The sequence below is a fragment of the Shewanella putrefaciens genome (genome assembly GCF_016406305.1).
GTDB classification, from domain to species: Bacteria; Pseudomonadota; Gammaproteobacteria; order Enterobacterales; family Shewanellaceae; genus Shewanella; species Shewanella putrefaciens_C.
This window is the reverse complement of the sequence record NZ_CP066369.1, coordinates 3,854,962-3,912,632: the sequence shown is the minus strand read 5'-3', so window position 1 is coordinate 3,912,632 and position 57,671 is coordinate 3,854,962. Positions and strand designations below refer to the sequence as shown.

The window sequence follows — 57,671 nt, the reverse complement described above, 5'->3', positions numbered from 1 at the left end:
CACCTCGGGGGCGATTAAAGGTAAGTCGCGGGATTTCTCGATTAACCCTTTGAATCAAGTTGAAACGCTCGAAGATGTGAAGGATCTAGTGATCAAGGTCAGCGACGGCAAGATCATCCGCGTAGCCGATGTTGCCGATGTGGTGATGGGGGAGGAAAGTTTATCGCCGAGTCTGCTGTCCATCGATGGTCATAGTGCGATGTCGCTGCAAATTTTACCCCTGAGCAATGCTAATCCCGTGACAGTGGCCTCGAACATCAAGGCCGAAATTGCGCGCATGCAGCAGTACTTGCCCCAAGGATTAGAGATGACCTTGGCCTATAATCAGGCCGATTTTATTGAGGCCTCCATTAACGAAGGGTTTTCCGCCTTGATTGAGGCGGTGATCTTGGTCTCCTTAATTGTGGTGTTATTTTTAGGTAGCCTGCGGGCGGCGTCGATCCCGATTATTACCATTCCCGTGTGTGTGATTGGGGTGTTTGCCGTGATGTCGGCGCTGGGTTTTAGCATTAATGTGCTTACCATTTTGGCGATAATCTTGGCCATTGGTTTAGTGGTGGACGATGCCATTGTGGTGGTCGAGAACTGTTATCGCCATATCGAAAACGGTGAAACACCCTTCAATGCGGCGATTAAGGGTTGTCAGGAGATCATCTTTCCTATCATTGCCATGACCTTAACGCTCGCGGCCGTGTATCTGCCGATTGGATTAATGTCGGGCTTAACGGCGGATCTGTTTCGGCAATTCTCCTTTACTTTAGCCGCCGCTGTGATTATCTCCGGCATGGTGGCGCTGACCTTATCGCCCATGATGAGTGCCTATCTTATCAATACCACAGAGCAGCAGCCTAAATGGTTTAGCCGAGTCGAAGATGCGCTGCAGCAGTTAAATCATTTGTATATCAATGAGCTCAGTAAATGGTTTGCCCGTAAACGCCAGATGCTTGGGGTGGCCGTGGTGCTTATGGGTCTTGCGGGCATCGCCTATTGGCAGTTGCCTAAGATACTGTTACCCGTGGAGGATTCAGGCTTTATCGATGTGACGGCCAATGGTCCTACGGGCGTGGGGCGGCAGTATCATTTAGATCACTATAGTGAACTTAATGGTGTGATGGCCGACCACCCTGCGGTTGGGGCGAACCTGTCCTATATCGAGGGTGAGCCCGTCAATCATGTGCTGCTTAAACCTTGGGGTGAGCGTAGTGAGGGCATAGATGAAGTGATCGGTGATTTGATCGCGAAATCGAAGCAAAGCGTTTCTGCCTATAATATGTCCTTTAGCATCCGCTCGGCGGATAACCTTAATATCGCCAATAACTTGCGTTTAGAGCTGACGAGTTTAGACCGCAATAAGGATCAGCTCAGCGACACCGCCGCTAAAGTGCAAAAACTACTCGAAGATTATCCCGGCCTGACCAATGTGGGTAACTCAGTGCTGAGGGATCAACTGCGTTACGATCTGTCTATCGATCGCAACGCCATTATCCTCTCGGGCGTGAGCTATGGGGATGTGACGAATGCGCTATCGACCTTCCTTGGCTCAGTCAAGGCGGCGGACTTACATGCAACCGATGGCTTTACCTACCCCATTCAAGTGCAAGTTAACTTAGATAAGCTCAGTGATTTCAAAGTTTTGAATAAACTGTATGTCACCTCTGAATCAGGGCAAGCACTGCCATTATCGCAGTTTGTGTCGATTAAGCAGACCACGGCAGAATCCAATATTAAGACCTTTATGGGCCTCGATAGCGCCGAGTTGACGGCGGATATTATGCCCGGTTATTCCACCGATGAGATCAAAGCCTATTTAGACGAGCAACTGCCAACCCTGCTCACCGATGCACAGGGCTTTAAATACAACGGCGTGGTAAAGGAACTGATGGATTCACAGGCGGGCACTCAGTCATTATTTTTGCTGGCACTGGTGTTTATCTATCTGATTTTGGCCGCGCAGTTTGAAAGCTTCGTCGATCCCTTAATCATTTTGCTGACTGTGCCCCTGTGTATTGTCGGCGCGCTGCTGACCCTGACCTTGTTTGGTCAGAGTCTGAATATCTACTCGCAAATTGGTTTACTCACCCTGGTTGGGCTAGTGACTAAACACGGTATCTTGCTGGTGGAATTTGCCAACAAGCAACAGGCTCAAGGCTTGAGCGCGGTTGAGGCGGCGCTGAGCAGTGCCAAATCGCGGTTAAGGCCGATTCTAATGACGTCTTTGACCATGATTTTAAGTGCTATTCCCTTAGCGCTGGCCTCGGGACCGGGGTCTTTAGGCTTAGCCAATATAGGCTTGGTATTAGTGGGTGGCTTGCTTGCGGGGACCTTCTTCTCACTATTTGTGGTGCCTGTGGCCTATGTGGCAATGGCTGAATTGAAAACAAAAGATGTGCTTGCTAGGCTACGCAGTGCTTAAATCTTTTAGGCTCGGGGGATGCTAAATAGTCGTTTTAATACCCTGCGATGTAGCATAATGAGGAGCAATTATTTAGGGTTATTTTTATAGTGAGCTGTACCTCATCAGCGATGGAGAGCTGGCATTATGGGTTTAATACAACAGCGAAGCGTAACGTTACCGTCCTTCGTCCTTGCGATGGCCTGTGCCTTGGCGCCTTACTCGGCATCGGCCTCTTTCTGGGGGGATTTATTTCGCCGCGAGTTGCCTGTCGAGCAAGTGACGGCGCCGGCGGATAGCCAGCGTTTCGAGTTTGTCGGGACATTGCCCGCCAATACGCAGTTAGAGCTTGTCGGTTATTACGCCTCATCGATTTGTACCCGTAAGGAAATCCGTTTCCCCGGTGGTGATATTGCTAACCCCTACCACGCCACACTCGAAAAAACCTCGGTGCTGCGGCGTCTTATCAGCAGTAACGGGCAAGGACGGGAGTTTTCTCTCCCCTTAGCCTTGAATGGTGGTGGTGATTGCCAGTGGCGCCTAGATAATGTGATGCTCGATGTGACTATATTGCCGAGCCATCCCCTATGGCAAAAAACACAAACGCTTAAAAATGAATATCTTGCCAAATTGCAGGGCTCGGCAGCGGTCAATAACCCCGCAATTCAATCTTCTTTGCCCGTTAAAGTGTCTCCCCACGATGAGTTTTATTTAAACCTAGAGTTGAATATCGAGCCGATTAGAGCGGGGAATGGGGAAGATAACCTCGCAGAAGCCGCCACAGAGCAATCCATATCCCCGGTTTATTACCCGGTTTTTATCCATAATCCCGGGGATGAACGGCCCTTTGAGGTCCGGCTGAATAGCAATCTTAAGCAAACGTCGAGTCTGTGGGATAGGGCCTATAGCAAAATGGTGCCGCTGGGCGAACAGGCCGTGGTGCGGATTAACTTTAATCCACAGATAGCCACAGATTATCAGGTCGACGTTTGGTATCAGTCCGATAGGGTGGCGGTGAATTACCCCGATGGCACTCAATATACCTATGCTAACGGCGAGGTGAAATTGTATGCCTATGGTAAACCTGAATCACAAATCAATACCTTAGCTCAGAGCGCCAAGGCCGAAGATAAGCGATTATTAGCGCGTATCTATGAGCTAGGCCATGCCTTACCTAGAGATGAGGTTAAGGCGCGACAGTATTACCGTGAAGCCGCAGAGGCGGGCGATATTGTGGCATTGCACTGGATGCGTGACCAAGCGGGTTACGGGGGGCAAACCGATGAAAAAATCTATTGGTTGGAGCGCGCCGCGAGCTTTGGCGATAACGCGGCAAAGCTTGAGCTAATTCGTTTACCTTTATCTGTTATCGAGCGTGGCCTCGTTAATACGGGGGCGGATAAGGTTAGCGAGACTCTGGCGTGGCAGCAGTTAAACCAGTTAGCCGACCAAGGCTTACCCGAGGCCAGAAGCCTTATGGCGTTTTATCAAGTGTTATCTTGCTCCCCTTACTTTAATGCCACAACGGCATTGGAAAATTATCGTCAAAGCGTTAAAGCTCAACCAGATTTGGCGCGAGATGCTGCCGAAACCTATTACTACTTTAAAGAGGATTTTGAGCAGAGCGAGGAGTTTTGGATAATTGCCGCCGAGCGGGATCTCTACGCCGCAGCCGAACTTGCCAATATCCTGCTATTGGAACCCTATAGAGATACGGTTAACGCGCGATTCTGGTTAGAAAAAGTGACAACCTTGGGTGCCAAACAAGGCTTGCAGGCGGATATTCTCGGCGTTGCTTACTTCCAGCTCGCCACGCTGTTAGATAAAGGCGAGGGCGGAAACGCAGATCCTAAACGTGCCCTAGCACTTTATCAACAAAGCATTGAAATGGCAGCGCGTTTCTCAAATGACTATGAGGCCAAGGCGAAGGAAAGAGTACAAGCACTCGCTCCTTTATAATGGCAGAATAAAACTGGCTACTCTTAGGGATATTGCCCATTGAGATAGCTAGGATGGGAGCGGGAACCAAATTTTAGGAGCTATCTATGTCAGCTTTACCTATATCAGCCTTACCCAGTGAGTACACCCATATCCAAGTTGAGCAGCCCGGCGCCCCCGAGGTGATGCGGCTATCGCGCTCGCCTTTGCCTGTGCCTGCGGCGGGGCAAGTGTTGATCCGTGTGCATGCCGCGGGTGTGAATGGCCCGGATATCAAACAAAGGGTTGGTGCTTATCCACCACCGCCGGGCGCATCACCCATTATTGGGCTTGAGGTCGCCGGGGATATTTGTGCTCTGGGTGACGGCGTGGGCCAATGGCAAATCGGCGATAAGTTATGCGCCTTAGTGCCGGGCGGTGGTTATGGCGAGTATGCACTGACCTATGCGGCCCATTGTTTGCCTATTCCAACGGGCTTTAGCTATGTGCAGGCGGCCGCGCTGCCGGAAACCTTCTTCACCGTATGGGGCAACCTGTTTATGCGTGCGGGGCTGAAAGCGGGCGAGACTGTGTTGATCCACGGCGGCTCGGGCGGTATCGGCAGCACGGCGATTCAGCTCGCCAGCGCCTTAGGTTCAAGGGTGATTGCCACTACAGGGCTGGAAGAGAAGCGTGAATATTGTTTGAGCCTTGGCGCCCAAGAGGTGATCAATTATCGCACTGATAACTTTGTCGAAGCCGTGATGGCATTTACCCAAAATAAAGGGGTCAATGTGGTGTTTGATATCGCGGGCGGCGATTTTATCAACCTCAATTTACAGGCACTTGCAATGGATGGCCGCATGGTCTCTGTCGCCATGCAACGTGGCCCTAAGGCCGAGATCGAACTTTTTCGTCTGATGGCGAAGCGTATTGTCTGGACTGGGTCAACCCTAAGACCGCAGAGCGTTGAAGCCAAGGCCGAGATTGCTAAAGAGTTACGTGAGCGCGTGTGGCCGCTGCTCGATAGCCATCAAATTGTGCCCAATATCTTTGCGACTTTCCCACTCAGTGAGGCGCCTAAGGCCCATGCATTAATGGAGTCGGGAGCGCACCGGGGAAAGGTCGTCCTCACATTGGCCGAGTGAGCAGATGAATTCACCTTAGGTTTGATTATCTTCGGTGAGTATCGTTGGTTAGTATCTTCGGTGAGTAATAGGGGGCGAATAAAAACTTGCTGCGATGGTTTTTTAGACTAAAGTCGTTAGTGACCAAACTTTTTAGGGACTTTGGTCGAAATTAATGCGTAATAAGTGAAAATTTCATGGTATGAGGCATTGATTATCGGAAATATTCTGTAAAAATACCCAGTTGAAAACGTCAGAGACTTTCCGGCGCTATTCGTGGATCAAAGCAAGCGACGCTTCGCTTATTCAGACTAAAAAACTCATAGTGTATGTGTTGATTTAAGGGTATTGGCATATATGTATAACACAGCAAAGAAACAGGTTTGGTATGGTGAGCTGAGAACATCGAAAGGCAACGCGATTGTCGTGCATGACAACCAGTTGCCAGACGCCTCCCCTGGACGAATCTACCTATACAATACAGAGCGAGATGCCATTGTTGAGTATGTGGAAGACATAGTCAAAGTGAACCTATATGACTTAGATGAGGCTGCGTTAAAAGCTGCTGAGGCTAAGTTTGGTGGTGCATGGAAGGCGGCTAGAGCTCAATTCATGAGTAAGCATCAAGCTCGAATCGACCTGAACAACGTCAAGGAAACTGGACCTGTGCGTAAGGCCAAACCTGAAGTTGAGCCTGAAATTGAAACCGATGCTATTGGCGCGGATTTTGATGAAGATTGGGGCGATGATTTTGATGATTAACACAAAGCCAGCCTAAGGGCTGACTCTGTGAGTGTAAGGGATAAAATAGTGCTTATTTTATTCCTTATCGCTACCTTCCCTAAACCCTCATCCCCATTCTTTACCCATATATATTAAGTCATTATCCCACACGCTCGATCACTTTATCGGATGAGATAGCAGAATTAGGCTCAATGATTTAGGCATCTATATCAAATTGATAGCGGCTAATATGGTGGTAAACCTTACCCGGAACTAGCCACACTGCGTCGCCAAATAACTCGGTTTGATTAGGTGAGTCGGGCAGCATTTGCGGCTCTAAACAGACGCCATGGTGTTGTTGTAATACCTGCTGATTGCGCCCCTGAGTTCCTTCTAAAAAGTTAGCGCAGTAGAGTTGTACGCTAGGCTGGTTGGTAAATAGGGTCATAGCGCGGCCACTCATAGAACTGCTTAAACAGCCCACACGGGCGAGTGAACCGTCGGCATTATCCATAAGATAACAGTGATCATAACCGCGGGTGCTCGCCAATTCAGCGGCATGCAGTTTGTCGCCTAAACGTATCGGCTGACTCAAATCGAAAATTGATCCCGCAGTATCGGCAATCCCCGTCGGCACACCCACTGCATCCATGGTGAGATAACGCCTGGCATCGAGTTGCACTCGATGATCATGGTTAGTGTTTGAGCCATCGAGATTGAAATAGCTGTGCTGGGTTAGGCTGACAGGGCAGGCTTTATCCACAGAAGCTAAGATTTCCACAAAAAGATTATTCGCCGCTAAGCGATAATCTAATTGCACTGTGCAATTTCCTGGAAACCCCATATCGCCATCTGGGCTCTTTAAGGTCAGGCGTACCCCATCGGGTAAGGGGCCAAGGTGCCAGTTCTTACGATTAAAACCTTCACGCCCACCGTGGAGGCAGTTAGTCGCTTGGTTGATATCTAATTGATAATCTTGCCCTTGATAATGCATTTTGCCGTTAGCGATGCGGTTGGCAAAACGTCCGGCGATGGCGCCTAAATGGGCGTTTTGGGTGAGGTAATCTTCGGCGCTATCGCAACCTAACACTATGTTGCCACGTTCGCCGTGTTTATCTGGGGCCCATAGGGAGCGGATAATACCGCCTAAGCTGATGATTTCTAATGCGAGTATGCCATTGTCGATCCTTACCCGCTCGATATCGCCACCGCGGGGATCTGTCCAAGGCTCTAATACGCTGAAATGTACCATTTAGCTTCCCTCTATATTGAATATGTCAGAGTAACTGTTTGATTTTGCCTTTTAAAAATAATTAATACCATAGGAACCCAAGCTGAATTCGTATGGTATTGGGGGAGGTTTAGGTTGTGGCTGGACGTACTTAGGTCGAGTGACTCAATTGTCGATACGGCCGGCCCCAGCACTGGCTGAGCAGAGATAAACCGTTGCATCTATTCCCGTTTTATCGAGAAAATCATGTTCTACCGCCGCGACCACAGCATCCGTCAATTCATGGTCAACTAATGCCACCACGCAACCATCTGTCATACGGATACCGCCGCGCTCGCCAATCACTTGGCTGACAATATCGACTAAAGTATCAAATTCTGGCAGTGTCACCTCAAAATCATCCCGCAAGGAAGCATGGGACAGCGCCATTAAATAGCTGAATTTTGAGATATTATTTTGTTCTAGTGCCCGGGCCGCACTCTGGGTGCGTTGATTCTCTGTGACTACGTGTTTCGCTCTGCGATACAGGGTGTCATCCAATTGTCCTTTCGCACTTTCTAGTTGGCGTAAATTGAGGTGGCGCAGTGCGTCTAAGCCAAAATGCTCGGCGGCCTTCGCGCATTCATCCCGGCGCTGCTGGCTAATGGCGGCTAAACGCTGTTTCTCTATATGGGCATCAATGATGATCAGGCTTAAATTTTCTGGGATAGGAATGGCTTCACTGTCCAGATCTAGGCAGTCAATCAGCAGGGCATGATCCTGCTCCCCCATAGCGCTGATCATATGATCCATAATGCTGCAAGCCGAGGCGACATAGCGGTGCTCACCGCGCTGGGCTAATTGCGCCACGGCCATTGGGGACAAATGCAGTTGACTGCTGTCGCTTATCGCAGTACCAAAGGCGACCACTAAGGCGCCGGAGGAAGATAATCCCGCCGCAAGTGGTACATCACCCACCACGGCTAAGTCTAAGCCCTTGGCTAATAAGCCCGTATGAGCCATGGCAGCGGTGAGGCCCTTGAGATAATTGACCCAACCGTCTTCGGGGTTCATGTCGGTTTCTTTGCCAAAGGTCCACTCTTTAATTTGTCCGGGAAAGGCGTCGGCAACGGCACGAAATTTAGTGTCTTCACGGCGTTTTACCGCGATAACCGTATGAAAATTAATGGCGGCAGGCAGTACGAAGCCATCATTGTAATCTGTGTATTCACCGATCAGATTAACGCGCCCAGGAGCTTGGTATAAATCATCGGCTTTAGTGCCAAAGGTTTGGACAAATAACTTAGTGGCGCGCTGCGCAGGATTTGACATGCTGTGAAAACTTCCAAAAAAGCTGAGCTAATTTCGTTCTTGTCTTCGATTTATATCACGACTGAGTCGGCTATGTAACTGAGATTTTGTATGGCAAAGATCATATAACCTAGAGATGGTTTTTAGGTGCGGTAACACCATCCAAGGGGATTAATCTAGTTGATTTATTTTCAAGGAGTTAGAGGTTGTATTGAAGGTAAAAATACCGATCCAGGGAGAGGTTTCTCTGAATCGGTACAGTGTATTATTAAGTGATTTTAATTCAAGGCAGTTTTTGCCTAAGCACGGCTAAACTTGGGTTGTCGCCTCGGCGTTTAACGTTGCTTTATGATCAACCGCCTCTGCTTCAGCATGCTTAGTCTCTGAGCCTGACAGCAGTTCATCGACTACATGGTCAACAAAACCCGCCCCCGCCGCTTCATAGAGGTTGTAGACGCTATGCACGCCAGAATCCCGCAGTGAAGCCGCATCGTCGCTATATTGCACTATGGCGCTGAGCTTACCTTGATAATTGAGCTTTTTGAGTTGTTCAACGGCAAACAGATTCCCCGTATGGTGTGGCATAGCGAGCAATACCAATTCGAGGTTTGGGGCTCTGTCGAGCTTCTCCCAAAAATCGGTATCGGCGGCATCGCCCTGTACCACGTTTCGCCCTTTGGCCCGATGCAGATCCACGATTTCCTGTTTATGTTCGATCCCTAGGATTTCACCGCAGAATCGAGCTCGCAGTTCATCGTAGGCACCGCTACCTATGCGCCCCATACCTAAAATTAAAAACCGTGGATTACCTATGGCGATAGGTCTGTCCTCAGGGTGCAACGGCCGCTTTTCGAGTTTGACGAGGCGCTGCTGGAATCGTTGATAAATTCTACCTACGGTCGCGTTTAGCGGCGCCGCAAGCAGGAAGCTAAAGCTTAGGGCAACCGCAATAATCACTAGCCATTGGGAGGGTAGCCAGCCCTTGCTGGTGGCCACTGCCGCGACAATCAAACCAAACTCACTGAAGTTACCTAGGTTAAATGACCCTAACATTGAGGTACGGGATCTCAGTTTAAAGCGGGTGAGAATGTACACAAACAGGAGTATTTTCAGTGGAATGAGCAATACTAACAGTGCTGCAATAACAATATCCGATACCGTAGGTAGGCCATTGAGGCCAATGGTTAAGAAGAAGGCGACGAGGAAGAGTTCCTTAAAATAGAACAGGGATTTTGCCAGTTCAGAGGATTTTTTGTGCCCCGCCAATAAGATACCGATAATCAGTGCGCCGAGATCCGGTTTCAGGCCAACGGATTCAAATAACCAAGCGCCGACAACCAACGCCATCACTAGGCCGAAAAGCACTAATAGTTCACCGTGGCCGACACGGTCAAAGGCTTTGTAAATAAGTGGCTTAGCCAGAGGTAATAGGAGTAATGCAAAGGCCCAGACCGAAGGCACATCCCCCTTGGAAATCGTTAAAAACAGTACGGCGAAGATATCCTGCATAATCAAGATACCAATGGCGACACGGCCATAGAGGGATTGGATATCCCCTTTATCTTCCAATACTTTTACCGCAAAAACCGTACTAGAGAAGCTTAAGGCAAAGGCGAGTAAGGTCAATTGTTCGAGATTAAGGCTAGTGAGCTGGGTTAAACCCAAAAGACCGAGCAGTTTGAGAATAGGCACAAAAACCAGGATGGATATCATCAAATGCACACTCGAACCTGCCCATACTTCAGCCTTAAATAGGCTGCGAATATCGAGTTTTAACCCTATGGCGAATAACAGTAAGGTGACCCCAAGGTTAGCGAGTTCTTGCAGCAGTGGCAGGCTGTCTTTTTCTATTCCGAGTACAAACAACACAAAACCCGCCACTAGGTAGCCGATAAGCGGTGGCAGTCCTATACGGCTGACAAGCATGCCGCAGACAAGGGTGATAATGAGAATGGCAGGTTCCATAATGCTCCAATCTAAAAAAGCCTAGGTTAAATGGGGATTGTATAAGAAATCGATGACAGCGTGATAAAAAAACGGACTTTTAATGAAAAAAGTCCGCTTTTTGTTGAAGTTGCACTAAAACTAACTGGGGATGTGCCGTGGCGTGAATGGCCTAAGTTTGGCTATTTCACTAGATGGTCTAAATGGGCGGCAAAATCCTTTGGCCCCATAAAACCCGTTACACGTAAATCTTCCCTTTGCTCACCCTGCTCGTTAAACATCAACAGGGTTGGCAGACCGAGGACATTGTACTTTTCTAACAGTGCTACATCCACGGCATCGCTTTTAGTCACATCCGCTTGCAGTAAGACAATTTTATTCATCCGAGTCAGGACATCGGCGTCCTTAAAGGTGATGGCCTCAAACTCTTTACAGGCAACACACCAATCGGCATAGAGGTCGAGCATCACAGGTTTACCTTGGGCGGTCGCTGCGGCTATCTCTTGTTCAAGATCTTCAATAGATTTAATCCGTTTAAAGCCGTGTGCTTGCTCAGGAGTTGCCGCCGTGCTTACTGGATTATGGGTAAAGCCCAAATGCCCCATGACTGCCTGAAAACCGTAGGAGAAACTGGCTAATAGGGCCAAAGTTAGCAGCACTGAACGGACAGTTTGTTTCCAATTAAAGGCGCTGAGTTTGTTTTGGTGCATTAGGTAACCCGTGAAGCTAATGCCCCATAGCGACCAAAGCACATCGGAAACCACACCCGTCCAAATACGCCCAAGCATGACGATAGACACGGCGATCAGCAGGAAGCCAAACACTGTCTTGATGATGTTCATCCAAGCGCCGGCGCGTGGCAGCAGCTTACCACCCGAAGTGCCTATGATAAGTAAAGGCACGCCCATTCCCATGCTGAGCACATACAGAGCAAGGAAACCTTGAAGCAGATCGCCGGTTTGCGCGACATAGACTAAGGCGCCAGAAAGTGGGGCTGTAGTGCAGGGCGATGCCACTAAACCTGAAATCACCCCCATCAAAAATACGCCAACTAAATTGCCGCCCTTTTGATTGTTTGATACTGAGTTCATCTTCTCCTGCCAGCTCGATGGCAGCTTGAGATCGTACATACCAAACATGGATAAACTGAGCACAAAGAACAGAATAGCGAGCACGACTAATACGGCGGGATGTTGCAGCGCCGCTTGGTATTTCATCCCCGCCGAGGCGACGATTAAACCTAAAATTGAGTAGGTGATTGCCATACCTTGGACATAGGCCATGGACAGGGTAAAGGCTTTTGCGGTCGAGAGTTTTTGCCCTTGGCCGACAATAATGCCCGATAAAATCGGGTACATAGGAAAGACGCAGGGGGTGAGTGCCAGACCTATACCTAAACCGAAGAAGATCACTAAGGTCCAAATCAGGCTGTCGCTTGAGAGCATTTGGCTTAATGTGTCTTGCTGAGTAATTGGCTGAGTAATTGGCTGAGTAATTGGCTGAGTAATAGGTTGAGTGGGCGCTTGAACGCTACTGGCTTCTTCGGCACCGCTTGCACTTGGCGCGGCGGCATTGTCAGTGCTCACTAACAGGCCATCATTGGCGGCAACCGCTTTAAGGGTGACATCGCGTTTAGTTGGTGGATAGCAGAGTTTACCCTCGGCGCAGCCCATAAAAGTCACGCTTAAGGTGCCATTTTCATCGGCTTGCTTTAGACCAACGGGAATATCGATATAGGTGTAATACACCTCTTGCTCACCAAAATACTCGTCGTTATGGGGCTTGCCCTTGGGGAGCTCAATCGTGCCTAGTTCGGCGCCATTGACGCTGAATTTAAGCTTGTCGCGGTACATATAGTAGCCGTCGGCAATCACCCAATTGAGGGTAACTCTATTGCCCTCTTGTTTAAAATCGAAGGCAAAGGCTTGATCGACGGGCATTAACTCCGGTTCGCTTTTTAGAAAACCAAAGCTATTGGCGAAGGCGTTGCCACTTAGGGTGAGGGGCGTAAGGAACAGTAACGCGGTGAAAATAAGGCTAAGTAGTTTTTTCATGGCTGAGTGTTATCTTTTATCCAATCTAAGTAGGCTGGTAGCCCGTGAGTCACAGGTACGGCAATAATTTCAGGCACTTGATAAGGGTGGAGTTGAAGCACAAGCTGTTCTAACTCGGCATAGCGGCTTTGTAAACATTTAATGTGTAAGCTAATTTCTTGCTCCTCACAGATTTTGCCTTCCCACTCATAAATGGAGCAGATAGGCGCCGAGATATGCACACAAGCGGCGATGCGCGCTTCCACTAAGGCGCGAGCGATGCGCTTTGCCTGAACTTCATCGGGGCAACTGGTGCTGACCACTAGATACTGAGCTTGCATGGTGTGAGGTATCGTCCCTTAATAATCTTAAACTTCGCTTAAGCCTATTAGGCTAAGCTACTTTACGTGTTTTTATGGTCTCATACATTAACGTATTAACAAAAGGGTGAGCTAAATATCAGAAGTTTCACTCCTTTATCGCCAGCGCCTCCCGAGTGACTTGAATTAAGACCGGATCGCCCCCATTTAGTTTTCAAGATTGTGAGATAAAACTGAGGTCAGTATGTTTTTAATCCTATTTTTATTATTTGTGCTGATCCCAGTACTTGAGCTGTCAGTGCTTATCCGTGTGGGTGAAGTGCTGGGCACCTGGACCACCATAGGCCTAGTGCTGTTTACCGCTGTGCTCGGCGTGTCTTTAGTGCGCAGCCAAGGATTAAGCACTTTAATGCAAGTGCAGCAAAAACTCGCCCGCGGTGAAGCGCCGGGACAAGAAATTGTCGAAGGTATGATGTTAGCCATGGCGGGGGTTTTACTGGTGATCCCAGGTTTTGTCACTGACTTTATGGGGCTATTGCTATTAACGCCTTTGACTCGCCGTCCGATTGCCGCTTTAGTCTTTAAGCGTATGCAACTGCGCGTGATTGCAGGTTTACAGGGGGGAATGCACGCTGGCTTTCATGCCAACCAAGGTCCCTTTGGCGCTAAGCCGCAGGACCCCTTTGGACAGGGCGATGATAGAGCGAAAAAAGACGGCAATGTGTTTGAGGGGGATTTTGAACATAAGGACGATCCCAGTGATATCAAACCCGTTAGCCATCAAATTCCCAATAACGAGCAGGATAAAGATCCTAAGCCTTAGCTTTTATTAGATCCGCACTCCTGTTCTTTCGTCAATACCAGCGGCCTGTGGAACCATCCTAACTGCGCCGCTGGTTCGTTTACCTACAAAAATTCCACCGAGTTAAGAAAGGCCTCAGCCGTGCGGCGGTTCTGGCCGTCGTCATTGTAGCTGGCGGTTAAAATCAATAGGTGATTATTGTAGGCGTAGGCATGTTGCACTAAGGTGCCTTCTTTACCCATATTCATGCTGATCTCATAGCCTCGCTGTCCCCCATGTTCGATATATCCTCGGGTCAGTTGCAGCTGTTCTACCCCCTCAAGCCCCTTGAAATTTTGCGCCAATGCATTGGCATCGTCGAAGGAAAGCTCGGTAATATCTTCCTCGTCGATAGTGTCAAACTGGGAGCTTAAGGTCACAACGCTCATCACTAGCAGTTCCTTAGGGTGTTTTTGCGTAGTAATGCTTTCAATGTTCACTTGGCCCGAGCTTTCAAACTTGGCCTCAGGATTGGCTAACATTTGGATTTTAACGGGGATCGAACTTAAAAAGTGGGATTCTAGGGGTTTGGCCGCATACCATTTTTGGTAAGCGAAAAAAGCGAGACCGAGCACCATTGCGAGCTTAATAAGCTTCATAAATATCCTTATTTAATTGTTATTCCTTGAGTTTCATACTCGATGCCCAGTGTAAATGCCAAGGGAGAAAATCGCAAGCCTTGTGGATGCAACACACTGTTATAGATGGAAAATGGTATTGAGGGAAAAGATATTGAGGGGAAATGGCCAATCGATACGCTTACAACTGTATCGATCGGCCGCGCCGGGAAGCGTTTAGGGGAGGCGTGAGTCGCTAGTTAGCGTGCTCATCTATGGGTATCGCTTTGATATTGAAGGCAAGGCTATACATCACTGGCAGCACTATTAAGGTCAGCAGTGAAGCAAAGCCTAAGCCAAAGATTATCGTTATCGCCATAGAGCCGAAGAAGGCATCGGGAATGAGTGGGATCATCCCCAGCATGGTGGTGATCGCCGCCATCATCACGGGGCGAACGCGACTAATGCAGGAATCGACAAGGGCAAGGTAGGCGCCTTTCCCTTCACTGAGTTCGAGGTTGATTTGATCGACCAAGACAATCCCGTTTTTAATCACCATGCCCGATAAACTCAGTAGGCCGAGCAGCGCCATAAAGCTAAAGGGGGCATCGAAGAGCAGCAATCCCGCCGATACCCCAATCAGGGCCAGTGGCACGGTAAACCAAATCACTAGGGGTTGGCGCACCGAGTTAAATAGAAACACTGTGATTAAAAACATTGCCAAATAACCCAATGGAATCGAGCTAAATACCGCGGTTTGAGCTTCACCCGCGGTTTCATACTCGCCGCCCCACTCTAGGTGGTAACCCGCGGGTAACTCGATAGCTTCGACCTTATCCCTCACTTTGCGCAGCACAGAATCGGCAGTTTCATCGCTGCCTAATTTAGGATCGGCCAGCACAGCGAGCATACGCATACGGTCGCGGCGCATTAACAGGGGGTCCTCCCATTCAGTGTTAAAATTGCTCACCACTTGGGTCGCAGGCACAAAAGTATTGTGTTCGCTGCTCCAAATTTGCAGCTTCCACAGACTGTCGGCCTGCAGGCGTTCTTCGGCGGGGGCTCTGGCGACGATTGGTAATAGGTGGCTGGTTTCACGGTATAGCCCAATTTGTTTACCGCTAAAATTGACCAGCAGCGCATTGTCGAGATCTTGCTTGCTGATCCCCGTTTCCCTCGCTTGGGCATTTTCTAACTGCGGACGGATTAAGGGCACTCGATTGCGCCAATCATGGCGAATGCTGTCCATGCTCGGCTCCGCCTGAAAAATTGCTTTCGCTTGGGCACCGAGAGCGCGCAGTACTTGGGGGTCATCACCATAGAAGCGCGCTTCTATTTTGGCGGCGGGCGACGGGCCGTTTTCCATATTCTTGAGGCGATATTGTGCCTGGGGAAAGCGTTGATTTAAAAATTTATCCAGCTCAGGCAGATAGGCCTGCAGTGATTCAAAATCCTGCATTTCGATGATCAATTGGGCGAAGGCGGGGTAGCCCTTCTCCGGTTGATAGGGCAAGACAAACCGCTGGGCACCTTGGCCTATGACTGTGGTTAAGTGGACAAGACCTGTATGTTGCTCCTCCGCTTGCTTGAGTAATAGCTGCTCAATATCGGCGGTAAAACGCTCGGTAGCCTTAATGTCTGTGCCCTCCGGCATCCAAATATCCACAAAGAAGATTGGCGTATTCGAGGCGGGGAAAAACACATTTTTGATATGACCAAAGCCAACGATTGCGCTGAACAGCATGGCGCCAACCAGTACAATGCTGGTGATTCTAAAACGCAGTGCAAAGGTCAAACTGGCGCGATAAAGGCTGAAGAACCAACCCTTGTAAGGGTCTTGGGCTTCTTCGTCGCTCGGCGCATCCTTAAATAATAGATGGCAGAAGAACGGCGTTAATGTGATGGCGGTGATCCAGCTGATAAACAGCGAAATCATCAACACTTGGAATAAAGAACGGCAGAACTCCCCCGAGGCATTTTGTGATAAGCCAATGGGCGCAAAGGCGATAATGGCAATCACAGTCGCGCCTAAGAGTGGCCACTGGGTTTGAGCCACAATTTGCTTAGCGGCTTCGAGGCGAGTCTTACCACGGCGCAGGCCGATTAAAATCCCTTCGGTGACCACAATGGCGTTATCCACTAACATGCCGAGGGCGATAATCAGCGCACCGAGTGAGATGAGTTGCAGCTCAATCCCCAACACTTTCATCACGATAAAAGTACCGAGAATAGTGAGCAGCAGGATTAAGCCCATCAGCAAACCCGAACGTAGGCCCATAAACAGCAGCAATACGGCGATAACGATGGCAATCGATTCGAGTAAGTTGATTAAGAAGCCGTTGACTGTCTTATCGACCGCCAGGCTCTGGTTATAGACAGTGTCTAAGCTCATGCCTATCGGACGCTGGGATTCGAGTTCGCTTAGGCGGTCGCTCACCCTCTGGCCGACTTCCACTACGTTGACGCCGCTTGAGAAGGAGATCCCCAGTGATAGCGCCGCTTCTCCACGGTTGTGGTACAGCACATCGGGGGTTTCATCGTAGTCTTTTTCAATATGGGCAATATCGCCGAGGTAAATCAGTTCGGTGCTGCCAGGAGGGCTTACGATCAAGCGGGCGAGATCCTGAACGCTGCCAAACTCGCCCGTGGGATGGATGCGAATACGGTTGTCACCAATGACGAGACTGCCCGCATTGGAGACCACGTTTTGATTGTTGACTAGGCCATAGATATAGCTTTGATCTAGCCCCAGCGCCGAGAGTTTTTGCTGGGAGATTTCAATCACGACCTGTTCGGTTACGCTACCCGCTATTGAGACTTTCTTGACCCCAGGCACCAGCACTAGCTCGCGGCGCAGATAGTCGGCGTAATTAGTGAGCTCGCGGTTGCTGTAGTCTGGTCCTGAGAGGTTAAATAAAATCCCATATACATCGCCAAAATCGTCTAGCACTTTGGGCGCGCTGGTTCCTAGGGGGAGTTGCCCCGCAGTATCATTCATCTTACGGCGCACCTCATCCCATACCTGTGGCAGGCTGGTTTTGTCATAGCTTTCTTTGATTTCAATCTTGATTTGCGACAGGCCAGCACTGTTTATCGAAGTGACATGCTTAACGGCATCCAGTTGTTGCAGCGCATTTTCAAGCGGTAGGGTGACTTCCTCTTCGACTTGCTCCGGTGATGCGCCGGGATAGGCGGTGATCACGAGCGCTTCTTTAATGGTAAATTCGGGGAATTCGAGTTGCCCTAAACCGGTAAAACTGACGCCGCCACCCACGAGGAGCAGCAACACAAACATCCAGCTAATGACTTTATGGCGGATGGAATACTCAGCAATATTCATTCGTTATACTCCACGCTGCCAGCGTAGCGGCTTAACTTTCATGCCATTGGATAATTGGGAAACGCCCGCACTCACAATCAGATCGCCCTTTTTGATACCGCCCAAGATTTCAATCCCTTGGTTAGTTACTCGCCCGAGTGTGACCTCAACTGGGCTGACCTCGCCGGATTGGGCTTGATATAGCCAAACCTGCACTTTGCCATCTTGGTCGCTCTTATCGATAGCGGTCACAGGGACTATGGCGGTTATAGGAGCCATTTCGGTTATTGGATCAACTGCGGTCACTGGGATTTTGCTGTGCTCAGTGGCCTTGACTAAGGCCAAAGTTAGCTCGGCGCTCATACCCGGAAGTAATTGAATATCTTTAGGTTGTGGTAATGAAAACACCACTTCATAGGCCTGAGTACCAGGGGTGACTTGGGTTGAGTATTCTTTAAATCTCGCGTCAAACTCTATGCCTTCTAACGCGCTAAAACGCACCTTTGCGCTAAAGTTTGGCTGCTTGATATACTCGTTTAGGCTGGCGGCCATGGCCTCGGGCACTTGGATGCTCACATCGAGTAAGTTATTGTTTTGCAAGGTTAGTACGCCTTGGTTGGCCTGCACTATCTGATGATTATCCACTAACCGTTTCGCAATAGTGCCGTTAAAGGGCGCGGTTAAGCGGGTATAACTGAGTTGATCGCGCGCCGCCGCTAGGGCCGCCTTAGCGGATTTCAATTGGGCCTGAGTGCTATCGAATTCGGACTGGGAAATCAGCTTGCGATTGAGCAGCTCCACCTTACGTTTAAAGTCGGCGGCTAAGAGTTCATGCTCCGCCTCGCGGGTCATCAGATTATTGTAGGCGTCTCTGTCGTCGAGTTTCGCCAGCAAGCTCCCCTCGGTAACGGTTTGCCCCTCCACCAATGCCAGTTCGGTTAATTGCCCTGAAATTCGAAACGATAATTCGGCGCGGCTATTGGCGGCGACCCTTGCTGGGAAAGTTCTAAAATCTCCCCCTTCGAGTTGCACTACTTCGAACAATTTGACCGGGCGAATGGGCGGCGTTTGTACAGAACTTTCAGCCGGTGAACAGCCGCTCAGCAGGGCAGAAAGCGGCAGGAGCGAAAGCAGCATGGCTAAGGGCAAGCGTCGATATGATGGCATGGTGGGGTATCCTTTGTAACAAATTGTCAGCATTTGTGGCGGCGAAGATAACAGCTAAAACAGTTGCAATAAACGGGATACTTTGGGATTATCGGTCCCACTTATTGAGATTGACCTTAGGGCGAATATGAAGACAGAGGACTTAGCGTTATTCCACCGAATAGCTGAAACGGGCAGTTTGATCGAAGCCGCTGATTTACTTAATTTACCTAAGTCAACGGTCAGCCGTCGTTTGCAGGCATTGGAGGATGAATTGAACATCAAACTCTTCCATCGGCAGAGTCGTTCAATGACCCTCACTTCCGCGGGTAGCCATTTTTACCAACGTTCGCAAAATATCTTGGCCCAGCTCGATGAAACCCTGTTCGAGATGACCAATGACGATGCCGAAATAAGCGGTCATCTGCGGATCCAAATGTTCCCTATCCACAGCATGAATGTGTTGATGCGGGCCATTTTTCGTTTTATGGATTTGCACCCCAAATTGACCGTCGAAGTGATAAGCAGCGCTGAATCCATTGATATGGTTAAAAATAATATCGATGTCGCCTTTGTGGTTGAACCCGCATTAGACACCTTAGATTTAGTCGTGCGCCCAGTGTTTACGACGGATCTGCGCTTCTATGCCAGCCCCAAATATTTAGCGAAACACGGCACTCCGAAAACGCCCCAGGAGATTGAGTCCCACAATGTCTCCTTATTTCGGTTATCAAATGGCAAAATCTTCAATGAGTTATGGATCGGGACCGAGCATGAAGTCAGAGTCCGAGGGAATTTTTGCTCTAACAGTGTCGAAGTGGCGGTGGAGTTTGCCCTGCAGGGGCGGGGAATAGTGTATGCCCCCTCCGAAGTTGTGGTCGATTTTGTGGGCTCTGGGGAGCTAATTAGCCTGCTGCCTGAAATAGAAGCCTACCATGGAGAATGCTATTTAGCTTACCCATCAAGGCGTTATGTGAGCTTGGCGAGTCGTCGTTTTATCGACTTCATTATGCAAGAACTCGCCCCCAACGGCGTGCCGACCAATATGAGCGAGGCGAGTCCGCGCAGAGCATGTAAAGCCTCGAAGGAAGCGTTCCCCAACGACGATCTGCGTTTTCGACGGTAACCCATAGCTAAGTGCACAGCTAAAGCTAAGTGCACAGCTAAGTGCACAGCGAAGCGCTATCAGCCTTCAAGATTGGCGTTGGCGGCAGTGGTCTTGGCGGGTTCACAGATCCGCTGGGCTAAATAGTAACAGGCAATCCCCATTAGCAGATTGGTGATGGGGAGCGCGAGTAATAAGCCTTTCACCCCATCGACATAGGACCCCAGCGCCGCCAGCGGTAGCATCAGCAGCACTAAGCGGCACAGGTTAATCACTAAGGAACTCATGGGTCTGTGGTAAGCATTGAGGGCAGTCGCGAAAATAATCACTATGCCTAATGGGCCGTAGGCGCAGGGCAATACCAGAATATAAAAACTTAGCCACTCTAGCACTTGCGGATCGGTACTGAATAAATGGGCTATAGGCTGGGCCAAAAACGCCAGCGGAATATAGAGTAACGTTTGGAATACAAAGATAAATTTAAGGGATAACAGCAGCGCCTGTTTAGCCCTTTGGGGTTGTCCTGCGCCTAAGTTTTGCGCGATAAAGGGCATCAGGCTCGACGATAACGCCATGACCACAATCAAGAGTAATGACTCGAGCCGAGTGCCGGCACCAAAAGCGGCCACGGCGCTATGGTCGATATGGGCCAGCATCGCCATAATCACAGCATTCGCTAACGGATTGATTAAATTCATTAATGCCGCAGGCTGGGCAATATGGGCTAATTGGCTCCAATTGGCGCGCATTCTATCGATATCGAAGGCGGCCCACTCCAGCATTTTACGCTTAATAATCAATAGATAACTAGATAGTGATAGGGCCACAACCCAAGCGATAAGCGTCGCAATCGCCGCGCCTTGGATTTCTAAACGGGGAAACGGCCCAATGCCGAAGATCAGTAAAGGGTCGAGGATAAGGTTAATAATGGCCGCCAGCGCCATAATCATCGCCGGGGAACGGGTATCGCCCGTGGAGCGTAAACCCTGATTGCCCACCATTAGTACGACCAATAATGGCGCCGCTAAATACCAGTAAATCATATAGTCGTGGATCAACGGCAAACTGCTCTCATTGGCGCCGAGTAAACTAAACAGCGGTGTAATAAAGATGCTGCCAAGGGCGGCTAAACTGGCCGTTAATACAAAGGTGAGCAGTAGGGCGTCGTGTAAAAAGACCTTTGCCTTTGGGGCATTTCCCGAACCTATCAGTCGCCCTAAATTGGTCGATACCCCGGCGCCAATGCCGATGGCAATGCTTGAAATCACTAAGGTCACGGGAAAGGTAAAACTAATCGCCGCTAGGGCCTCAGTGCCTAACTGACTGATAAAAAAAGTGTCAGCGAGGCTAAAACCTAGAATGGTCATAATGCCAATCAAGTTGGGGAGGCTCATGTTGAGCAGTACACGACCAATTGGCGCGCTGAGCAGCCCGTGTCTGTCTTTCATGGGGGAAATAGTGCCTTGTTTGCGAGCGGAGGCGAGATTCTAGCAGGATTGTGCCCACTTGAAAAAACTGACATCAAAAAAATGAAATTTTTTTTGTAAAGGCACTTGGATCTGGGGGGCTTAAACCCCATATCACAGACATCAAAGGGGAAGGCGGACGTGCCTCCTCTTTTTCATCACAAATCGCCTCGATTGTTGGGCATTAAATCATTAGGAGAGTTCATAGATGAATATTCGTCCATTACATGACCGCGTAATCGTTAAGCGTCTAGAAGTTGAGTCAACTTCAGCGGGTGGCATTGTTTTAACTGGTAGCGCCGCTGAAAAATCAACCCGCGGTGAAATCCTTGCAGTGGGCAATGGCCGTATTTTGGAAAACGGCACAGTTAAACCACTGGATGTAAAAGTGGGTGACGTGGTGATCTTCAATGAAGGTTACGGCGTTAAGAAAGAAAAAATCGACGGTCAAGAAGTCTTGATCCTGTCGGAAGCTGACCTGATGGCAGTGGTAGGTTAATCCTTCGCATCAATTCGACATTCCAATTAATCATTAAAAATGTAAAGGAAATTCAAAATGGCAGCTAAAGAAGTTGTATTTGGTAACGACGCTCGCGTAAAAATGCTGGCTGGCGTAAATATTCTCGCGAACGCAGTGAAAGTGACCTTAGGTCCTAAAGGCCGTAACGTAGTATTAGACAAGAGCTTTGGCTCTCCGCTGATCACTAAAGACGGTGTTTCTGTTGCCAAAGAAATCGAACTGACAGACAAATTCGAAAACATGGGCGCGCAAATGGTGAAAGAAGTTGCTTCTAAAGCCAACGACGCCGCCGGTGATGGTACTACTACTGCAACTGTACTGGCTCAAGCCATTGTTGTTGAAGGTTTAAAAGCCGTTGCAGCCGGTATGAACCCTATGGATCTTAAGCGCGGTATCGACAAAGCCGTTATCGCTGCTGTTGCTGAATTAAAAGCCTTATCACAACCTTGTGCAGATTCAAAAGCGATTGCGCAAGTTGCGACTATCTCTGCAAACTCTGACGAATCTATCGGCGAAATCATCGCAACTGCGATGGAAAAAGTCGGCAAAGAAGGCGTGATCACAGTTGAAGAAGGCCAAGCGTTAGAAAACGAATTGGACGTAGTAGAAGGTATGCAGTTCGACCGTGGCTACCTGTCTCCTTACTTCATCAACAAGCCAGAAACCGGCAGCGTTGAATTAGATCACCCATTCGTCCTGTTAGTAGACAAGAAAATCTCTAACATTCGTGAACTGTTACCTATCCTTGAAGGTCTAGCAAAAACTGGTAAGCCACTGCTTATCGTTGCTGAAGACGTTGAAGGCGAAGCCTTAGCAACTTTAGTTGTGAACAACATGCGCGGTATCGTGAAAGTGGCAGCCGTTAAAGCTCCCGGCTTTGGCGATCGTCGTAAAGCTATGCTGCAAGACGTTGCAATCCTGACTGGCGGTACTGTTATTGCTGAAGAAATCGGCCTAGAGCTTGAAAAAGCGACACTGGAAGATTTAGGTACAGCTAAACGTGTTGTGATCACTAAAGACAACACCACCATCATCGATGGTAACGGTGAACAAACACAAATTGCTGCTCGTGTAAGCCAAATCAAACAACAAGTTGAAGAGTCAACTTCTGACTACGACAAAGAAAAACTGCAAGAGCGTATGGCTAAACTCGCTGGCGGCGTAGCAGTCATCAAAGTTGGCGCAGCGACTGAAGTTGAAATGAAAGAGAAAAAAGCCCGCGTTGAAGATGCCCTGCATGCCACTCGCGCTGCGGTAGAAGAAGGCGTGGTTCCTGGCGGCGGTGTTGCGCTGGTTCGCGTAGCCTCTAAGATCGCTGAACTTGAAGTATTAAACGAAGATCAAAAACACGGTGTGGTTATTGCCCTGCGTGCAATGGAAGCGCCACTGCGTCAAATCGCCACTAACGCGGGTGAAGAAGCGTCAGTTGTAGCTAACACAGTGAAGAACGGCAGCGGTAACTACGGTTACAACGCGGGTAACGACACTTACGGTGACATGTTAGAAATGGGTATCCTTGACCCAACTAAAGTAACTCGTTGTGCGTTGCAATTCGCTGCGTCTATCGCAGGTCTGATGATCACCACAGAAGCTATGGTTGCTGAAGTGCCAAAGGCTGATGCGCCAGATATGGGCGGAATGGGTGGGATGGGCGGAATGGGCGGCATGATGTGATCCTAGCTGGTTAAAATCGTTTATAGCTGCGTTACTTTGTTACTCGTGTAGAAAAACACTACACGTCGCAACAAAAAGCCTTGCTCTAAAACGATTTTTCCTGCGCTAGATTAGCAAACATCTGCGGTCTTTAGCTTAATCGCTTAAAACCTAAATTGTTGTAAAAAATGAAAACCCCGATACTGGCAACAGTATCGGGGTTTTGTTTTTTTGTCTGATGACTTGGGTAAGTATTAGGTGTACTTACCTACACTTTTTGGGTTTTAAGCACTGAAATAGTTACTGAAAGTGTAACATCGTATACTTTTGCTGGTGGTTAGATGGTTCCATCTTTCAACATTGTTAGTCATTGCGGCCTAACGGCCGAGGTGAATCAAAGTCGTGGGGCTTCACCCCACACCGGACCAAAAGGGAAAAAGCGCCTGTTCCCCTTTTGGCTTATTTATAAAACATGGCCCGGCGTCCCTAACGGAGTTGAAAGCCCCTCGGGCATTAAGCGTCCTTATGCTATCGCGTCAGACGCTCGTCCCTGATTCGACTGACGCTACCTCGGCATCTGATAGGCAGGATGCCTGAATGTCGTGAAGTGCATGGTCAATGATGTTCCATACATCATTCTGACATTTCCCATTTCCCTATGGGTCTGATGCACGAGAACGACCATGCCTCGATCACGCAACGAACACAAATGCCCTGCGGCCACTCCGAGGTGAGGGTGAACTTCTGTTGCTTATGTATTGGCTATTAATCAACGGAGATTTATGCCTGCCCCATCTTTGGCCGCTACAATTTTTAGAAAATTTAATAATCGGTGGCTCGTTAAATTTGTCTTCTTACGCCATAGTATTTTCAGGATAATAAAAGGATCTTACATCCAAATAGCTTGATTAAGTGTACTTCGCAATCTTTTAACTGTTTCGACACCAACACCTTCGATATCTAATAATTGATCATCAGTTGCATTGAGCAGTTGTTCTATAGTGGAGAAGTTGTTTTTACTGAATAGTTCTATTTTATGCTTTGTGAGGCCGTAAGGGTATATATTTGATTTCTCTAAGATGTTAATATCTTCTCCAAGAATTTTCAGTTCTAAAGCTACATCCGGCTCCGGATTTTCTAACGTATATAATTCACTCCCCTTATGATACTCGATTGATTCATCTTGTGATTTAAGCCACTTGTCAAAAATATCATTAGTTATTCTTGAACCAGGTATATACTCTAGAATATTACATAAATTTAGTGCATATCTAGTTCCTCGGCCTCTAGACTTCATAGCTCTTGAAGCTTCACGTCGAGAAATGAATCCAGTATATTCCAGTATTTCAAAAAGTTTACTTAATCTTTGGTTAATCTCTCTAAGAATTATTACTGTTCTTTCTGATTTATTTCCAGCCTTTTCAAACAATATTTCAGCTAATTTTAGTGAAGGTTCTACCATTGGTTCGTAAATACCTAACTTAGGTTCTATTTCCTCAATCAATGGCCAATAATAATTTTGGGCTAAGTTTTTTAATGTCTCTGACAAGTTTGATAATGAAACTTTATCGCTTCCCTTTAAATCAGTTATCAATGCGTGACATGAAAACATGTAAGCTCTCATATTACCTAGCACAGCTTTTCCAAGAAACGTTGCTACATCTGTACGATTGAAGCCATTAATAAATGTCTTATCTGGCAGAGATTTACTAAATCGTTTATTCATCACTTCCACAAAAATCTCTGAGAAGTCAAGGGAAGATTCACTTCTTACAACATCAATTACTGTTGCATCATTATATACGTCGAACCTTGTACCAAACTGAGTAACCCCAGGGTATATTGATGCTTTACAAGAGATAACACTATTGGATAACGTTCTAAACATATCAAAGAATTCATTCAATGATGTTTCTCGACCTATATGTGCAGCATCATCAAATAAGATAACGATTCGTTTTTGTAAAATAGATGCTAGTTCAGTTAGTTCTATTTGCAAACTACCAGTAGTGCATATATTTGTTTCGATATAAGTCTGATGGTTTTTTAAGCTGGAATTAACTGCTTTTGAGATAAGATTACAAAGTAAGGCTTCATATTTATCACCTTTACTTCTTAAAAGTTCTAAATGCCGTAAGCTAAGATAAATACCTAATGTATTACTATTAATATCATGAGGAAAAAGCTCTAAAGAGGCTTTAATCATTAGAGCACTTTTTCCACTTCCTCTTGCGCCTTTAAGAAGTACTGGTCCATGTGCTTTTAGCTTAGAAATACATCTTAGATCGTGCTTTGTGAAGTAATGATATGATTCGAAGTCTTCAATATTAAAGTCTTCAGCTGCTAACACTAATGAGTTATCTTCTAAAACATCATGCACCATGAGTTATCTCCAAGGTTTGTACGTTTTTAAAGCTTTCAAATGCATCTTCTCCTGTACGATTATAAGCAAATGGCACAAATGATACTATAAGAGCTAAAGACGAAAGGTAATATAAAACATCATTAATTAATGAATTCACGGTATTATCATCATATGCTGCACCAATTGGTACGACCATTTCGTGGTGAACACCTTTGGATAGTGAGGAAAATAATCTTGAGTAACCATCTCTTATTCGTAAAATGACAGTTCCTTCTTCATAACTTTGAATTTTATTATACCATGGACCAAGTTTTTCTTCAGTGGAGCTATCTAAAACACTTGTTACGCTTTTTTCTAAGACTATATTGGTTATATAGTCGCCTAGAAGAGCTCTTGTTGGATTGTCCAAATTCTTATCATCCCATAGTTCTTTAACCTTACTAGCCATTACATCGCCTTGCCAACGTATGGATGACTTGTGTGGTTTATCTATTGCATAGTCTGCCTGTTTTTGCTTTCCTCGTAATAATAACACTCTAAATGGATCTAACCTTGCTATTAAGGCAGTTGTTCCCAATTCTAATATAGACCTACCTAAAAAAGGACCGAAAAGCATCCTTCTATCTGCGGACAACTCTAAGAAGTTTTGTATTTCTATGCTTAATTTGTCAATTGTTTCAGATATATGCAAAAAAATCTCATCGATTTCTCCCGTGTTTTCAGTGTATAAATTTCCACATAATAGTTTAGATAAATGGCTTTGCGCTAGAGGTGTCACAATGAAGATATTCCTTAATAAAATTATCTTTCAATCATAGGGTAGTTATTATCTTATAACGTATAAAAAATTTAACGAGCCACCCATTGTTAAATTTCAGTTTTCGTTGTGAAACTTATTTATTGACTTGCCTGCCAGTGAGATGATTGCTGTGATTTTGTAAAATCGATTAATTTTTATTTGAGATTTTCAAAGTTAATGAAAAGTTCTACTTCCCATTCTTCTTTGCTCTTTTTATATATCTTACCCATAGCACTGAGCCGTGGGTTTTACGCATTTCAAAGAGATCGATTGCGGCAAAGAGATCGCTGAGTTTTTTAAATCCGTAGTTTCGCTGATCAAAAGAACTGTGATTTGAGATATGTGATCCTATTGGGCCAAGTTGCGCCCAGCCATCTTCCTCTTCGGTTGCTTCTATGGCTTGACGCAACATATTGAGCAGTTTGGTGTCACTTTTTAAATTACATTTCTGCGGTGTGGCGGTTTTGGGCTGAACTAGCTTGGTTTTACTAACTGAGTCTGGTGCCGTTGGTGGCGGCTGGGTTAATTCTGATATCACCTCTATTTCGTCTGCGATAACAACAGGTTCAGCATCGAGGTAGAGGAAGCGTGAGCAGCTATTGACGAAAGCGGTTGGGGCTTTACGTTCACCGAAACCAAAAACGGTTTTGCCGTCAGCTAAGGCCCGAGTTACCAAAGGGGTAAAATCGCAATCCGAGGATATCAGGCAGATAATGTCGATATCTTTTGTGTATAGAATGTCCATTGCATCAATAACTAAAGCAATATCGGTGGCATTCTTACCTTTGGTTAAATCAAATTGTTGAATAGGCTGAATGGCATATTCATGCAGGATATCTTCCCATGGCTTTAGGTTCGGGCTTTTCCAGTTACCATAAGCCTTTCGAATACTGATTAATCCGTGTTTTGCAAGCTCAGCGAGTACCACATCAAACTTCTTGGCTGGCGCATTATCGGCATCAATAAACACCGCAATTTTTTCTTTATTCTGCATGTGGGTTCCAACAAATGTGGTTGTTTTTACTCGTTCATAAGAGGGGAGGTTGGTTTTAGCTTTGAAGTTAATGGTGGTGTTGTTATCCCAGGATTGAAGCACGCTACCGCCCATGGCTCTTGCTACCAGACAGCAAATATAGAAGATAAATTTTAATAAAAACAATGGCAAAGCTATCAGTTTGTGGTGGCGAAAACCTTAGCTTGAATCACAATTAGCTGCGTTAAGCTAGATTCCTTTGGCATGTGTATAAAACGAGTTGGTAAGAAGGGGGCATCTTTAAGGAGAGGTATTAAAAGCTTGTCCTTGCCTTGTTCGCTTTTGTCGAGCGGAGCTTCCCTGACTCATTTTTATATCGCCATATTTTATTAACGAGGCTTTTCGATAACACTAAACTAGCGCTGATTGATTAAGTAATTGCTTAAGCGTTGTTTATCAATCACAAAGTTAAACTAGCGTACAGCATATGGTGAATTGCAGCAATAGTGAGCAAAGTGCCTGCTTGGATTCGTGAGTGGAAAGGATGGTGAGTCACTTTTTAAGAAAATCGCAGACAACAGCAAAGGATAAATCGAGAACAGGCAAATAGCGGTTTAGCTTGTCCCATCTTTCTCATTTGCTAGTTATGATTGCTGGCGTCTTGGCCAAATGTAGGTGTACTTAGCTACACTTTTTGGGATTTAAGCTCTGAAATAGCAGTCAAAAGTGTAACATGGTACACTTTTGGCTGGTTTACAATTTTCAACAGTCAAAAAGTGTAGTTCTGTACACTTTTATATTGAATGGGGCTGATTTTAGGGCTAAGGTGTATGAAGTTACACTTTTGGAGAAGATGATGGCATTACCGCTAAATCAACAATCCCTCGGCTTGTTAATTAAAGAACGTAGGAAAAGTGCTGCTCTTACCCAAGACGTGGCGGCTATGCTGTGTGGCGTGACCAAAAAAACCTTGATCCGTGTTGAAAAAGGTGAGGATGTTTATATCTCAACCGTATTCAAAATCCTTGATGGTCTGGGGATTGATATCGTTTCGGCTCAAACAAGCGACACCGAAACTAACGGCTGGTATTAACCCATGAGTACTGCCAAAACGCTCACGTTAGAGATGTACCTCGGTGATTTGATTATCGGGGAATTATCCTTTGATTCCACGACCGACACCTTTGCAGTGCATTACACCGAAAAGTGGCAGCAGAGCGGATTTCCACTATCCCCGACCATTCCCTTAAATGGCACAGGAACGAGCAATCAAATATCGATGTTCTTGGTTAACTTATTGCCAGAAAACAAAGGATTAGATTACCTAATTGAATCTCTTGGTGTCTCCAAGGGGAATACCTTTGCCTTGATCCGCGCAATTGGCTTAGATACCGCAGGTGCCGTTGCTTTTGTTCCTAAAGGGACTTTGCTGCCTGAAACACAAATGCGGCCAATTATGGCTGCAGAAGTTATTCAGCGGATTGAAGATCCCACTATGTGGCCGATGGAAATTTGGGATGGCAAACCTCGACTGTCGGTAGCGGGGGTTCAACCTAAATTAAACCTGTTTTATAACGGTGAAGAATTTGCATTTGCCGAAGGTGCGCTGTCATCTACCCATATTGTTAAATTCGAAAAATATCGTCATTTAGTGCTCAATGAATTTATGACGATGCGCTTAGCCAAGGCGATTGGAATGAATGTGGCTAATGTTGATATTGTTCATTTTGGCCGTTACAAAGCCCTCTGCGTTGAACGCTTTGACAGACGTTATATGGCAAGTGAGCAAAGGGTATTAAGAAGGCATATTGTCGATAGCTGCCAAGCCCTTGGTTTTAGTGTCAGTAAAAAATATGAACGTAACTTTGGTACGGGGCGTGATGTTAAAGATATTCGTGAAGGGGTGAGTTTTAACAGGCTCTTTAGTCTTGCAGCAAAATGCCGTAATCCAGTGGCCGCTAAACAGGATATGTTGCAATGGGCACTATTCAACTTACTGAGTGGTAATGCCGATGCGCACGGTAAAAACTACTCATTTTTTATGACGCCAAGCGGAATGGAGCCAACTCCTTGGTACGATTTGGTCAGCGTGGCTATGTATGAGGATTTTGAACAAGAGCTTGCAATGGCAATTGATGACGAATTTGATCCAAATAGCATTTATGCCTATCAATTCGCCGCATTTATCGATGGCTTAGGTTTACCAAGAAGTCTATTAATCAGTAACTTAACTAGAATGACGCGAAGGATATCGCAGCTAATAGATGAGGTGATTTCAATACTTCCGCCACTCGATGAAGATGAAGCAGTATTCGTGGCTCATTACAAAGCGCTGTTACTGGCGAGATGTGAGCGTTACCTTAGTATGACCGCCGAGGTCAGGGATGTGGAAGTGTAGATCTGGTGCGGTGCATCATCTTGCCCTATGGCCGCTTTGAGCGGAATGGGTGCATTCCTCAGAAAAAGTGTTTTGGTGGCTTTATTTACATACAAGTACAAGCCAAAGATTGCACTAACTTTCATCCAGAGAGTGGGTGGTATATTGGTGTAGTGATGATGTTCAAAAAGGTTTTATCCTCACACTTTTAATGATTGCGTTAAGGTGAAGTCACACTGATATTTCAGTGTCTCAAGTACTAAATGGGGCAAACTTACTATACCACTACACATTAATTGCCTATGGGGGGTCTATGCTCGAGTTAAAATTTGTTTCATCGATTGCTGAACGTGATATTGACCTTTTGATTCTGGAGGAGTTATCGGTTAGTACAGAATTCCGAGAATGGTTTTCATCACGTGTTTTTGGAGAAGCTATCTACCAATCACAATTAGGTACATGGCATTCTGTATCCGATGCCCAACTTGGTGAGTCAGATATAATTTTTCTTTTTGAAGCAATTGATGGCCCACGAACAGCGATCCTGATTGAAAATAAAATTGATGCACCACCGCAACCAAAACAAGGTGAACGTTATCGTCTGCGAGGTGAAAAAGGGCTTAAAGATGGATATTGGGAAAAATTCAAAACCTGTGTAATAGCTCCAAGTAAATACCTTTATTCCACAAAACATGTTGAAAGTTACGATGCAGAGGTGAGTTACGAAGAAATTTTTGCCTATTTTCAATCACGTAGTTCGAGAAGTGATCGATTCCCCTATAAGGCCAAAATTTTACAGGAAGGTATAGAGCAAAATCGCCGAGGGTATCAACCTGAATATAATGAGGAAATAACTAAATTTGTAGCTGAATATTTTGCATATAGCGTAGAAGAGTTTGCGCAATTGGAAATGCAGAAAGCTAAGCCAAGGCCTGCGGGAAGCACATGGATAATGTTCAACCCCAAATCACTTCCAAAGGAAATAAATCTTGTTCACCAATTAACTGCTGGGCTTGTAAAAGTATTCTTTAACGGTCAGGCTGAAATCTTTGAAAATCTGAAATGCAAATACAGTTCAAAATTGCCAGAAAATGCATCAATTAGAATAGCTGGTAAGTCTGTGTCTATATCAATTAAAGTCCCAAAAATTGACCCTATTTCGCAGTCTTTTTTTGAACAAAAAGAAAAAGTAACACAAGCATTACATCAGTTATCCTTATTAGAAAAATTGGTAAAAGTGGGGTCAGAGCCTGACAGATCCCCACAAATTTAATAGATGCTTGTAGCGTTTGAATTGACCTCCGCTTTAAAGGCGTGGGTCGCTGGATTGGCTGTCGACTTGGCCTATCACACTAATATTACTCAGGTTCGAGAGTGTGCCCCATTGTTGGATTGTCATCATGCCAGTGATTTCCTGTGCGCTAAAGCTTAAGCGCAGGCCATCTTTTCGGTATTCTGCGGGAAGATTTTTAGGCAGTATTTTTTGTCCGTTATCCGCCACTATGCCCCAAAATCCACCTTCTAAATTCATATATCTCACAGTGCCTTGAAGCATGATGCCATCTCCTTTAGCGATAATGTTGGTTTTATCTGAAGTCGGTTTTCCTAAGGCGATCTGGGACCGGGTTTTATCTTGTTCTATCTGTGGCTGTGCCTCTTCTGCGCCTATGGCTTTAGCATCTATGGTTTTAGCATCTATGGCTTTGGCTGCGATGGCTGGGGTATTTGGTGCGGCTGAGTCGTCAATGTTTTGAGGGTTGGTGACAGCACCGCTTTGTGTTGCGGTTGGTTGTGCTGGTGTTTGTTCATTGCAGCCGATTAAACATAGTGTTAGCAATAATGACAGGCAGAGCATTGTGATGGTGCGCATACAGGGTTCCTTTATGTAGCAATGCATAATATACCCACTGTAACAGAACAATTTGCTTAGGCGCGACAAGGTTTATGTCTCTTTAGTCATCAAATATGCCGATTTTACCGATGAGTCTTTGAATGGGTGTCGATTTTATGGATTAGCGGTAAGGGCAAGTTATGATGCCCTTACCGTAGGGCGCGGGATAAGTAAGGCTTATTTTTGCAGTTGCGCCTTGGCCGCTTCAACCTTGGCAAAATCTAAACCCAGTTCCAGCACGGCTTCTTTGATTAAGGCGGGGTTTTGCATGACTAACCCCATTAAGTGTTGCAGCTTTTCCGGTGGGATCCCCAGTTGGCCTATGATGCCCATGGCCATGAGTGGATTTTGAGTTAATGCTTGAAAAAGCTCGTTAATTTTTTCATCGCTGATATTTTGTTCTTTTAAGATGGCAATAATGGGATTCATTACTTTACCTTGTCGAAGTTAACAGAAAACTGCCGTCATTTTATCACAGATAGCGCTGAGTAGTGGATGGGCAAATGGTCCATGATTTTATTGACTGTCACCCTCAATACTTGCCTCACTGATATTGTATTGGTCGGTGGTTTTTGTGCGCTGGATGCGAACAGTGCTGGCGTGAAGCACCGTGTGTTTCTACATGGACGGGCTTTTTGTTATCTTGTGTGAACTGATTGTCTGCAATCATTTTTTACTGAGTTTCAATACCTAAGGAAGTGTGATGGGAAATAGTGCGACACACGCGGACAAGGCTATTGCCGTGAAGGGGTTGCGTTATGGCCGTGGCAATGAGCTGCTGGTGGTCGACGATTGGCAGTTAATGCCAAGGCAACATTGGGCTATTTTTGCGACCGATAGCTATAGCGGCTCACTCCTTGGGCGGATGTTAGCGGAGGATATCCAGCCCGATGAAGGGCAGCTCTGTGGCTTGCCATCGCGAATCGGTTGGGTGTCTCTGGGTTTACAACAGGCACTGCTTGAGCGCGAGCTAGCAAAGGATGAACTGGATTACGGTTCAACGGTCGAGTCCTTAGTGCTCGAATGCTGTCAAGATAGCGCGCAGCTGCCTGCATTATTACAAAAGGTGGGGCTTGAGTCTTTGCGGCTGCGGGGTTTTCGGCAGTTATCCACGGGTGAAACGCGTCGAGTGATGCTGGCACGTGCGCTGGCGATGTTACCGCAACTGCTGATTTTAGATGATCCTTACGCAGGGCTTGATGCCGAGCATCAAGGGAGTTTATCCGAGCTATTAAGCGAAGTCGCCGCGCATAGCCAGTTGCTTGTTATCACCTCCCGCCAAGAAGAATTACCGCCGTGTATTAGCCACGTGGCACTGTTTAATAGTGAGATGCTTAAATCTGGCCAGCATGTACATAAGCTCTGCGCACCTATGTCGATTGAGCAGTGGCATAGTCACCCTGTGATGGCACACTTAAATGCACTTTCTGCCAGCCGCAGTGCTGAGTTGTTGGCGTTAATGGAACGCCAACGCCACAATGCCGAAGCCTTTGACCCCTTAGTCGAGATTAAAAATGGCAAGGTGGAATATGTTAGCGGCTTGATTTTTAAAGATGTGAATTGGCGGATTAACGCGGGCCAACACTGGCAAGTGCGGGGGCCAAATGGTTGCGGTAAGAGTACCTTGCTCGGGTTGATTTTGGGGGATCATCCCCAATGCTACAGTAACGATATCACCCTCTTTGGTCGGCCCCGTGGCAGCGGTGAAAGTATTTGGCAGATTAAACAACGGATTGGCATAGTGTCATCGGCCTTGCATTTGCAATACCGAGTGAGTTGTTCGGCGCTCGATGTGCTGCTGTCGGGATTTTACGATTCCATTGGCCTTTACCATAAACCCACTAAACCTCAGGTCGATTTGGCGAAGGAATGGCTGTCAATTTTACATATGAGTGAGTTTGCCAGTACGGGTTTTAAGCAACTGGATTACGGCCAGCAGCGGTTATTACTGATAGGTAGGGCCTTGATTAAACAGCCCTTACTGTTGATTTTAGATGAGCCGTATCAAGGATTAGATTTTATTAATCGCACTTTAGTGATGCGGGCGCTGGAGATGATTGCCGAGCATCATTTGAGTCAGTTGCTGTATGTCTCCCACCATAGGGAAGATGCCTTGCCTGCCATTAACAACTTCGTCGATTTTATCCAGCAAGATAACGGCTATTCGGTTGAGGTGAGTCATCGCTCTGGGTGATAAGTGAGTTGGCTCAAATGATGCCAATCCCATAAAACCTACTCCGTAGAACTGTGATGATGCCCTCGGTTTGCATGGGGGAAATGGCAATAATAGTTTCTGGCCTATGCCAGAAACTATTCAAGATGCGAAAGGGATGTTGCTTGCCCTTGAGGTGCAATCACAGATGCCAAGACCCAAAAAATGCCGTCAATTATCGAGTTGTGTGCCCTGTAGCCTGTTTAAACCTAATGGCATACCAGCGGCCAACTTATCCCAAATCCTTTTAGCTGCCGACGAGTTTGAAGCCTTAGAGCTTGGTGATGTGCAGCGCTTAAGTCAGCTTGAGGCCGCAGCGCAAATGGGGATCTCGCGGCAAACCTTTGGTTATCTCCTCGCCAGTGCTCGCCAAAAAGTGGCGACCGCCATTACTCAAGGGCTGGTGCTGAAATTACCGACTCCAAATGATAAGGACCCAGTATGATTATCGCCCTGCCTATTAGCCGTGGACGGCTGGCTAGCCATTTTACTAAGGCGCAGCAAGTCCATTTTTATGATGAAAATCATCAGCTTTTACTTTCTATCCCGAATCCCGCCCTTGGCGGCAATTGCCAAGATAAAAAAGCCTTGTTAGACGCCATTCGCGCCCAGCACACCAGCATTGTGGTGGTGCAACATATTGGTGAGCGTATGCTTGGCAAGTTACTCGATGCAGGGATCAGTGTGAGCCGAGGGGATAATCAATTATCGATTGCCACGCTGCTCGCCCAGAGTAAAGAGGTGAATTTGCGCTTAACCCAGGCATCGCAGGGGCGTGCATCCCTAAAACATTTAGCCAAGGGCGGATGCTGTGGTGCTAAGGGGAGTTGTGGTTGCGGCGGTAAGGATAAGGTAAACCAAACCTTGTTGAGCCTGACTCAAGCGCCACCAAGCTTAACCTTAGCTAAACCCATCGCATACAGTGGTTTTAGATTATCAAAATAGTAATGGCGTTATTTTGCATCCATTAATGCATAGGGGCGAGCAATCGCCTCTTTGAGATCTGTTAGCGAAAATACCTTTGAAAACCGGCCAAAGATTTTGCCATAAAACACACATTCCACCACAGGCAATGCAAAGACATTGTGGCTTGCCGCTATTTCTGCTTGAGCCTCACAATCGATATAGGCCATCCGCATTAACGGGAATTCTTGCGCTAACATCTCAGCAATTCTCGGTTTGAGCGTTTGACACACACCGCAGTCCGGCGCGCCAAATAACAACAGTACCGCAGCATGCTCGGTTAACAAGGATTCAAGCATCTTAGGTGAATTCATTTCGATGATATCAGTTTGCATGGTTGCCATTTTGAAGTTGCTATGGATATAAATTCATGGGTTAGTTTGCGTGTTTTTAGGGTTAAAGCCAGCCCATTTTTACCACGCTACTACCGATAAATTGACCAAGATAAAATAAGCCAAGCATGAGAAGCCCGATACTGGCAGCAATCACTCCGATTTGCTGTATGCCTGTAAGACGACCTAGCCATTGTTTTAGATTATTTATCATTTCGCTACCTGCTACCTGCTACCAGCTACCAGCTACCAGCTACCTGCTCATCGATATATGTCGCATCGCTAACCGCACCACTGGCGCTCGCAGGGGATGCCATCGCCGTTACCATCCATTTGGGTATTCGGGCAGTGATTAATGTAAAAGGTCGCTTCGGCGCAGGAGCGCATATGGCTGCAATGGGTTTTGCCCGTTTCACACTGAAATTGAGGTGTGGCTGGAATCTTCTCTTGGTAAACGGGGCTCTGTTCAATCTCATCATAGGTGAGAACAGGTGCTTCATTTACGACAGGAGCCTCATTAAATGCTTGGTATTTTTTAAAGCCAAAAACGCCTATCGCTATGATAATCAGCAGCGGGACTATAGTGTTAACCGCGGATGTTCGTGAGCCATGTTGATGGTTTTTATCTTTATTATTAAAGCGTTCGCGGGAGTGAGGACGTGATTCTTGATGTGAGATGGGGCTTGCGGCAAGGACGGCCACCCCTTCAATCGAGGCGATAACGGCTTTTCTTTTACCGTCATTTTGCACTTCCATTTGGTACAAAATGCTGTCGCCCACTTTCGGTTTTCTCGCCATCTTTTTTAACACTGAAATATGGATAAACACATCTTGGTCAGTGTTTTTATCGGGCTGAATAAAGCCAAATCCCTTTTCATCGTTCCAGCGTACCAGCACGCCTCTGTCCATGAGCATTTTCTATGTCCTTAATGTATGCCGTTTTGCAGATACAGCCGATCTTAGGCTAATAAGTCAGCGATTCAATAGTGACTGCTAAGTTACTCAAGCATAGGAAGTTTTGCAATTTTTTATCTTAGATCTGCTTATCTATGACTCATTTGCTTTGGGTGTATGACGGCGGGGCGACTTGAGTTGTGTGTGGCAGAAATTGGCATTTTTATAAATTCAATACAAACAAGGAATTGTATCTATTTTAAACAAAATGAATAAAAACTGTGCATCAAACCTTGCATTATTACTGTGTGCTGCATAGTATTTGCTGTGTGGCGCACAGTGTGTGTGACACAGTGTTAAGGATAGGGATTCGACAATGACAAGTTCACAGCTAGTCAAAATGCGACTCGAGTTGCGCCGTGGGGTATTAGTGTTGGCGGTACTGGGATTATTAAAACAACCCCATTACGGTTATTCGCTCCGCAAACAGTTGCAGGAGGGCGGTATCGATATTGACGAAGGGACGCTGTATCCCTTAGTGCGCCGCCTAGCCGATCAAGGATTATTGGATAGTGAGTGGCGTCAGGCCGAAGGGCGTGAGCGTCGTTATTACCAATTGTCATCATTGGGGGCTGAGTTGCTCAGTCAACTGACCGATGAATGGCAGCAACTTAATGGCGCCTTGGCTTTTTTGCTGGAGCAAAGCGCTGACACTAATGGCTCAGATATAAACAGCCTAGACGAGAATGCAGAGGAGATTTGATATGGAATTAGTCGATCGCTATATCGCCGCGGTGCAGCGAGAATTGCCCGAGAACAAACGTCAGGAAATTGGTCGTGAATTAAAAGCCAATATCTGCGATCAATTGGATGCCCTCGCTGAACAAGGTGAATTAACTGAGTCACAAGTTGCCGCCGTGCTAAAGCAAATGGGTCATCCCTGTAAGGTCGCGCAGCAATTTGTACCATCTATGCCTATTATCGCCTCTGAGGATATTCCGCTGTTTAAACATACCCTGTTTATGGTGCTCGGCGTGTTGTTTGTTCTGCAGGTAGTGGGCGGCACGATGCAATGGCTTGGCTCGACGGAGGGGAGTCTATTTAGATTTATCCAACATCTCGCCAGTGGTTTTATCGGAGATGCCTGCCTTGCTTTTACCGCGATTGGTTTGTCCTTTTGGAGTTTTTCGGCCCAGGGAAAACCGCTATCCGGCAGTAATTGCCAGAAGTGGCAGCCGCAGAATCTGCCAAAGGTCGGCCCTGGTTGGCAGCATATTAGTTTAAGTGATGTGTTTGCCGATCTGGCGACGTATCTCTTCCTCTTGCTCGTGATCTGGTGTTCTGTGTGGATGAGTAGCGAGCAATTAGCCGCACGCACTGTGATTTTTAGTGCCAATGCCCAGCAATTACTGCAATGGTTTAGTCCTATTATTCTGCTGTCTATGGGCAATAGTCTGTGGCAATTACGCCTCCGAGTGTGGACCAGTGAATTGCTACTGGCGAATATGGGGGTCAACCTTACTTATGCCCTGTTCCTAGTCTTTCTGGCCTTTAGTTCGCCGCTATTACAAAACCAAGTACAAAGCCAAGGTGCTGAATTACAAGGGAGGTTTACACTATTGCAGTTAGAACAGTGGCTAAGTTATAGCTTAGTGATTGTCGCTATGTTCCCTGGCTATGAGGTTATCCGTGATGGGCTGCGTTGGCGCAAATTGGCACAGCAATAGGGCTTAACCAATTCCCTTAAGGTTCGTTTTATTGGTTTTTTTCATCGAATACATGGCCTGATCGGCATGATTGATCAGGCTTTTTGCATCTGCCCCATCCTCTGGATAAACCGCCGAGCCTATGCTGGCACCTATATGTATTAAGTGGCCGCTAATTGTGTATGGCTTAGTGACTGCGTGGACTATTTTTTCCTGTAATATCAGTGCGCTTTCGGCATCGGGTAAATGTTCTAAGAGGATCACAAACTCATCACCGCCGAGGCGTGTAATAGTATCGATTTGCCGAATGGCAGAGGAGAGCCGTTTCGCCACTTGCTGTAGCAGTCGGTCGCCGACATCGTGGCCAAACTGATCATTTATCGGCTTAAAGTTATCTAAGTCTAAAAACAGTACGGCAAAAATGCCTTTGCTTCTCTGGATATGCACTATGGCTTGTTCGAGCTTAGTGTGGAACAGCACGCGATTGGGCAGATTGGTGAGGGCGTCGTGGTGGGCGATATGGCGCAGGTATTCTTCCTCCGCCTTACGCTCGGAAATATCGGTAATGACGATAACAAAATGAGTAAGCAGGTGCTGATCATTACGTACTGTATTTATCCGTAAACTGAGTGCAAGTTTGCCGCCCAATGGGGTTTCCTTGAGAATTTCACCTTGCCATTGCTCGCCCTGTTGCAACAGGTTTAGCATAGCTTGATAAGCGTCTTCAGTTTCATGTCCGGTATTGATAAAGCGTGCCGCATCCCCTTGCAAATGTTGTTGGGTAAAGCCTGTGATATCAGTAAAAGCTTGATTAGCTGAGATAATGTTTAACTGCGGATCGGTAATAATAATGCCATCGGTACTGGCATTGAATACGGTTGCTGCGAGTCTGAGTTTATCTTCGGCCTGTTTACTGGCACTTAAATCCATAAAATATGCCACGCCTTCCTGATCGCTCCCATTTAAAAAACTGGCCCCTAGCATCACAGGGATTAAGGCGCCGCTCTTGCTGATCAGTTGTTTTTCATATTGTTGGCAGTGGCCATATTGCGCCAACTCGGCGAGGGCGATGGCATCTCTTGCTTCATATTCTGGCGGTGTGAGTGACCGCCAGTTGATTAAGCCCGAGGTTAAGTCCGTGCGGTCAAAATCGAGCATCTTGAGGAAGTGATCATTAGCATCCTGAATGGTGCCATCTAGCTGCCATGAAACAATGCCAATAGTGTTAGAGTTTTTAAGGCTGTTAAAACGAGATTCACTCATAAACAACAGTTGTTCAGATTTAGCAATATTGTGGATGATCTGTCGACTGGCGAAGATAACCATGCCGATAAATAGCAAGAGCGCGCCAAGGCCAATCAACCATGTCATTTGCTTTACCCAGCGCGCGCCTTCACTGAGGATCGCAGAGAAGGCGATTTCGAGGCGGAGTAACTCTTCATTGGCCTCAATCAGCTGTTGTCGATACTGGTTTAGGATTTCGGGTCTGCCACCAAACTGATTGATTTCATAACGTATATTTTCAGCGAGTCCCATGACAGACTCGAAACGTTCGTCGGCTAAGATCCACACTTTAACGGCTTCTTGCATATGGGGCGTTGAGTGGAAGTGGCGGAAAAACCAGATCAGCGACTCGGTATCCCGCTCATCATTACGGCCTTGGATAAACCCGAGTTTTGCGGCTTGTTCATCGATGGGGACCGAGAGTAAGGCCTGGCGGGCCTGACTATCGCCCATGATAACGTCAGTGGCGGCGAGGTAGCGTTGATAGTCTACTTCGTCTTTATTGTAGGAATAATGTGTGAGGTAGAAGATGGCATCTTTTTGCGCCTTGGCCCACAGCCCCTCACCGCGGACATAGGTGCGTACACCATCAAAAATATTACCTTGAAGATATACTAAGGTGACTAAAATGATGCAGATCCCAACAAACATCCCTATGATTAATAATACCTTAGCAACGGTTGAACGGGCCCTTTGCCGTAGGATCTTTAAGTTGCGCGCAAACTTGGTTTTCATGCTGACTCCCCGTAATTTAAGCATTGCCGCCATGTCCAAGTGGGCAATTGAGTGGGAGATAAGCTGCGTTGGCCGTGGCCATAGAGAGCTTTTGGGATTTTCATCTGTTCCTTAGATTGATTATTTTTTTAACATACTAAAGCCTAGTATGTTTTTGTTCTTAAATAGGATTGTTGTCGATGGAATCAATGTCCATAGAGATTCTTTAATCCACATTCAATACTGTTAAGTTAATCCCATCCAGTATAGCCATAGAGTATAGCCATAGTTGGGCTTGGCATTGGAATGATTGTCGCATGAGCGGGATAACCTAATACTGTGCTGGGAGTCTGACTTTGAGCTTAAATATCCGCAATAAGATAGATTTAATCCGTGGGCGAGTGTCGATGTAAGCGTTCTGAACTATTCTAAAAGCAATGCTAGACTTAGGTGGTATCAGTATGTTTTATAAGAGGTTCATTAAATTAGTGAACACCGTTAATCCTTTGTGGCGTACCTTAGTTTGCGGCTGTTTAGTCGGCATATTCTTCGCGGTGGAGGCATTCTCTGCTCCCTTACCTAAGGTGTTGCGCGCCGATTTTCGGCATAGACCGCCCGAAATGGTGCTAGACGAGAAGCACAATCGGATGACGGGGCCGGTTAAGGATATTCTCGAAGAAGCGGCGGCTAAGGTTGGTTACAGCATAGAATGGACCGCTCGCCCCTTTGCCCGCAGCCTGTACGAGTTACAGGTGGGAACGGTCGATATAGTGCCCCGCACGATACGGACCCCAGAGCGAGAGGCATTTATTCATTTTCTTGGCCCTATTTCGATACAGGAGCGGGATATTCTGTTCCTTGTAAAAACCGGGGAAGAGGCGCGGATTAAATCCTATGAGGATTTATATAAGGTTACCGTGGGGGTTAAGCGGCGAACGGTTTATTTCGAGCGCTTTGATGGGGATCTGGCGCTGAATAAAGTGGAATCTATCGATGATGAAAATATGGCTCGCATGTTTATCATGGGGCGTTTCGATACTATGGCCGTGCTCGATCGCGCCGCCATTGAGAGCGTCCTCACTAAGCTAGAATATGAGCGTTTTAGTTATGCCGATTTTAGGCAGCAGAATCGGATTGAGCATTACTTTGGTATGTCCAATAAATCCCCCCATTTGGCCATTTTTGATGCGCTTAATCAGGCATTACTTGAGATGGTTGCATCAGGCCGTATTAAGCAGATTTACCTCTCCTATGGTTTAACTGTGGAAGGAGAATAGGCCAGCCGATTATAGGCAAGCCGATTAAAGTGCCCGCAGGCCTTGGACAATTTGTCCTTTGGGTGAAAATAATGTGCGATATAGCACAAAATAATGGCATTCAACTGTGTTTTGGGGATGTTTTGCCGCTCACTTTTTGATCTCGATCTGCTTTTTCATTGTCGTTAAAGGGTTGAATTGCTGCCATCTTTTAGCAGTATTTGGAAACCCAAGATGAAATTAGCGCTCAGTCTATTCCCCCTTTGTGCTTTATCCAGTGCGGTGGTTGCCGATGTTGCAACGGACAATATCGAGCGCCTTGAAGTACGCGGTAGACAAATTAATACCTTAGGGCACAGCACTTCAGCATCTGAGGGGATAGTCGGCGCGGCAGAAATCGAGAGTCGTCCTTTACTGCGAACCGGCGAAATCCTCGAATTTGTGCCTGGGATGATAGTGACCCAGCACAGCGGCTCGGGTAAGGCGAATCAGTATTTTCTGCGTGGCTTTAACTTGGATCACGGCACTGACTTTAATACCCGCGTCGACGGTATGCCGGTGAATATGCGCACCCATGGGCATGGCCAAGGTTATACGGATCTTAACTTTTTAATCCCTGAGCTTGTCGGTGAAATTAGATATGCCAAAGGTGCTTATTACCCTGAGGTGGCCGATTTCTCCGGTGCGGGTGCCGCCCAATTACTGCTGGCCGAGCAACTCCCCCATAACCAAGTCGGGGTGACTTGGGGGGAATACGGTTATCAGCGGCTGGTGGCAACGCAGGAGTTAAACACTGACATAGGGCGGTTTATTCTTGGCGGTGAGGTGCAAGCCTATGATGGCCCATGGACGGATATCGATGAGGATGTCAGTAAAGTGAATCTGGTCGGGCGCTATTTAACAAGGCTCGGCGAGGGTGATTTGAGTATCACTATGATGGCCTACGACAACAGCTGGAATTCGGCGGATCAAATTCCCGCCCGAGCGGTAGATTCAGGACTCATTGATTTGTATGGATCTTTAGATAAGGACGTTGGCGGTGATGCTAGCCGTTATAGCGTTTCAGCCAATTACGATGCCGGCGATTGGCAGGGAAATGTCTACGCCATTCGCTCGACCATGAATTTATTCTCTAATTTTACCTATTTCTTAAACGATCCCGTCAATGGCGATGAGTTTGAACAAGTCGATGAGCGTACGATTTGGGGCGGCGATCTTAAACGCGACTGGCAAACTTACCTCGGCGGCACCCAACTAAATTACACTGTGGGCGGCGATGTGCGTTATGACGATATTGGCGCCGTAGGGTTATATAACACCCAGGGGCGACAACGGTTAAATACGGTCAGGCTCGATGAAGTGCAAGAGTTATCGACCGGCATCTTTGGCAAAGTGGAGTGGCTGCCCGCCGAACAATGGCGCTTTAATCTTGGGCTGCGTTACGATTATTTCGATGTGCAGGTCGACAGTGATAATCCGCTGAACAGTGGCGATGCGTCCGATGGTATGTTCAGCCTTAAGGCGGGCGCTTCCTATTTGTGGAGCGATAACCTTGAGTTGTATGTGAATGCGGGTCAAGGGTTGCATTCGAACGATGCCCGCGGTGCGACCATTAAGGTCGATCCCGTGAGTGGCGATGCGGTCGATAAAGTCGATTTGCTCGTGCGCTCCAACGGCGGCGAGTTTGGGGTGAAATATTATGATAGGGACTTTATCAATTTCTCCGCCGCGCTCTGGTATCTGCAATTAGATTCAGAGTTGGTGTTTGTCGGCGATGCGGGTAACACTGAGCCGAGTCGGGCATCTGAGCGTTATGGCGCTGAATTAACAGCATATTATTGGCTCAATGATGCAGTTAGCCTCGATATGGAGTTAGCCTGGACTCAGGCTCGATTTACCGAGAACGAACTGGAGGAGGGCAAGTACATCGATGGCGCTGTGCCCTTTGTCGCCAGTGCGGGCATTACCTATCAACCCGACGGCGATGGCCTATATTCGAGTGTGCGGGTGCGGCACCTTGGCGAGCGGGTGCTCGACAGTTTTAATGAGCACAGGGCCGATGCAACCACCTTAGTCAACCTCGCGCTGGGGTACGAGTTCCGCGGTTTCGACACTAAGCTTGAGCTGCTTAATGTGTTTGATAGTAAAGATCACGACATAGATTATTTTTATGCCTCCCGCTTACCCGGTGAAGCGGTAGAAGGGGTTGAAGATCAACATTATCATCCCGTCGAGCCGCGAATGGTGAGAGTGAGCCTGAGTTACCATTTTTAAGTCGGTATCTTGCCGAGCAATAATCTGTATCTAATAAGCGCCCAGAGAGTGGGGCGCTTTGTTTTTTGAGCCGTATTCAATGCCGGAGTTGGCTAAATGGTCTATCTGCAATTATTTACTATTCTCGCCCTTGCTGTGGCGGCTAGAATGATCATTCTGAAATGCAAACTCGCGGATGATAAAGGCCCAAATTGAGCAGATGAGCAGTATTGTACCCGTTGAAAATATTAACTATTGGCGTCATCCCAGCTTATCAGGCATAGAACTGAGTCAGGCGGAATTCACACATTTCAGCTTCGATAAACATGTGCATCTGGATTATCACTTAGGCGTGGTCACCCAAGGTGCCCAGCAGTTTGTGAATAAGGGCAGTAGCTATCAGCTTGGTCAGCACAGTCTATCGACTTTAAATCCCGACGAAACCCACGATGGTCAGAGCCGTGATGCCGAAGGTTATCGGGTGAAAGTCATGTCGATACCCGTGGAATACATGAATGAAATCAGCCAAGAACTGGGTTTAAAGGAACACTTTTTCAGCGCGCCTATGGTGGATGACCCAACGCTTTATCAATATTTTATTCAGCTACACGAGCTATTGATCCAAGGTCAATGCAGTGCGCTCGCGGGAGAGTCCCACTTACTGAACTTTATTCATCTGCTGCTGGAGCGTTACCCCAGCGGCGTTGCAGCTGGCATATCTAAACCGAATCAACCGCAGGGGTTATCTAAGTTACAGGTGAGCTTAGTCAAGCAGCGAATTCACGATGAGCCTTGGCACAATACTCAGCTCGAAACCTTAGCCAATGAAGTGAGCTTAAGTAAGTTTCAGTTTTTACGGCAATTTAAACAGGCAACAGGGATGACTCCCCATGCGTATCTCAAGCGGGTGCGTTTAGAGTTGGCGAAAAAGTCCCTAAGCCATGGCGCCTTAGTGGCGGATGTGGCGCAGCAATTTGGATTTTTCGACCAAAGCCATTTAAATAAAGCCTTTAAGCAGGCATTCCTATTATCGCCGGTGCAATTTCAGCGGCGCATGCTCTAGCTTCCGCCGTTTTCGACGACTGATTCGAATAAACCAACATTGTGCAATTTATTACAATTCAGCCCGGTGGCACATGGCCATACTAGTTACCTCAGTTATCGTTAATAACCCTTTTTCGGAGCCGCATTTCTATGGATTTATCCTTATTACTCACCTTGGCCGTGATCCACACTGTGGCCTTGATCAGTCCCGGACCCGATTTCGCTATCATGGTGAAGATTGCCACTCAGCAGTCTCGAAGCACTGCGATTGCCGCGGCCGTGGGGATTTCAGTGGCCATTTTAGCCCACACGATTTTAAGCCTAACGGGAGTGAGCCTGCTCATTAAGAGCTCGCATACTCTGTATCTCTTAGTGCAAATTGTGGGGGCAACTTATTTAGCTTGGATGGGATTTGGCGCCCTGCGTGCAGGCCTTGCGATACTCGCCAAACGTAAAGCGAGCGTTAGCACCCGCTCCCCTGCTGGGATAAACATTGAGGCTATTGAAACTGCTGAGGCTGGAGGTGCAGGCTTAGCTGGCACTATGTCGCGCAGGCAAGGTTTTTTGACTGGGCTTTATACCAATTTATTGAATCCAAAAGCATTAGTGTTTTTCTTAACCTTGTTTTCAGCCTTAATTACGCCGAGCGTTACCACAAGCACTAAAATCGCCGCCGCCATTTTGCTGCTGTTGCTCTCTCTTGCATGGTTTGGCTTTGTCGCTGTGATGTTATCCAAGGCGCAGGTGCAACTGAAATTGCAGCGACTGACGCCGATTATCGATGCGGCGATTGGCGTTATCTTTATGTCGGTGGCGCTGGCAATTTATTCCAACCTATTGCTGACGGCTTAGTTGGGCGCAAAGGCTAAGGTTTGAGTCCTGTACACCTATGTTATGCTTGGCCCTTGATTTCAGCTGAGACGTTTAGATAAAAGGGATAAAGATGTCAGTCGCCTTATCAGTAAAGGTAATAAAATCAGCTAGCTTAGATAAAGTTAAGCTGCTTAAAATGGCGTTTTATGCGGCGTTGGTCATCGGTGTAATGGGGCTAAGTTGTCATGCCCGCGCGGCCGATGAGATGTTGGCAAAGGAATATATTCCTCTGGTACAAGGGCTTATCGATGCGGCCAAGGCGAATGATCCCGAGGCTATGGCTAAGCGAGTGGCTTACCCACTTAAACGTGAATATCCGATCCCGGTGATTCAAAATATGCAGGAAATGGTTACACGTTTCGATCAAGTATTCGACCCACAATTGCTTGAGCTGATTGCCAATTCTAAGGCTGACGTCGATTGGCAAACTATGGGCTGGCGCGGGATTATGCTCGGCAGCGGCGTGGTGTGGATGGATTTTGACGGTAAGATCATAGCGATTAACAACCAAACACCCGCAGAGGCAAAACTTAAAGCTGAGCTTATTGCCAAGCAACAAACGGCATTACATGCGAGTGTGAGTGATTTTGTTAGCCCTGAGTTAGCATGGCAGACCGCCAAATTTACCATTCGTGTCGATAATATGGGTAACAGTCAATACCGTTATGCCGCTTGGGCAAAGGGTAAGTTATTGAGCGAAAAGCCAGATTTAGTGCTAAATAAGGGCAAACTCGTATTTGATGGCAGCGGCGGGAATCATTCATTTCAATTTCGCAGCGGCCCATACCAATATCATTGCTATGTCACCGTCTTAGGCACCAGCGACAGCCCACTAGGTGAGCTAGTCGTATATAAAAATGACCAAGAAATACTGAAACAAGCCGTCATCAAAGCAGACTAGTCTCGTTTCTATCCTATGAGTTAAGTTTTTCTTAGCCACCTAATCTTTCCCCTTTCCCTAAGCCATATATGGCTTGGAATAATGCTATCTTGATAATTAGCGCGAAAAACATTGATAAAGGCTTTTAGCGGACGTAGTCGCTCCGCTGAAAACACGTTATATACCAAGGAGGGAGTTATGAAGCGAGATATGGACTTAATTAGGTTGATTTTACTAGAAGCTCAAAATGGCAACCTAAACAGTGACATCAAAGGCTTTGAGTCTGATGTTGTTAAATACCACAAGAAACTAGCCATAGAAGCTGGATTACTTGAAGGAAAAGTTCAAAACAACCTCGAGAACACATCGGTTGTACCTTCAGCTGTCCATGTTAAAGATTTAACTTGGCATGGTCATGATTTCTTAGATTCAATTGAGTCAGACAACAATTGGTCCAAAGTTAAAGGCTACATCAAAGAATCAGGCAAGATAGTGACAATTGAAACTGTTAAACAAGCAGTTAAAATCGTATTTCAATCACTAACGTAGAGGCATATAACAAAGGCGTCAATTAGGACGCTCGCAAGCTCACACCTACTACGCCGGCGTTAACCATAGAATTTTTATCCAAAACTGACGAGTTAGAGTTAAGGCTTTAACTCGAAAATGTCCATTAGCTTTTTACGAACATATAGTAAATTGGTAGTTAAAATTGGCATTGAGGCTACAGTGACCGTCGGCGACATGGATGTCGCCGTCGAGCCTATAAGGATATATTCACGGCGTGTCACTGTGGAAACAATGACAATAAACTCCCTGAGTAGATAAAGGGCTATTTAGCTTTTGTTCCAAATGTGACTTATAACGGTCTGTGGAAATGACTGTTCACGTAGCATTGTGCAGTCGGTTTTAATTCGCGAGATAAAAAGAGCATTAAGGATGAACTTAATGCTCTGTTTTATGGATAAATTCCTGTTCAAACTGCCTTGCGGTAATGGGTTTGCCGTAGAGGTAGCCTTGGCCTAAATCGCATTCTTCATTACGAATAAAGGTATCTTGTTCTAGGGTTTCTACCCCTTCGGCGATTACCTCTAAATTCAATTTCTTGCCAATGGCGATAATCGCCTTAGTTAACTCCCTATCTTGTTCGTTTTCTTCGAGTTTATTGATAAAACAGCGATCGATTTTTAAGGTATCGAAGGAGTATTTTTGTAGATAACTTAAGGAGGAATAGCCAGTGCCAAAGTCATCTAGGGAGATGCGGATACCGAGTGCTTGCAGTTTTTGGATGGCATTGTGGGCTAAGTGTTCGTCCTGCATTAGCATGCCTTCGGTGATTTCAAGCTCTAGGGCTGTGGGTGGCATTTGGTACAGTGCTAACAGATCGGCGATATGCTCGACAAAGCGGGGATTACGCATCTGAATGGGAGAGATGTTAATGGCAATTTTAAAGTCGTGCTGGAGGGCTCTGCACCATTTGGCGGCTTGGGAGAGGGCCGTGTGCAGTACAAAGTTGCCAATATCGATAATCTGGCCATTACGTTCTGCTAGGGCAATAAATCTGTCGGGGGCGACATTGCCAAGGATGGGATTATGCCAGCGCAGCAGGGCTTCGGCACCGATCACAGTCTTGGTCTTTAAATTGATAAAAGGTTGATAATGTAGGCTTAATTCATTTTTGTTCAGGGCGTCGATTAAGTGCGACTCGAGTTGATAACGTTGGCGCAGTGCCGATTGAACATCTTGATTGAAAAAATTATAGGCAGAACCTTCAGCTTTGCTGATTGTCATCGCCGCCCCCGCTTTTTGCAATAACACCACGGCATCTATCCCATCGCTGGGGGCCTGCGCTATGCCAATGCTCGATGGGATAGTGATCACAAAATCTGCGACGCCAAAAGGGGTGTTACAGCAGTTCATGATCTGATTGATGAGTTTGTTGACCTCGGTATGTGGTGAAGCGTGGGACTGAACTATTACAAATTCGGCGCCGGCGATGCGGGATACAAAGGTATTTTCATCGGCATAATGCTGTAAACGCTGGCTGAGAATGGTGAGAATTTTATCGCCAATCAAGTAGCCATAACTGTCGTTGATCGATTTGAAATTGCGCAATCCCACGTAGAGGACAGAAATATTTGCCTTGGAGTGAGTTTCTTCAAGCATACGCGAGAGGTTATTAATCAAGGTGATACGGTTTGGTAGACCCGTCAGTGGATCGTAACTTTTATGATATTCCAAGGAGCTTTCGGTGGAGGTGCGGGTTTCGATTTCACGGATCAGTTTAACGCTAAGCTCAGCCAGTTCATGGGTGCGTTGTTGGACGACTTGCTCGAGCTGCTGATTATGGGTTTGTAGTTTAGCCTGCTGAAACAGCGTGACTAAGTTAGCTTCAATCCCATTTTGAAAACGGCTGAGCAAACTACGGAACTGTTTACTGTAGTGATGCTCCTTGCTGTCTAACATGCAGATAGTGCCAAAGGCGGTGTTATCGGGCCAGCGCAATGGCAGGCCACAATAGGCGATCATGCCGAGTTTAATATCAGGGTTTTTATCCCAATTTTTATCTTTAAGTGCATTAGGAATATGCAGTTCTCTGCATTCTTTCATTACTGTTTCGCAGTAGAGCCCATGGCCTAAACTGTCTTTATCATGTGGTTTATAGGGGTTACCTAGGCTATGGCTGGAGGCAAAGACTTCTATGTCGGATTGATGTACCCGCATGATAAGTGCCGCGGGGGTATCGACTATTTCAGAGAGTAAATCTAAGGTTTGCTGCCAGTTCTCGAGCATTGCTGGCGGAACTATGATTCCGTCGGTATCGATAGCAATGTCGGCGAATATCCGTTTTTTTTGAGATTGCTGAAGGGCGATATGGTAAGGCATGGGTGCTCAATCCTAGAGGCGCAATGTTATTTATAAACTATAGCCTTTTTGTCAGTGATTCGAATTTTTTACCTAAATTAAGTTGGCTCAGATGACGGGCTGATATGGTAAAAGGCCTTAAGTTTTCGATAAGAATCCTCCATTACCCTAATACTAGATGTTCAGAGAATAGGGTTTTGTAGTGATTAACCATTTGAAAAATAATAGTGAAATGACGTTTTTTCGCTTTGCTAAGGGCTATTTATTTACCCCATTTATGGTTTTTGCGGTGATCATTTTTGGGCTTGAATGGACCCATGCCGATATGAAAATGGCGAGTATGTTGTTTCAGTGGCAGGGCGGTGTCGATTCTTGGCCATTAAGAGGCGATTGGATAACGGAAAATCTTCTGCATGTTGCGGGACGTAACTTAGTGATCTTGCTGGCCCTAGTGGTGGTGATGGGGATTGTGTTAAGTTTTCGTCGCGATGTTATTCGCCCCTATCGCAAGGGATTGATCTATCTATTCTGTAGTGTGCTTGCCAGCGTATTATTGGTGCGTATTGGCAAGAGCCTAACCCATATGACCTGTCCATGGGATGTGGTGGAGTTTGGTGGCCGGCTGATGCACTCCTCCCTATTTGCCCGTTTACCCGAAGGGGCTGAGTTTGGGCAATGCTTTCCTGGTGGTCATTCGAGTGGCGGCTTTGCTTGGGTTGCGACTTATTATGTACTGAAACAATATCATCCCCGCTATGCCAAAGTAGGGTTAGTGTTTGGGTTGCTACTAGGTGTGGTTTTTGGGATTGCACAGGAGCTGCGCGGCGCCCATTTTTTAAGCCATGACTTATGGAGTCTTACGGTTGCTTGGACCTGTGCAAGCCTATTGTATTACGGCTTTTTCCTCCGTGCGACCAAGGTGCAGAGCGTTAATTTTGTCCATAGTGTCAGTATGATTAATGCTAAATAGTCGAACCTAGTTATGCCCGCTTCATAGCAGAGCGGGCCTTGTGAGATTGATGTGGTCGCCTTAGTGTTCTTAAGACTTAAAATCTAAAATCGAAGCGAATATCCCCTTGGCGTAAGCGCAGTTTTTCATCCAGCAGGTGATTTTTTTCGTTGAGCAGCACATTTTTTTGTTTTAAGAGTGCGGCTTTGTCGGTGAGATTATTCAATTTATTATCGATACTGCCAATTTCACTGTCGATGGCATATAAGCGTTCGGCGATTTCGGCTAAGCGTTGATTCACTAAATATTGCTCATATCCTTGGTTATAACGTTCTACAAATTGATTATTGCTACAGACCCCATAGTAATGTTCCCCCGCTAATCCTACGCGATAACCATTTTCGGGGAGGCAATAATTAATGAGCCCCTGCTGGTATCCTTGTTGCCACTGCGCCGCATCCACCTTGAGATTAAATTCGTGGCAATCCTTTTGGTATTGATTGAGTTGCGACGCCGTAGCCCCACGATTACCGTCCGCCAGTCCGAGGGAGTACCAATCACTACTACGACATTCTTCGAGTGAGAGACTCGTGCATTGGGTTAAAGATAGGGCGAATAATGCCAGGGCCAACTGTAAATAACGCATTCAATACTCTCAAGGGATAAAAGGCGATCAGAATAATGCTTCGGGAAGGTGAAGCCAAGCGATGAAAGCAGAGTCGAGATAAGTGCTCGGCATCAAGGTGATTACAATGTGCGGTATATTCCCTATGCGCTTTATGGCGGTAAGCCCCATTGCCCCGTTTGCGTTGGTTTTGGTAGTCTAACGACTGTGTTTGGGCGGGCGCTGTAGAATCGAGGGAACTTCAACTCGATTCTGTCAATTATAAGCAAGCATGGGATAATTTAAGGTTAATTTTCAGTATGTTTGTTGACTTCAAACCAAGATAAATCTGCTATTGTGTTGTTGCCCTAGGTGCTTTAGTTTTTACTTAAATTTAATTAATCATTTTTTCCTATTTTCGCTAGGAGTCCGCTTTTTTATGAAGATTTGTCCGCAGTATTCCATCTCAAGCCTAAGTAAGGTATAAGGGCGCTATGAAAACTCCGAAACGAATCCAACCTCTGGTTGATGAAGGACTGGTCGATGAGGTCATCAGCCAGTTAATGAGCGGTAAAGAGGCAACTGTGTACGTGGTACGCAGTGGTGAGGATATTCGCTGCGCCAAGGTTTATAAAGAAGCGGACAAACGCAGTTTTAAGCAGGCGGTGCTGTATCAAGAAGGCCGCAAAGTCCGTAACAGTCGTCGTGCCCGTGCGATGGAAAAAGGCTCTAAATTTGGTCGCGATCAAATGGAAGAAGCCTGGCAAAGCGCCGAGGTCGATGCACTTTATCGGCTCGCTAACGCAGGCGTCCGGGTGCCGACGCCCTATGGCTGTTTCGATGGTGTTCTCTTAATGGAGTTAGTCACCGATGCCGAAGGCAATGTGGCCCCTCGTTTAAATGATGTGACCCTGTCTGCCGAAAAAGCGGTTCGCGACCACACTCTGGTGATGACCTATGTCAAACGTATGCTCTGTGCGGGTTTAGTGCACGGTGACTTATCTGAGTTTAACGTCTTAGTCGATAGTGAAGGCCCAGTGATCATCGATTTACCCCAAGCGGTCGACGCGGCGGCGAATAATCATGCTAAATGGATGTTAGCTAGAGATATCAATAATATGACTCAGTATTATGGTCAGTACGCCCCCGAATTATTAAAGACGCAGTATGCCAAGGAGATGTGGGCCCTGTTTGAAGCGGGTGAATTAAAACCCGATACCCTGCTCACGGGTGAGTTTACTGAGGTGCTTGCCGAAGCGGATGTCAGTTCAGTGTTAGAAGAGATCCAAGCGGCTTATGAAGAAGCGCAGGAACGGAAGATGCGTATCCAAGAAGCGAATGAAGATTATTAGTCGTTCGGATCTGATTGAAATAGGTTGTTCCCATTAACACCAATCACAGCCTTCCTTGGCGCGCCACACTCACTATAGCGCTAGATCTTCATTGATCCCGTGAATAAAAGGGCAAGACCCAAGAGGGTAATATGCTAGTGACTTGGGGGAGCACAATTCACATATTTGATCTTGGGGGAGATAACTCCCTCTAAAGCCTTGCCAAAACCTTGGCATTCTCTCTGTATTGATACTTAACCTATTAACACTTAAATGACTTCCCAACCTTGGTTGGGTTAGCAATTAATGTGGATGACAAGGCCGGACGAAAAAGGGCGCTGTTATTATTTTTGTTAGCACATCTTTTATATCGTTAGCGTTATCAGCAGGGCGATATGCCATCCTGTCCGGCCTTGTCTATTTGGGCTCCAATAGGAATGTAAACATTAGCCTATGGTGCGTAATTCATTGTTAAGCTGTTTAATTTTTTTCTGCAGCTGGGCGATCTCACCCATGAGAGCACATTCTCTTTGCTGTGGTTGTAAGTCGCTTTCCCTTACCCATTGGTACACGGCTTTAGCCGAAATCCCATATTGGCGAGCCACATCCGAAAGTAAACGTCCCTTCACTTTCACTTCGGAAATGACATTGAGCTTGAGACTATTGTCGATGATTCCCATGTGCTGTCCCTCTTTACTGCGTTCTAACGATATTCGATCTAATGGCGTTGATGTTTCCCTAGTGACTAACGACGCTGCTCTAAATCCCACTGGCTATATCCAACGTGGCGTAGATAAATCCATTCATGGCGACACAGTTCAATCAATTTCATCATGCTTTTCATCTTTCCTCCTCAACACCTATGACCTAAACCTAAGATTTAAACCTAAGACTTAAACTTAAGACCTAAGGTATTTTTCCTTGATTAACATATCTAAGTGTACCGCTAGACAACTGCGATAGGGTCATCGCTTCTTCTTACCTATTTAGTAGTATGTAAAATTCGTGCCAATATTCTAATTTTTTATTTTTGTATAAAAATCATTATTTTATGTATTTGTTTAAAACTGCTTAAGTTTTTACGCTTGTCAAAAACGGTGCAAAGTGCACTATTTCAGGGCTTAGCAAAGGGGAGGGCGTCGTGCGGCTTATGGAGGCTTTTATGAATGATCTCTGTATCTTTGCTGACTAAATTACCGATTAGCGGCTACAGGCTGAGATTAATGATTGTCTCTAAGGAGAATGCTTATATACTGCGTTTTTTGAATGTTCAGTGGCTGCTTATCTATGCCATTCGTCGTGAATTTTTACCTTCTTTGTGGACATTCACAGTCATCAATCATGTTATGAGGTCATTAATGATGAAGCGTTTTCAAGCCAGTTCATTTACACCAACTAAGCTCACTATAGCGGCGCTTATCGGTGGATTATTGGTATCCGGTTGTACAACAGTGAATCCCTACACTAATGAACAACAAACCGCTAAGGCGACGACTGGGGCCTTAATTGGCGCCGTTGCCGGAGCGGCCGTAGGTGTCGCTTCTTCTAGCAAGAGCGACCGCGGCAAAGGTGCCTTAATTGGCGCTGCATCTGGTGCGGCCGTTGGCGGTGGCATTGGTTACTATATGGATGTACAAGAAACGAAATTGCGCCAACAACTCGCATCAACAGGGGTAAGCGTAACCCGCAATGGTGACAATATTATTCTTAATATGCCCAACGAAGTGACCTTTGGTGTAGATCAAACCGAGCTAAGTGACGGCGCTAAGCGTGTGCTAAATTCTGTAGCCGTGGTGGCAAAGGAATACAGTAAGACCCAACTTAACGTATTAGGCTATACCGATAGCAGTGGCTCGGACTCTTACAACTTGCGTCTGTCGCAGGTACGTGCGAGTGAAGTGGGTAATTACTTGATGGGCAAAGGTGTAGCTTCGGCTCGAGTGAAGTCGCAGGGTATGGGTGAAGCAAGCCCTATCGCCTCCAATGCGAGCGCCGAAGGCCGTGCACAAAACCGCCGTGTTGAAATCGTATTAACGCCAACGGGTTAGTAGACCAGTTAATTATCATGCTTATTGCTAAAAGTCGCCTGCGGGCGACTTTTTTGTGTCCCTCACAGTTGCCTTTGACGATGAGCGCGCCACCGCTTGTAATGGGACTATTTGTCCTATCCGCCACTTAATTTGAGTGATCCGTCCCCCAATCACACCACAGCGATTTGCCTTAGCATGAGTTCAACTTGATCCCTTTCTCGATTTCACGTTCTGTATGGGGATAAGTCACACGAATGACTTTTAGCGCCTAAAGGAGAATATGACTATGATAAGCAAAAATGTGTTACTAGCCTTGAGTTTAAGCCCTGTAATCATGGCTGCTGCAGTGCAAGGAGTACCGATGAAAACCGAAGTGACCACAGGAGTCGCACCGATTGAACTGCGCGCCGCTGGCAGCTTAAAGGCGGCGATGAACGATATTATTACCGCTTATCAAGCCGAGTCACAAGTGAGTGTTGCCGCGCAATATGCGCCATCTGGCTTACTATTAACACGAATTAAAGAGGGCGAAAAAGTCGATATCTTTGCCTCGGCGAATATGAAGCATCCGCAGGCGTTAGTGGATTCGGGTCAGGGGCAAAAGGTGCAAATGTTTGCTCGTAATCAACTCTGCGCTATTGCCCAGGACAATGTTCAAGTGACGAGTGCGACGCTACTCGATACCTTGTTAGATCCTAAGGTTAAAGTCGGCACCTCAACGCCGAAAGCCGATCCCGCGGGCGACTATGCCTGGGCCGTTTTTGCTAAGGCTGAGGCGGTAAAGCCCAATGCGAAAGCTGCGTTAGAGGCTAAAGCATTACAACTGACTGGTGGCCCTGAGAGTGCTAAGCCACCGAAAGATCGCAATCCCTATGGCTGGGTGATGGAAAACAAGCAAGCGGATGTGTTTTTAACCTATTGCACTAATGCTGTGTTGGCGAAAAAAGAAGTACCAAGTCTACAAATCATTGACTTACCGACGGAACTCGCCGTAGGCGCCGACTACGGATTAGTGGTTTTGCAAGGTGCTAATACTGCTGCCACGCCGTTAGCTGAATTTATTCTCTCCGCAAAAGGCCAAGCAATTCTAAGCAGCTATGGTTTTCAGCCCCCTAAAAAATAGTTTTATTTCGGTTTTCAGCGGGATAAAAAACGGCATCCTTTCGGTGCCGTTTTTGTTATTAGTTCAAATTGCTAGTGCATCAATTCATCAATTCATCAATTCATCAATTCATCAATTCATCAATTCATCAATTCATCAGTTCATCAGGTACAGCGTCGCTAAACCGAGGAAGGCGAATAAGCCGATCACATCGGTGACTGTGGTGAGTACCATGCCGCCAGCGAGTGCAGGATCGATTTTAAGTCGTTTTAATATCAATGGAATACTCGCGCCTGCAAGCCCGGCAATGGTCATATTAATCAGCATGGCACCACCGATAAGGCTGGCGAGTGCTAAGTCATCCTTCCAGACGAGTACCGCGATAAACACCAGAATCGACCACATCAAACCATTGAGGAAACCAATGGCGAGTTCTTTGCCGATCAGCCAGCGGGCGTTACTTTGGCCTATATGTCCAAGGGCAATACCGCGGATAACGAGTGCGAGGGTTTGATTGCCCGCCACACCACCCATGCTTGGAACTATGGTCATTAAAATCGCGATGGTGGCAAATTGCTCGATTGTTCCCTCAAACATATTACTGACCGAAGCGGCGAGCAGGGCGGCGAACAGATTGATCGTCAACCAGAGCGAGCGGCGAAAGGTACTTTTAAGCACTGGGGCGAAGGTGTCCTCGTCGTCGTCCATCCCCGCCATTCCCATCATGGAATGCTCGGCATCTTCACGGATCACATCGACCACATCGTCAATAGTGATACGCCCGAGTAATTTGCCCTCGCTATCCACCACGGGTGCCGATATCCAGTCGTGGCGCTCAAATAACTGCGCGACTTCACTGTCGGGCATGTTAACGGGAATACTCTCGATATCCGTGTCGATAATGCTGCTGATATGGGTATTGGGATCGCAGGTAAGCAGATCCGCAAGCCTAACACCGCCGAGCACTTTGTCCTGTTTATCGACAACATATAAGGTATCTGTGGTATCGGGCAGACTGCCACGTTGGCGCAGATAGCGCAGCACAACGTCGATATTGACATCGGGCCTGAGCGTCACAGTATCCGTATTCATTAGGCTGCCCGCCGTTTCATCCGGGTAAGACAGTGCTTGCTCAACGCGCTGGCGATTTTGCTGGCTCATGGATTGCAACACTTGCTTATACACAGTGTCTGGCAAACTGCGCAGAATATAGGCGAGATCGTCAGTGTCCATACTGGCGGTTGCTTTAGCGACTCGTTCCGGGCTCATGGCTCTGATCAAGGGATCTTTTAGCTCTTCGCTCAACTCATCGAGAATATCGCCTAACAGTTCTTGGTCAATCAGTTGCCACAGCACCTGCCTCGCCTTTGGGGGCGAAGATTCGAGGATCAGGGCAATATCGGAAGGAGCCATGTTTTGCAGCATTTGCCGCACATGGACAAACATACCGCTACTAAGGGCTTGACTCAGTTGGTCGAGGCGTTGCCCAACTTGATGGCTGTCAGAAGCTTCTACGGGCATTTATCCTCCATTGCATTGTGAACCTGTGGCCTACCAGCTTTGGAACTTCAACCATGTTGAGCAGATATCTGGTAAAAGAACAAAAGTATCATATTGTAATTGAGCGGGATGGATAAGGTCGAGTGACAAATGAAGCTGGTGAGAATTGATTTCAAATCATTGAAATAAAAACTGAAATTTAAGCCAAGATATTGCTAGTAAACCCTAAATTTTAGGGTTAGCAAGCTTCGTCAAACTTAGCGTCAATGAGCGCACAAATGGCATCGAGGGCGGGCGCGGCATCTGGGCCTTCGGCAATCAGTTTAATGGTTTTACCCATGCCAGTTTCGAGCATCAATAAGCCGAGCACACTGGCGGCTGAGGCCTGTTTATCACCTTGGATTAACGTGATAGTCGCATCAAACTCCGATGCCAGCACCACCAATTTAGTGGCGGCGCGGGCGTGTAAACCGAGTTTATTGCAAATGGTGACTTGGCGCTCAAGCTTTGGCATGGCTCAACTCTCGATGACGCGCATTCACTTTATGTTTGCCATTGCTAAAACGTTTGGCGAGCTGTTCGGCCACATAAACCGACCTGTGTTGCCCACCCGTGCAGCCGATCGCTATGGTGAGATAACTTCGATTATTGCGTTCTAAATGGGGCAGCCAAGTTTCGAGCAGATTTTCAATTTGCCAGATGAACTTATTCACCAGTGGCTGGCGATTTAAAAACTCGGCGACCGGTTCATCTAGGCCTGTAAGGGGGCGTAGTTCCGGTTCCCAATGGGGATTTGGCAGAAAGCGCACATCGAACATAAAGTCGGCTTCGCTGGGCATGCCGTGTTTAAAACCAAAGGACTCGAAGTTGATCACTAATTCCTTATCGAC

The 57,671-nt window shown here is 46.7% G+C and carries 50 protein-coding genes (2 of these 50 only partly in view); 26 read left to right on the top strand and 24 right to left on the bottom strand.

Going from position 1 to position 57,671, the window contains the following annotated elements; genetic code table 11:
- The 4 genes from JFT56_RS17075 to JFT56_RS17060 all read left to right on the top strand — a co-directional run.
- Positions 1–2,413, top strand: partial view of an efflux RND transporter permease subunit gene (locus JFT56_RS17075; protein WP_198781180.1) — the 3' portion only. The gene continues 659 nt to the left of window position 1, outside the view; 2,413 of the gene's 3,072 nt are visible here — the last part of the coding sequence; its start codon lies off the left edge, out of view; the stop codon is at positions 2,411–2,413.
- 177 nt (positions 2,414–2,590) lie between these two features.
- Entirely contained in the window at positions 2,591–4,351 is a 1,761-nt protein-coding gene (locus tag JFT56_RS17070; RefSeq protein WP_198783625.1) for an SEL1-like repeat protein, read from the top strand.
- Between the two features lie 101 nt (positions 4,352–4,452).
- On the top strand, positions 4,453–5,457 hold the full coding sequence (locus JFT56_RS17065; RefSeq protein WP_198783624.1) for an NAD(P)H-quinone oxidoreductase: 1,005 nt from the start codon (positions 4,453–4,455) through the stop codon (positions 5,455–5,457).
- A 336-nt stretch (positions 5,458–5,793) separates the two neighbouring features.
- Complete coding sequence (locus JFT56_RS17060) at positions 5,794–6,198, top strand: hypothetical protein (RefSeq protein WP_198781179.1); 405 nt, start codon at positions 5,794–5,796, stop codon at positions 6,196–6,198.
- 178 nt (positions 6,199–6,376) lie between these two features.
- Here JFT56_RS17060 and JFT56_RS17055 read toward each other — a convergent pair whose 3' ends face one another.
- The 5 genes from JFT56_RS17055 to cutA form a co-directional block, all read right to left on the bottom strand.
- Positions 6,377–7,411 carry an aldose epimerase family protein gene (locus JFT56_RS17055; RefSeq protein ID WP_198781178.1) on the bottom strand — a complete coding sequence of 345 codons (1,035 nt, stop codon included), beginning with the start codon at positions 7,409–7,411 and terminating at the stop codon, positions 6,377–6,379.
- Positions 7,412–7,555: 144 nt separating this feature from the next.
- On the bottom strand, positions 7,556–8,701 hold the full coding sequence (galK, locus tag JFT56_RS17050) for a galactokinase (RefSeq protein ID WP_198781177.1): 1,146 nt from the start codon (positions 8,699–8,701) through the stop codon (positions 7,556–7,558).
- Positions 8,702–8,989: 288 nt separating this feature from the next.
- Positions 8,990–10,645, bottom strand: a complete 1,656-nt coding sequence (locus JFT56_RS17045; RefSeq protein ID WP_198781176.1) for a cation:proton antiporter family protein — start codon at positions 10,643–10,645, stop codon at positions 8,990–8,992.
- 161 nt (positions 10,646–10,806) lie between these two features.
- Positions 10,807–12,678, bottom strand: coding sequence for a protein-disulfide reductase DsbD (locus tag JFT56_RS17040; protein WP_198781175.1), 1,872 nt, complete (start codon positions 12,676–12,678; stop codon positions 10,807–10,809).
- Positions 12,675–12,998, bottom strand: coding sequence for a divalent-cation tolerance protein CutA (gene cutA, locus JFT56_RS17035; protein ID WP_198781174.1), 324 nt, complete (start codon positions 12,996–12,998; stop codon positions 12,675–12,677). Before cutA ends, JFT56_RS17040 begins: the two co-directional genes overlap by 4 nt.
- A gap of 223 nt (positions 12,999–13,221) precedes the next feature.
- Between cutA and JFT56_RS17030 the strand changes: the two genes are divergently transcribed.
- A complete protein-coding gene (locus JFT56_RS17030; protein WP_198781173.1) occupies positions 13,222–13,800 on the top strand; it encodes an FxsA family protein in 579 nt (192 codons plus the stop codon).
- 83 nt (positions 13,801–13,883) lie between these two features.
- Here the strand turns inward: JFT56_RS17030 and JFT56_RS17025 are convergent, their stop codons facing one another.
- The 3 genes from JFT56_RS17025 to JFT56_RS17015 all read right to left on the bottom strand — a co-directional run bounded on the left by JFT56_RS17025 (position 13,884) and on the right by JFT56_RS17015 (position 18,861).
- Positions 13,884–14,417: a hypothetical protein gene (locus JFT56_RS17025; RefSeq protein WP_198781172.1), complete on the bottom strand. Its 534-nt coding sequence runs from the start codon at positions 14,415–14,417 to the stop codon at positions 13,884–13,886.
- Positions 14,418–14,631: 214 nt separating this feature from the next.
- On the bottom strand, positions 14,632–17,715 hold the full coding sequence (locus JFT56_RS17020; RefSeq protein WP_198781171.1) for an efflux RND transporter permease subunit: 3,084 nt from the start codon (positions 17,713–17,715) through the stop codon (positions 14,632–14,634).
- Positions 17,716–17,718: 3 nt separating this feature from the next.
- A complete protein-coding gene (locus JFT56_RS17015) occupies positions 17,719–18,861 on the bottom strand; it encodes an efflux RND transporter periplasmic adaptor subunit (protein WP_198781170.1) in 1,143 nt (380 codons plus the stop codon).
- Between the two features lie 127 nt (positions 18,862–18,988).
- Between JFT56_RS17015 and JFT56_RS17010 the strand changes: the two genes are divergently transcribed.
- Positions 18,989–19,966 (top strand): LysR family transcriptional regulator, encoded by a 978-nt coding sequence (locus JFT56_RS17010; RefSeq protein ID WP_198781169.1) that lies wholly within the window; start codon positions 18,989–18,991, stop codon positions 19,964–19,966.
- Between the two features lie 59 nt (positions 19,967–20,025).
- Here the strand turns inward: JFT56_RS17010 and JFT56_RS17005 are convergent, their stop codons facing one another.
- Positions 20,026–21,393 (bottom strand): MATE family efflux transporter, encoded by a 1,368-nt coding sequence (locus JFT56_RS17005; RefSeq protein ID WP_198781168.1) that lies wholly within the window; start codon positions 21,391–21,393, stop codon positions 20,026–20,028.
- 226 nt (positions 21,394–21,619) lie between these two features.
- Between JFT56_RS17005 and JFT56_RS17000 the strand changes: the two genes are divergently transcribed.
- Positions 21,620–21,910: a co-chaperone GroES gene (locus JFT56_RS17000; RefSeq protein ID WP_006086113.1), complete on the top strand. Its 291-nt coding sequence runs from the start codon at positions 21,620–21,622 to the stop codon at positions 21,908–21,910.
- 57 nt (positions 21,911–21,967) lie between these two features.
- Positions 21,968–23,605: a chaperonin GroEL gene (gene groL, locus JFT56_RS16995; protein ID WP_198781167.1), complete on the top strand. Its 1,638-nt coding sequence runs from the start codon at positions 21,968–21,970 to the stop codon at positions 23,603–23,605.
- An 868-nt stretch (positions 23,606–24,473) separates the two neighbouring features.
- Here groL and JFT56_RS16990 read toward each other — a convergent pair.
- From JFT56_RS16990 to JFT56_RS16980, 3 genes are all read right to left on the bottom strand, one after another.
- Positions 24,474–25,967, bottom strand: coding sequence for an ATP-binding protein (locus tag JFT56_RS16990; protein ID WP_198781166.1), 1,494 nt, complete (start codon positions 25,965–25,967; stop codon positions 24,474–24,476).
- Positions 25,957–26,727 (bottom strand): hypothetical protein, encoded by a 771-nt coding sequence (locus JFT56_RS16985; protein WP_198781165.1) that lies wholly within the window; start codon positions 26,725–26,727, stop codon positions 25,957–25,959. The genes JFT56_RS16990 and JFT56_RS16985 overlap by 11 nt, the downstream gene beginning before the upstream one ends.
- A 208-nt stretch (positions 26,728–26,935) precedes the next feature.
- The gene (locus JFT56_RS16980; RefSeq protein WP_198783623.1) at positions 26,936–27,742 is read right to left on the bottom strand and encodes an NYN domain-containing protein; all 807 of its coding nucleotides are present in this window, start codon (positions 27,740–27,742) and stop codon (positions 26,936–26,938) included.
- An 835-nt stretch (positions 27,743–28,577) separates the two neighbouring features.
- On the opposite strand from JFT56_RS16980, the gene hipB reads away from it, so the two are divergent.
- From hipB to JFT56_RS16965, 3 genes are all read left to right on the top strand, one after another.
- Positions 28,578–28,814 carry a type II toxin-antitoxin system antitoxin HipB gene (gene hipB, locus JFT56_RS16975; RefSeq protein WP_198781164.1) on the top strand — a complete coding sequence of 79 codons (237 nt, stop codon included), beginning with the start codon at positions 28,578–28,580 and terminating at the stop codon, positions 28,812–28,814.
- Positions 28,815–28,817: 3 nt separating this feature from the next.
- Positions 28,818–30,119 carry a HipA domain-containing protein gene (locus JFT56_RS16970; RefSeq protein ID WP_198781163.1) on the top strand — a complete coding sequence of 434 codons (1,302 nt, stop codon included), beginning with the start codon at positions 28,818–28,820 and terminating at the stop codon, positions 30,117–30,119.
- Positions 30,120–30,411: 292 nt separating this feature from the next.
- The gene (locus JFT56_RS16965) at positions 30,412–31,371 is read left to right on the top strand and encodes a hypothetical protein (protein WP_198781162.1); all 960 of its coding nucleotides are present in this window, start codon (positions 30,412–30,414) and stop codon (positions 31,369–31,371) included.
- A 33-nt stretch (positions 31,372–31,404) separates the two neighbouring features.
- Here the strand turns inward: JFT56_RS16965 and JFT56_RS16960 are convergent, their stop codons facing one another.
- The gene (locus JFT56_RS16960) at positions 31,405–31,968 is read right to left on the bottom strand and encodes a hypothetical protein (RefSeq protein WP_198781161.1); all 564 of its coding nucleotides are present in this window, start codon (positions 31,966–31,968) and stop codon (positions 31,405–31,407) included.
- Between the two features lie 198 nt (positions 31,969–32,166).
- Positions 32,167–32,418 carry a DUF2999 family protein gene (locus tag JFT56_RS16955; RefSeq protein WP_198781160.1) on the bottom strand — a complete coding sequence of 84 codons (252 nt, stop codon included), beginning with the start codon at positions 32,416–32,418 and terminating at the stop codon, positions 32,167–32,169.
- A 274-nt stretch (positions 32,419–32,692) separates the two neighbouring features.
- Between JFT56_RS16955 and JFT56_RS16950 the strand changes: the two genes are divergently transcribed.
- From JFT56_RS16950 to JFT56_RS16940, 3 genes are all read left to right on the top strand, one after another.
- The gene (locus tag JFT56_RS16950) at positions 32,693–34,183 is read left to right on the top strand and encodes an ATP-binding cassette domain-containing protein (RefSeq protein ID WP_198781159.1); all 1,491 of its coding nucleotides are present in this window, start codon (positions 32,693–32,695) and stop codon (positions 34,181–34,183) included.
- A 166-nt stretch (positions 34,184–34,349) separates the two neighbouring features.
- Entirely contained in the window at positions 34,350–34,646 is a 297-nt protein-coding gene (locus JFT56_RS16945) for a DUF134 domain-containing protein (RefSeq protein ID WP_198783622.1), read from the top strand.
- A complete protein-coding gene (locus JFT56_RS16940) occupies positions 34,643–35,146 on the top strand; it encodes a NifB/NifX family molybdenum-iron cluster-binding protein (RefSeq protein WP_198781158.1) in 504 nt (167 codons plus the stop codon). Before JFT56_RS16945 ends, JFT56_RS16940 begins: the two co-directional genes overlap by 4 nt.
- A gap of 8 nt (positions 35,147–35,154) precedes the next feature.
- Here the strand turns inward: JFT56_RS16940 and JFT56_RS16935 are convergent, their stop codons facing one another.
- The 3 genes from JFT56_RS16935 to JFT56_RS16925 all read right to left on the bottom strand — a co-directional run bounded on the left by JFT56_RS16935 (position 35,155) and on the right by JFT56_RS16925 (position 36,411).
- Positions 35,155–35,499 (bottom strand): thioredoxin family protein, encoded by a 345-nt coding sequence (locus tag JFT56_RS16935; RefSeq protein WP_198783621.1) that lies wholly within the window; start codon positions 35,497–35,499, stop codon positions 35,155–35,157.
- A 61-nt stretch (positions 35,500–35,560) separates the two neighbouring features.
- Positions 35,561–35,710: a hypothetical protein gene (locus JFT56_RS16930; RefSeq protein ID WP_198781157.1), complete on the bottom strand. Its 150-nt coding sequence runs from the start codon at positions 35,708–35,710 to the stop codon at positions 35,561–35,563.
- Between the two features lie 68 nt (positions 35,711–35,778).
- Positions 35,779–36,411 carry an excalibur calcium-binding domain-containing protein gene (locus JFT56_RS16925; protein WP_198781156.1) on the bottom strand — a complete coding sequence of 211 codons (633 nt, stop codon included), beginning with the start codon at positions 36,409–36,411 and terminating at the stop codon, positions 35,779–35,781.
- A gap of 355 nt (positions 36,412–36,766) precedes the next feature.
- Here JFT56_RS16925 and JFT56_RS16920 point away from each other — a divergent pair, with 355 nt between their 5' ends.
- Both JFT56_RS16920 and JFT56_RS16915 read left to right on the top strand, forming a co-directional pair.
- Positions 36,767–37,153, top strand: coding sequence for a PadR family transcriptional regulator (locus JFT56_RS16920; RefSeq protein ID WP_198781155.1), 387 nt, complete (start codon positions 36,767–36,769; stop codon positions 37,151–37,153).
- Position 37,154: 1 nt separating this feature from the next.
- The gene (locus JFT56_RS16915; RefSeq protein ID WP_198781154.1) at positions 37,155–38,117 is read left to right on the top strand and encodes a hypothetical protein; all 963 of its coding nucleotides are present in this window, start codon (positions 37,155–37,157) and stop codon (positions 38,115–38,117) included.
- Positions 38,118–38,120: 3 nt separating this feature from the next.
- On the opposite strand, the gene JFT56_RS16910 is transcribed toward JFT56_RS16915, so the two are convergent.
- A complete protein-coding gene (locus tag JFT56_RS16910; RefSeq protein WP_198781153.1) occupies positions 38,121–40,115 on the bottom strand; it encodes a sensor domain-containing diguanylate cyclase in 1,995 nt (664 codons plus the stop codon).
- A 467-nt stretch (positions 40,116–40,582) separates the two neighbouring features.
- Between JFT56_RS16910 and JFT56_RS16905 the strand changes: the two genes are divergently transcribed.
- The 6 genes from JFT56_RS16905 to JFT56_RS16880 all read left to right on the top strand — a co-directional run bounded on the left by JFT56_RS16905 (position 40,583) and on the right by JFT56_RS16880 (position 46,949).
- Positions 40,583–41,371 (top strand): substrate-binding periplasmic protein, encoded by a 789-nt coding sequence (locus tag JFT56_RS16905; RefSeq protein WP_233095531.1) that lies wholly within the window; start codon positions 40,583–40,585, stop codon positions 41,369–41,371.
- Between the two features lie 213 nt (positions 41,372–41,584).
- A complete protein-coding gene (locus tag JFT56_RS16900; protein ID WP_198781151.1) occupies positions 41,585–43,624 on the top strand; it encodes a TonB-dependent receptor in 2,040 nt (679 codons plus the stop codon).
- 199 nt (positions 43,625–43,823) lie between these two features.
- A complete protein-coding gene (locus JFT56_RS16895; RefSeq protein WP_198783620.1) occupies positions 43,824–44,666 on the top strand; it encodes an AraC family transcriptional regulator in 843 nt (280 codons plus the stop codon).
- Between the two features lie 131 nt (positions 44,667–44,797).
- Positions 44,798–45,499 carry a LysE family transporter gene (locus tag JFT56_RS16890; RefSeq protein ID WP_198781150.1) on the top strand — a complete coding sequence of 234 codons (702 nt, stop codon included), beginning with the start codon at positions 44,798–44,800 and terminating at the stop codon, positions 45,497–45,499.
- Positions 45,500–45,590: 91 nt separating this feature from the next.
- Entirely contained in the window at positions 45,591–46,421 is an 831-nt protein-coding gene (locus tag JFT56_RS16885; protein WP_198781149.1) for a hypothetical protein, read from the top strand.
- 177 nt (positions 46,422–46,598) lie between these two features.
- The gene (locus JFT56_RS16880; protein WP_198781148.1) at positions 46,599–46,949 is read left to right on the top strand and encodes a DUF2513 domain-containing protein; all 351 of its coding nucleotides are present in this window, start codon (positions 46,599–46,601) and stop codon (positions 46,947–46,949) included.
- A gap of 396 nt (positions 46,950–47,345) precedes the next feature.
- Here the strand turns inward: JFT56_RS16880 and JFT56_RS16875 are convergent, their stop codons facing one another.
- Positions 47,346–49,286, bottom strand: a complete 1,941-nt coding sequence (locus JFT56_RS16875; protein WP_198781147.1) for an EAL domain-containing protein — start codon at positions 49,284–49,286, stop codon at positions 47,346–47,348.
- Between the two features lie 211 nt (positions 49,287–49,497).
- Between JFT56_RS16875 and JFT56_RS16870 the strand changes: the two genes are divergently transcribed.
- Complete coding sequence (locus JFT56_RS16870; RefSeq protein WP_198783619.1) at positions 49,498–50,235, top strand: phosphatase PAP2 family protein; 738 nt, start codon at positions 49,498–49,500, stop codon at positions 50,233–50,235.
- Positions 50,236–50,311: 76 nt separating this feature from the next.
- Here JFT56_RS16870 and JFT56_RS16865 read toward each other — a convergent pair whose 3' ends face one another.
- Positions 50,312–50,860, bottom strand: coding sequence for a DUF2799 domain-containing protein (locus tag JFT56_RS16865; RefSeq protein ID WP_198781146.1), 549 nt, complete (start codon positions 50,858–50,860; stop codon positions 50,312–50,314).
- 452 nt (positions 50,861–51,312) lie between these two features.
- Here JFT56_RS16865 and JFT56_RS16860 point away from each other — a divergent pair, with 452 nt between their 5' ends.
- Positions 51,313–52,170, top strand: coding sequence for a PA4780 family RIO1-like protein kinase (locus tag JFT56_RS16860; protein WP_198781145.1), 858 nt, complete (start codon positions 51,313–51,315; stop codon positions 52,168–52,170).
- Between the two features lie 425 nt (positions 52,171–52,595).
- Here JFT56_RS16860 and JFT56_RS16855 read toward each other — a convergent pair whose 3' ends face one another.
- On the bottom strand, positions 52,596–52,829 hold the full coding sequence (locus JFT56_RS16855) for a transposase (protein WP_198781144.1): 234 nt from the start codon (positions 52,827–52,829) through the stop codon (positions 52,596–52,598).
- A gap of 678 nt (positions 52,830–53,507) precedes the next feature.
- On the opposite strand from JFT56_RS16855, the gene JFT56_RS16850 reads away from it, so the two are divergent.
- Both JFT56_RS16850 and JFT56_RS16845 read left to right on the top strand, forming a co-directional pair.
- The gene (locus JFT56_RS16850) at positions 53,508–54,197 is read left to right on the top strand and encodes an OmpA family protein (RefSeq protein WP_420136030.1); all 690 of its coding nucleotides are present in this window, start codon (positions 53,508–53,510) and stop codon (positions 54,195–54,197) included.
- A 268-nt stretch (positions 54,198–54,465) separates the two neighbouring features.
- Positions 54,466–55,302 (top strand): molybdate ABC transporter substrate-binding protein, encoded by an 837-nt coding sequence (locus JFT56_RS16845; protein ID WP_198781143.1) that lies wholly within the window; start codon positions 54,466–54,468, stop codon positions 55,300–55,302.
- Between the two features lie 135 nt (positions 55,303–55,437).
- Here the strand turns inward: JFT56_RS16845 and mgtE are convergent, their stop codons facing one another.
- The 3 genes from mgtE to rapZ all read right to left on the bottom strand — a co-directional run.
- Complete coding sequence (mgtE, locus tag JFT56_RS16840; protein WP_198781142.1) at positions 55,438–56,802, bottom strand: magnesium transporter; 1,365 nt, start codon at positions 56,800–56,802, stop codon at positions 55,438–55,440.
- Positions 56,803–57,019: 217 nt separating this feature from the next.
- The gene (locus tag JFT56_RS16835; RefSeq protein ID WP_198781141.1) at positions 57,020–57,295 is read right to left on the bottom strand and encodes an HPr family phosphocarrier protein; all 276 of its coding nucleotides are present in this window, start codon (positions 57,293–57,295) and stop codon (positions 57,020–57,022) included.
- Positions 57,282–57,671, bottom strand: partial view of an RNase adapter RapZ gene (gene rapZ / locus JFT56_RS16830; protein WP_198781140.1) — the end only. 465 nt of this gene lie beyond the right edge of the window; only the last 390 of its 855 coding nucleotides appear in the window; its start codon lies off the right edge, out of view — the gene reads right to left on this strand; it ends in the stop codon at positions 57,282–57,284. The genes JFT56_RS16835 and rapZ overlap by 14 nt, the downstream gene beginning before the upstream one ends.

What these genes read in the sequence shown, in the direction of transcription:
- JFT56_RS17055 (WP_198781178.1), bottom strand. Translation starts at nt 7,411, where the DNA reads ATGGTACATTTCAGCGTATTAGAGCCTTGGACAGATCCCCGCGGTGGC.
- JFT56_RS16880 (WP_198781148.1), top strand. Translation starts at nt 46,599, where the DNA reads ATGAAGCGAGATATGGACTTAATTAGGTTGATTTTACTAGAAGCTCAA.
- JFT56_RS17000 (WP_006086113.1), top strand. Translation starts at nt 21,620, where the DNA reads ATGAATATTCGTCCATTACATGACCGCGTAATCGTTAAGCGTCTAGAA.
- JFT56_RS16925 (WP_198781156.1), bottom strand. Translation starts at nt 36,411, where the DNA reads ATGCTCATGGACAGAGGCGTGCTGGTACGCTGGAACGATGAAAAGGGA.
- JFT56_RS17070 (WP_198783625.1), top strand. Translation starts at nt 2,591, where the DNA reads ATGGCCTGTGCCTTGGCGCCTTACTCGGCATCGGCCTCTTTCTGGGGG.
- JFT56_RS16960 (WP_198781161.1), bottom strand. Translation starts at nt 31,968, where the DNA reads ATGCGCACCATCACAATGCTCTGCCTGTCATTATTGCTAACACTATGT.
- JFT56_RS17005 (WP_198781168.1), bottom strand. Translation starts at nt 21,393, where the DNA reads ATGAAAGACAGACACGGGCTGCTCAGCGCGCCAATTGGTCGTGTACTG.
- JFT56_RS16915 (WP_198781154.1), top strand. Translation starts at nt 37,155, where the DNA reads ATGGAATTAGTCGATCGCTATATCGCCGCGGTGCAGCGAGAATTGCCC.
- groL (WP_198781167.1), top strand. Translation starts at nt 21,968, where the DNA reads ATGGCAGCTAAAGAAGTTGTATTTGGTAACGACGCTCGCGTAAAAATG.
- JFT56_RS16970 (WP_198781163.1), top strand. Translation starts at nt 28,818, where the DNA reads ATGAGTACTGCCAAAACGCTCACGTTAGAGATGTACCTCGGTGATTTG.
- JFT56_RS16850 (WP_420136030.1), top strand. Translation starts at nt 53,508, where the DNA reads ATGATGAAGCGTTTTCAAGCCAGTTCATTTACACCAACTAAGCTCACT.
- galK (WP_198781177.1), bottom strand. Translation starts at nt 8,701, where the DNA reads ATGTCAAATCCTGCGCAGCGCGCCACTAAGTTATTTGTCCAAACCTTT.
- mgtE (WP_198781142.1), bottom strand. Translation starts at nt 56,802, where the DNA reads ATGCCCGTAGAAGCTTCTGACAGCCATCAAGTTGGGCAACGCCTCGAC.
- JFT56_RS16910 (WP_198781153.1), bottom strand. Translation starts at nt 40,115, where the DNA reads ATGAAAACCAAGTTTGCGCGCAACTTAAAGATCCTACGGCAAAGGGCC.
- JFT56_RS16855 (WP_198781144.1), bottom strand. Translation starts at nt 52,829, where the DNA reads ATGGGAATCATCGACAATAGTCTCAAGCTCAATGTCATTTCCGAAGTG.
- JFT56_RS17010 (WP_198781169.1), top strand. Translation starts at nt 18,989, where the DNA reads ATGAAGACAGAGGACTTAGCGTTATTCCACCGAATAGCTGAAACGGGC.
- JFT56_RS16950 (WP_198781159.1), top strand. Translation starts at nt 32,693, where the DNA reads ATGGGAAATAGTGCGACACACGCGGACAAGGCTATTGCCGTGAAGGGG.
- JFT56_RS16955 (WP_198781160.1), bottom strand. Translation starts at nt 32,418, where the DNA reads ATGAATCCCATTATTGCCATCTTAAAAGAACAAAATATCAGCGATGAA.
- JFT56_RS16860 (WP_198781145.1), top strand. Translation starts at nt 51,313, where the DNA reads ATGAAAACTCCGAAACGAATCCAACCTCTGGTTGATGAAGGACTGGTC.
- JFT56_RS16940 (WP_198781158.1), top strand. Translation starts at nt 34,643, where the DNA reads ATGATTATCGCCCTGCCTATTAGCCGTGGACGGCTGGCTAGCCATTTT.
- JFT56_RS16965 (WP_198781162.1), top strand. Translation starts at nt 30,412, where the DNA reads ATGCTCGAGTTAAAATTTGTTTCATCGATTGCTGAACGTGATATTGAC.
- JFT56_RS16865 (WP_198781146.1), bottom strand. Translation starts at nt 50,860, where the DNA reads ATGCGTTATTTACAGTTGGCCCTGGCATTATTCGCCCTATCTTTAACC.
- JFT56_RS16930 (WP_198781157.1), bottom strand. Translation starts at nt 35,710, where the DNA reads ATGATAAATAATCTAAAACAATGGCTAGGTCGTCTTACAGGCATACAG.
- JFT56_RS16895 (WP_198783620.1), top strand. Translation starts at nt 43,824, where the DNA reads ATGAGCAGTATTGTACCCGTTGAAAATATTAACTATTGGCGTCATCCC.
- JFT56_RS16845 (WP_198781143.1), top strand. Translation starts at nt 54,466, where the DNA reads ATGATAAGCAAAAATGTGTTACTAGCCTTGAGTTTAAGCCCTGTAATC.
- JFT56_RS16935 (WP_198783621.1), bottom strand. Translation starts at nt 35,499, where the DNA reads ATGCAAACTGATATCATCGAAATGAATTCACCTAAGATGCTTGAATCC.
- JFT56_RS16870 (WP_198783619.1), top strand. Translation starts at nt 49,498, where the DNA reads ATGACGTTTTTTCGCTTTGCTAAGGGCTATTTATTTACCCCATTTATG.
- JFT56_RS17015 (WP_198781170.1), bottom strand. Translation starts at nt 18,861, where the DNA reads ATGCCATCATATCGACGCTTGCCCTTAGCCATGCTGCTTTCGCTCCTG.
- JFT56_RS16945 (WP_198783622.1), top strand. Translation starts at nt 34,350, where the DNA reads ATGCCAAGACCCAAAAAATGCCGTCAATTATCGAGTTGTGTGCCCTGT.
- JFT56_RS16890 (WP_198781150.1), top strand. Translation starts at nt 44,798, where the DNA reads ATGGATTTATCCTTATTACTCACCTTGGCCGTGATCCACACTGTGGCC.
- JFT56_RS16900 (WP_198781151.1), top strand. Translation starts at nt 41,585, where the DNA reads ATGAAATTAGCGCTCAGTCTATTCCCCCTTTGTGCTTTATCCAGTGCG.
- JFT56_RS17020 (WP_198781171.1), bottom strand. Translation starts at nt 17,715, where the DNA reads ATGAATATTGCTGAGTATTCCATCCGCCATAAAGTCATTAGCTGGATG.
- JFT56_RS17030 (WP_198781173.1), top strand. Translation starts at nt 13,222, where the DNA reads ATGTTTTTAATCCTATTTTTATTATTTGTGCTGATCCCAGTACTTGAG.
- JFT56_RS16885 (WP_198781149.1), top strand. Translation starts at nt 45,591, where the DNA reads ATGTCAGTCGCCTTATCAGTAAAGGTAATAAAATCAGCTAGCTTAGAT.
- cutA (WP_198781174.1), bottom strand. Translation starts at nt 12,998, where the DNA reads ATGCAAGCTCAGTATCTAGTGGTCAGCACCAGTTGCCCCGATGAAGTT.
- JFT56_RS16980 (WP_198783623.1), bottom strand. Translation starts at nt 27,742, where the DNA reads ATGCAGAATAAAGAAAAAATTGCGGTGTTTATTGATGCCGATAATGCG.
- JFT56_RS17040 (WP_198781175.1), bottom strand. Translation starts at nt 12,678, where the DNA reads ATGAAAAAACTACTTAGCCTTATTTTCACCGCGTTACTGTTCCTTACG.
- JFT56_RS16990 (WP_198781166.1), bottom strand. Translation starts at nt 25,967, where the DNA reads ATGGTGCATGATGTTTTAGAAGATAACTCATTAGTGTTAGCAGCTGAA.
- JFT56_RS17045 (WP_198781176.1), bottom strand. Translation starts at nt 10,645, where the DNA reads ATGGAACCTGCCATTCTCATTATCACCCTTGTCTGCGGCATGCTTGTC.
- JFT56_RS16875 (WP_198781147.1), bottom strand. Translation starts at nt 49,286, where the DNA reads ATGCCTTACCATATCGCCCTTCAGCAATCTCAAAAAAAACGGATATTC.
- JFT56_RS17060 (WP_198781179.1), top strand. Translation starts at nt 5,794, where the DNA reads ATGTATAACACAGCAAAGAAACAGGTTTGGTATGGTGAGCTGAGAACA.
- JFT56_RS16835 (WP_198781141.1), bottom strand. Translation starts at nt 57,295, where the DNA reads ATGCCAAAGCTTGAGCGCCAAGTCACCATTTGCAATAAACTCGGTTTA.
- JFT56_RS16920 (WP_198781155.1), top strand. Translation starts at nt 36,767, where the DNA reads ATGACAAGTTCACAGCTAGTCAAAATGCGACTCGAGTTGCGCCGTGGG.
- JFT56_RS17025 (WP_198781172.1), bottom strand. Translation starts at nt 14,417, where the DNA reads ATGAAGCTTATTAAGCTCGCAATGGTGCTCGGTCTCGCTTTTTTCGCT.
- hipB (WP_198781164.1), top strand. Translation starts at nt 28,578, where the DNA reads ATGGCATTACCGCTAAATCAACAATCCCTCGGCTTGTTAATTAAAGAA.